This is a genomic window from Methyloceanibacter sp. (assembly GCF_050726195.1).
Classification (GTDB): Bacteria; Pseudomonadota; Alphaproteobacteria; order Rhizobiales; family Methyloligellaceae; genus Methyloceanibacter.
This window is the reverse complement of the sequence record NZ_JBOHJC010000004.1, coordinates 1-54,984: the sequence shown is the minus strand read 5'-3', so window position 1 is coordinate 54,984 and position 54,984 is coordinate 1. Positions and strand designations below refer to the sequence as shown.

The following is a 54,984-nucleotide window of genomic DNA, read 5'->3' as shown; positions in this document are numbered from 1 at the left end:
TGGCGGCGTCTCGTCAGGCCCGCGTCGCACGATCTGCGCCATGTAGTAGATGCCGGCGCCGAAGATGATGCCATAGACGATGACGAAGAGAATGATGGAGGCCAGGACGCTGCCGCCGGGAACGGGCGATACGGCGTCCGCCGTGCGCAGCACGCCGTAGACCACCCAGGGCTGGCGGCCGACTTCGGCCACGAACCAGCCGGCGAGCACGGCGATGAATCCGAGCGGCGCGGCCCAAGTCATCGCGCGCAGGAACCAGCGCGTGGTGTAGAGCCGGCCCATCAGCCACAGCACCGCGCCGATGAACCCAAGCGCGATCATGATGAAGCCGATGCCGACCATGATGCGGAACGAGAAGAATGGGATGACCGGATTAGGTCGGTCCTCGGGCGGGAACGATTTCAGTCCCCTGATTTCGCCGTCCCACTCATGAGTCAGGATCAGGCTGCCGAGCTCGGGAATGGCGATCTCGTAGAGATTGCTTTCGGTCTTCGTATCGGGCCAGGCGAACAGGATGAGCGGCGCGCCGCGCTGCGTCTCCCAATGGGCCTCGACCGCGGCGATCTTGGCCGGCTGATGCTCGCGCGCATTGAGCCCGTGCATGTCGCCGATGACGAGCTGGAGCGGTGCGAGCCAGACGATGAGGCTGAGCGCCATGCCGAGCATGATGCGGCCATGGGCAACGCATCTGTCGCGCAAGATGTACCAGGCGCCGATGCCACCGACCACGAACGCCGTGGTGAGATAGGCGGCCGCCAACATGTGGGTCAGGCGATAGGGGAAGGACGGGTTGAAAATGACGGCCCACCAATCGGCGACGTGCAAGATGCCCTGATCGTCGATGCGATGGCCTTGCGGCGTCTGCATCCAGCTGTTGGCGGAGAGAATCCAGAACGCCGAGATCACCGTGCCGAGCGCCACCATGCAGGTGGCGAAGAAATGCACCCATTTCGGCACGCGGTCCCGGCCGAACAGCATGATTCCCAGGAAGCCAGCCTCGAGGAAGAAGGCGGTCAGCACCTCGTAGGACATCAGAGGGCCGATGACGTTGCCGCCGCGCCGCGACAGCTCGCTCCAATTGGTGCCGAACTCGTAGGACAGCACCACGCCCGACACGACGCCCATGCCGAACGATATGGCGAAGATCTTGGTCCAGTGGCGGGAGATGTCGGCGTAGATCGGCTTGCCGGTCTTGAGCCACAACGCCTCGAGCACCACGAGCCACGCGGCGAGGCCGATGGTGAAGGAGGGAAAGAGAATGTGGAAGGAGATCGTGAACGCGAACTGGATGCGCGACAAAAGAAGCGGATCGAGCTCGAACATCTCGGTTCCCACCTGCCCAGCGTCGATGGCCGCCTTGGCGGCGACTCATCGTCCCGAAGCAACCCTACCTGGGTTTGACCGCTAATCCTAGGCGGTGCGTGGCCGCATCGATGGCTCAGGCCTTAGGTCGCCTTAGCGGCGAGGGCGGCCTCGTGATGTGCCCGCGAGTCGGCGCCGAAGCAGCAGAGCACCACGCGTTCGACGGAGGGAAATTCGGCGAGTGTCTCGCGCACGGTACGAACCGCAATCAGCGCGGCGCGGTCCGGCGGAAAGCCGTAGATCCCGGTGGAGATGGCGGGGAAGGCGATGGAGGCGAGGTCGTATTGCGCAGCCAGCATAAGACTGTTGCGGTAGCAATTCGCGAGCAGTTGGCCCTCGTTGCGCTCGCCGCCGCCCCAGACCGGGCCCACGGCATGAATGACGAAACGGGTCGGCAGATTGAAGCCCGGCGTGATCTTGGCCTCTCCCGTGGCGCAGCCGCCAAGCGCGGCGCAAGCCTTGGCGAGCTCAGGCCCGGCGGCGCGGTGAATGGCGCCGCACACGCCGCCGCCAGGCGCAAGCTGCGCATTGGCGGCGTTGACGATGGCGTCGAGGTTGAGCTTGGTGATATCGCCTTCGACAATCTCGATGCGCTGGGACATGCGTCATTGCACGCCGTGCGCCAGGCAGAATCAAGTGCGCCGAGAGTGATCGACTGCGCTACTGTAGTGGACCTACTGGGCCGCGGCGGCTTTCGGCGGATTGACCGACCAGATCCAGGCGATGATCTTCCACATATCGTCGTTGGATTTGACGATACCTCCCATAGGCGGCATGGGCCCGACGACGTTCTCCGAGCCTTTGCGCGTATAGCCCTGCTTCTGAAAATCAACGGTGCCAAGCGCAATTAGGCGGAACAGCGTATCGCCGTCATTGCCGTAGACCCAGACAGGATTGGTGAGGGGCGGCCCCATGCCGCCGCCGCCGCCGCCGCCATGGCAGCCGTTGCAGCCGGCCGCCATGTATTTCTTGTGGCCATCCTCGGCGACGGATGCGTAGTCGCCGGCGTAGGGACTCTTCAGACTGCCCTTCTCGGCGGCCTTCGCGGTTTCGAGCGGATTGCCGGCAGGATCGACAGAGGCCGCTTCGCCATCGGGCTTGTCGGTAGCCTCATCAGCGGGCTTCTCGCTACCCGCAGTTTCGTCCTTCCCTTCGCCTGCCGGTTCGCCGGCAGCTGCGCTTTCGTCCTTGGGAGGCTCGGCGGTGGAGTCTTCACCAGCCGCTTGGTTCTCCTCAGTGCCCTGGCTTGCCTCGACGCTTTCTTCGGCGTCGGGCTTGGCCTCATCGGGTGCTGTGGGTGCTTCGGCAGTCGGCGCTTCGGCTTTGGGCGGGGCGGCGTCGGCGACCGTGGTGTCGGCCGTCATGGTTGCCGCCAGCCAATCGCGTCCGCCGGTCATCACGAGCAGAGACCAGGCAACGAAGGTGATGCCAATCACCAGAAGAATGATCGTCAGCACTCTCAACATGGCGTTTCCTCATCGCGTTCAGTTCGCTCGCACGGGTGCTCCGCGCCGGGCCTCCGCCATGGGCACAACGGCTGCCGGCGGTGCGTTGTTCCTATTATTTGCTCCTTGACGGGCGGCATCAATGTTATGTTATATCATCGTAATGAATGCGCCCCACTATGATCACGCGCCCAAACTCTCGCGCAATCAGAGCGAAATTCTCGCCTGCCTGCGCAAGACGGGCGAGCCGATGAGCGCCTATGCCATCCTCGACCGGGTGCGTAAGGCGGGCATTTCGCATCCGCCCACGGTCTACCGAGCGCTGAACGATCTCATGCAGAAGGGCATGGTGCACCGGCTCCAGTCGCGCTCTGCGTTCGTCGCCTGCGGTCACGGTGCTTGCGACGGCAAATTCGCCTTCGCCATTTGCCGTGCCTGCGACAAGGTCGTGGAGATCTCCCTGTCCGACGAGGATCAGGCGACGCTGCTCGGGCTCGCGCCGCACGAGATCACTGCCGAGCAAGTGACGGTCGAAATCGCCGGGCTGTGCGAGGACTGCCGGCCGGCGCGACAGGCCTAGCAAAGAGGGAATTCGGCACGTGCGGTCGCGTGGAGCAGTGGAGCGGCGCGGACACGCGGTGGGGAGCGGATTTTCGCTGTTGCGCGCCTCGGTGCCGGCGCGGCTCGCCATGGTCGCAGTAACCGCCGGCGTCCTATGGCTCGCTGTCTTCTGGGCCTTGACATGACGCCGCGCCCCGCCGCCGCCATCACGTTTCGCGATTTGACGCTCGGCTACGACCGCCACCCTGCCGTGCATCACATCACCGGCGAGGTCGCGCGCGGCGAGCTTCTCGCCGTGGTCGGCCCCAACGGCGCCGGCAAGTCGACCTTGCTCAAAGGCATCATCGGCGAGCTCAAGCCCTTGAGCGGCAGCCTTGCCCTCGACGGCCTTACCAAGCGCGACATCGCCTATCTGCCGCAGGTCATCGAGATCGACCGCTCCTTCCCCATTTCCGTGTTCGACTGCGTCGCCATGGGGTTGTGGCGGGAGACCGGCGCGTGGGGCGGCTTCGATGCGCGTAACAGGCACGACATCGTCCACGCGCTTCAGACGGTTGGTCTGGTCGAGCTTGCCGACCGGGCGGTGGGCACCCTCTCGGGCGGCCAGTTCCAACGGGTCCTATTCGCGCGGCTCCTGCTACAGAACGCGGCGGTGATCCTGCTCGATGAGCCGTTCCGCGCCGTCGATACCAAGACCGTCGCCGACCTGATCGCCCTGATCGAGCGCTGGCACCGCGAGGGCCGCACCGTGCTGGCGGCGCTGCACGACATCGAGCAGGTGCGCGCACATTTTCCGCGCGCCTTGCTCTTGGCGCGCGAGGTGGTTGCCTGGGGCGAGACGCGCCAGGTGCTGACGCCGGCCAATCTGACCAAGTCGCGCCAGCTCACCGAGGCGTTCGATTCGCATGCCGATGTTTGCGCGCGCGAGGAGAGGGAGCGCGAGATCGCATGATCGACGCCCTCGTGCAGCCGTTCATCGAGTTTGCCTTCATGCGCCGGGCGCTGGTCGGCTCGCTCGCCATTTCACTCACCGCGCCGCCGATCGGCGTATTCCTCGTGCTGCGGCGCATGAGCCTGATGGGCGATGCCATGGGCCACGCCATCCTGCCCGGGGCGGCGATCGGCTATCTGCTCGCCGGGCTGTCGCTCACCGCCATGAGCCTCGGCGGCTTCGCCGCGGGGTTTGCGGTGGCGCTCGCCGCGGGCCTCGTCGCCCGTTCCACCGTGTTGCGCGAAGACGCGAGCCTTGCCGGCTTCTATCTTCTGTCGCTTGCGCTCGGGGTCATGATCATCTCGGTCAAAGGCAGCAATGTCGATCTGCTCCACGTACTGTTCGGCACGGTGCTCGCGCTCGACGATGCGGCGCTCATTCTCATTGCCACCATCGCCACCGTGTCGCTCGCCACCTTGGCGGTGATCTACCGGCCGCTGGTGCTCGAATGCTTCGACCCGCAATACTTGCGCTCGGTAAGCCCGTTGAGCTCGCCGACCCACCTCCTATTCCTCGTGCTCGTGGTGCTGAACCTGGTTGCCGGGTTCCAGGCACTCGGCACTTTAATGGCGGTGGGCATCATGCTGCTGCCGGCGGTGGCGGCGCGGTTCTGGACCGAGGACATCTCGGGCATGATCGGGGTCGCGGTCGGCGTCGCCTTCGCGGCGAGCTTGGGCGGCCTCCTCGTGTCCTACTACGCCAACGTGCCGACGGGACCCGCCGTCATTCTCGGCTGCGGCGCGTTCTACCTCTTGTCCATGTTTGCCGGCGTGAAGGGCGGCCTCCTCTGGAACCTCATGCCGCGCAAGCATCTCGAAGCCTGATCGCCTTTTTGAAGGAGTCGCTCGTCATGAAACATCGCATTCTCGGTTGCCTGGCCTTCGGCGTTGCAGTTCTCGGCTTTTCGGTCGCGCCGCACGCCGACGAGAAAGTCAAGGCCGTCACCTCGTTCAGCGTGCTCGGCGACATGGTGCAACAAGTCGGCGGCGACCGGGTCGAGGTCACCATGCTGGTCGGCCCGAACGGCGATGCGCATGTGTTCAGTCCGACGCCCGCTGACGCCAAGATGCTGGCAGGCGCCGACGTGTTCTTCGTCAACGGCCTCGGCTTCGAGGGTTGGCTCGAGCGGCTCGAGACGTCGTCAGGCTTCAAGGGGACGACCGTGGTGACGAGCAAAGGCGTCAAGCCGCTGACCATGGAGGAGGGTCATCACCACCATGGCGAAGAGGCCGAGGACGAGCATGGCCACGATGAGCATGCGAAGGGCGAGGATCACGACGAGCACGACCACGATGAGCACGCCAAGGCCGAGGGGCATGACGAGCACGACCACGACGAACATGCCAAGGCTGAGGATCACGACGAGGACGAGGTGAGCGATCCGCACGCCTGGCAGAACCTCGCCAACGGCAAGATTTATGTCACCAATATCCGCGATGCCCTGATTGCCGCCGACCCGGAAGGCAAGGCGGTCTACGAGGCCAATGCCGCCAGATATCTCGCCGCCCTCGAAGCGGAGGACAAAGCGGTAAAGGCGGCGGTCGCGAGCCTGCCCGAGGCGCGGCGGAAAATCATCACCAGCCACGATGCCTTCGGCTACTTCGCGGATGCCTACGGGCTCGAGGTCATCGCGCCGGAAGGCGTGAGCACCGAGAGCGAGGCGTCCGCGCAAGACGTGGCCAAGATCATCCGCCAGATCAGGGAGGAGAAGATTCCGGCGGTGTTCCTGGAGAACGTCACCGACCGGCGCCTGCTCGATCAGATCGCCGCCGAGACCGGCGCCAAGATCGGAGGTGTGCTCTATTCGGACGCTCTATCCGACGCGGACGGTCCGGCGCCGACCTATCTCGACATGTTCCGCCACAATATCGGAACGCTGACCGCGGCGTTGTCGTCGTAATCGATGGTGGCCTCCGCCAGGCCATGGCTGTGGCTGGCGATCGCGGCCGTCGTGTCGTTCATCGTGGTGGCGGCGCTGATCCCGGTGGATTGGCAGGTCCGGCTCGGCCTGCATTGGCTCATCGAGCATTTCCTCGGGTTCTTCGTGCTCACGACGCTTGTCTGCTTCGCCTGGCCGCGGCCGATGGTTGTGGCGGCCGTGCTCCTGCCGTTCGCCCTGCTCGTGGAGGCGGCGCAGATGATGACCCCGGACCGCGTTGCCGACCCCGCCACGGCGCTCAGCGCCGCGGCCGGCGTGGCGGTGGCGGCGCTCCTGGCCGATGCCGTCCTTGCCTGGCGGAAAAGCCGCAGAAAAGCCTGAGGCCGGGGCGGTGGCAAAAGCCCCACAAATGTGATGTATCCTAGGCCCATGGAGATGAAAGCGCGGAACCGCACGATTCCGGTCAGGATCGGCAACGTGACCTTGGGCGGCGGCGCCCCCATCGTCGTCCAGTCCATGACCAACACCGACACGGCGGACGTGGAAGCGACGGTCGCGCAGGTGGCGGCGCTGGCGCGCGCCGGCTCTGAGCTGGTGCGGGTGACGGTGGACCGGGCTGAAGCCGCGGTGGCCGTACCGCATATCCGCGAGCGGCTCGATGCCATGGGCGCCGATGTGCCGCTGATCGGCGACTTCCACTATAACGGCCACACGCTGCTCGCCGAGCATCCGGCCTGCGCGGAGTCTCTCGCCAAATACCGCATCAACCCGGGCAATGTCGGCTTCAAGGACAGGCGCGACAAGCAATTCTCGCAGATCATCGAGATCGCGCTCAAGAACGACAAGCCGGTGCGCATCGGGGTGAACTGGGGGAGCCTCGACCAGGATTTGCTCACGCGGCTGATGGACGAGAACGCGGCGCGCCCCGAACCGCAGGATGCGCGCCAAGTGATGCACGAGGCCATCGTGCAGTCGGCGCTGCTCAGCGCCGAGCGCGCGCAAGAACTTGGCCTGGGCGCGGACAAGATCGTGCTGTCGGCCAAGGTCTCCGCCGTGCAGGACCTCATCGCGGTCTACACTATGCTTGCGGAGCGCTCGGAGCTTGCGCTCCATCTCGGGCTGACCGAGGCGGGCATGGGCTCGAAAGGCATCGTCGCCTCGTCGGCCGCGCTGTCGGTGCTGCTCCAGCACGGCATCGGCGACACGATCCGCATCTCATTGACGCCGGAGCCGGGCGGCGATCGCACGCTCGAGGTCAAGGTGGCGCAGGAGCTGCTCCAGAGCATGGGCTTCCGCGCGTTCGTGCCGCTGGTCGCGGCCTGCCCCGGCTGCGGGCGCACCACGTCAACCACATTCCAGGAACTCGCCCGCGACATCCAGGACTTCATCCGCGACCAGATGCCGGAGTGGAAGCGCCGCTATCCGGGGGTGGAGAACCTTACCGTCGCGGTGATGGGCTGCATCGTCAACGGGCCCGGCGAGTCGAAGCACGCCGATATCGGCATCTCTCTGCCGGGCACCGGCGAAGCGCCGGCCGCACCCGTGTTCATCGACGGCAAGAAGGTCACGACCTTGCGTGGGCCCGGCGCCGCGGCCGAATTCAAGCAGATGGTGCTCGACTATATCGAGCGCCGCTACGGCCAGGGCACGGCCGGCCGCACCGCCGCGGAGTGACGCCAGCTACTTCATCCTGACGGCGTCGCCGGCGATCGAGACGGTTAGCGCGATCATCGTCACATTGAATATGAACGAGACCATGCCGTGCGCGGTCACGGTCTGGCGGATGTTGCGCGAGGTTACCGGCACGTCGGACACCGCGGTCGCGGTGCCGATAGCGAAGGCGAAGTAGACAAAATCCCAATAGGTCGGGTCGCCGCCGCCGGGAAAACGCAGGCCGCCGCCTTTGCCGCGATGCTCCGCGTAATATTCATGCGCGTAGTGCAGAGCGAACATGATGTGGACGAACACCCAAGACAACAAGGTGGTGAGGAACAAGAGCGCAAGGACGCGCGGCGCCACGGTCTCGCTTTCCGAGGCGGTGCGTAGCCAGAAGATGATGGCGCCGAGGCTCGCCAGCGCCGCGGTCACGATCAGGACGGGAATGGTGATGCGGCCCTCGTCCTGAAGCGCCGACTCGCGGCGCACGCGGCCGGGATCGGACATGACGATCATCCACATCACAAGTGCGAGGTAGAGCGCAACGCCCGCGTCCCAGCCTATGAGCAGCCGGGACACGAGGCGGTAGTTGTCGGGCAGGAACAGCACGAGCACGACGCAGACGAGAACCGAGAACAGGAGCCGCCAGCGCGCCTGGAGGAAGCGCGATACGCGCGTATCCCGGAAGCGATGGTGCGGCACCGGTGGCGTGGCCATGCGCGCCATTCGATATGGATTCGCCGCTTCCCTCAAGCGCGCCGTTCGGCGACGAAGCGTGCGGCGTCGACCAACATTTCGCCCTTGTCGCCGAACGGCTTGAGGGCGTGCTCCGCCTCGGCGACGAGGCCGGCGAGGTGCGCCTTGGCGCCATCGACCCCGAGCGCCGCGACGAGGGTCGCCTTGCCGCGGCCGGCATCCTTGGCTACGGCCTTGCCGAGCGCCTCGGCGTTGCCGTGCGCATCGAGCAGATCGTCGGCGAGCTGGAAGGCCTGGCCGAAGGCGCCGGCATAAGCCTTCAGTGCCGCCCTGGCCGGCTCGTCGGCGCGGCCGAGCGCGGCGCCCGCCTCGCAAGAGAAGCGGAACAGAGCTCCGGTCTTCAGGGTCTGCATGCGGGCAATGTCCTCGGGCGAGAAGTCATGATGCGCGGCGCTGAGGTCGAGCGCCTGGCCCAAGGCCATGCCGTGCCAGCCGGCGGCGCGCGCCAGCATGAGGACAAGCTCGGCGCGGATGGCTGGGTCGTCATGGGTTTCTGGCGCGCTCAGGATCTCGAAGGCGAGGGTGAGCAGCGCATCGCCGGAAAGGATAGCGGTCGCCTCGTCGAAGGCGACGTGAAGGGTGGGCCGTCCGCGGCGTAGCGCATCGTCGTCCATGGCAGGCAGGTCGTCGTGCACGAGGGAATAGCAGTGGACACATTCGAGCGCGCAGGCCGCGTCGAGCGCCGAGGCCTCCTCCATGCCGAACAGGCGCGCGGACTGGATCAAGAGGAATGGCCGCAAGCGCTTGCCGCCGCCGAGCGCGGCGTAGCGCATCGCCTCGCCAAGCTCGACGCCGCCCGGAGGGACGGTCTCGCCGGCGGCTAGAAGCTCGCCGAGCCGCTGCTCGACGGCCCAGGCGGTGCGTTCGAGTTCCGCAAGAAAGGTCATGTCGCGGAGAGGCATAAACGAGCCATGTCATTGCCGCAAATCTGGCAAGTAAAGCCATAGTTTCAGTCGGGCGTTGCCCGAGGCAGCGGCCGGAGGGTAGAACCCGACGCCATGGCGACTCAGGGGGCTCGAAAGCGCAAGAAAAGGCGGGGCTGGAGGCATCCCTGGCTGCGGCGCGCGGGCCTCGCCTTGCTGATCGCAGCCGGCGCGCTCCTGCTTTCCATTCCGATCTTCCGTTTCGTCAATCCGCCGATCACCACCGTCATGCTGGTGGACAAGCTGAGGGGCGCCACGCTCAAGCGCCAATGGGTGCCGCTCGAGGACATCTCCCCGCATCTCCGCCTCGCGGTGGTATCGAGCGAGGACGGCAATTTCTGCCAGCACTGGGGGGTGGACTGGGCCGCGGTCAAGGAGGCGGTCGAGGCGGCCAACAGTCTCAAGGGTGTGCGCGGCGCCAGCACGATCCCCATGCAGACGGCGAAGAACCTCTATCTGTGGAAGCGGCGGAGCTATGTGCGAAAAGTGCTGGAGGTGCCGCTCGCCTATCTCATGTCGGCGATCTGGACGAGGCGTCGCATGCTGGAAGTCTATCTCAACATCGCGCAATGGGGGCCGGGCGTGTTCGGCGCCGAGGCGGCGAGCCGGTACTATTTCAACAAGCCGGCGAAGGCGCTGACCAGGCGCGAGGCGGTTCTGCTTGCCGTGGCGCTGCCCAATCCGCATTTGCGCAACCCGGGCAAGCCGAGCCGCAGGATGCTTTTGATCGCCAATGCGGTCGAGCGCCGCATGCCGATCATGGTCGGGCGGTCGGACTGCGTCTTGAAACCCTGAGAAAGGTGGGGTATCGGCCCTGGCCAGGGATTACGATTGCCCCTATAAGGGCGCCACGTCAGGCCACGCGTGATGAGCGGGGCATTTTGAGGTTCTACGAAAATGGCTGTTCCTAAGAGAAAGACCTCCCGCATGAAGCGGGGCAACCGGCGGAGCCACGATGCGGTGAAGGCGCCGGCCTATGTCGAGGACAAGGATTCCGGCGAGCTACGCCGGCCCCACCATATCGACCTAAAGTCGGGCCGCTATCGCGGCCGCCAGGTGATCGCCGTCAAGGAAGAGGCGTAAGAGCGCGGGGCTATGCCCCGTCTCGACGTGGCACGCTGGGCCCAATCTGGGCCTCGTGATCGCAATAGGCCGCGCGCCTTCGCGGGGATAACGCCCCTTGCCCCCGCGGTGCAGCGATCGGCGCAAAGCATTTGTCAACCAAGCCCAATGAAAGGCGCCGCGCAGCGCGTCCCGGCCGGTATTCCTGAGCCCCTGAAGAGGGGCGGGCTTTCGGTTTCTTAAGCCTTGTCGCCTAGCCTCTCCAGTCAATAACCGAGACGCCAAAAGGCGCTCCCATGGTGGGTCCATGGAAATGAAGGGGGCAGTCAGTGAGTCCATCCTCCAAGGAGCTTACCGGCAGCGGAAGCGTGGTTGATTTCGACCAGCGCAACGGTGGGCCGGATCAACCGCTCGACGTCGAGCAGGTGCTGGAAAGCGTCCGCGCTACGGCATACCGGTGGGACTTTGCCAATGATACGATCGAGTGGGCGGACAATGCCGCAGGGCTGCTCGGCGTGGACGACATCGCCAAGCTCCGCAAGGCCCGGGCTTTCGCGCTGCATATCGACCCCGAGCATGCCGGCGCGCGCTATGACAGTATAACCGGCGGCCCACATGCCGAGCCAAGCGCGGCGCTGCGCTACAATTTGTTCTATCGCTTCCTGCCGCAAGGACGGCGCGGCAAGGCGACGTTATGGGTCGAGGACACGGGCGTCTGCTTCACCGACGCCGACGGGCGTCCCGTCCAGGCACAAGGCACCTTGCGGGTTACCGAGGACCGCCGCCAGCAGGAGCGCGCGCAGTTCCACGGCAATCACGACGAACTCACCGGACAGCTCAACCGCACGCGCCTCACCGAGGCGCTGACCGGTCTCTTGTCCAACGCGTCGCGCGCGCATGAGAACGGCGCCTTTCTACTTGCCGGCGTCAACGACCTTACCTTGATCAACGAGACCTACGGCTTCGACGTCGGCGACGAAGTGATCGCCATTGTCGGGCGCAGGCTCGGGGGCGCTCTGCGCGGCAACGACTGTATCGGCCGGTTCTCGTCCAACAAGTTCGGCGTCGTACTGCACAATTGCGACGCGGACGGTGTCGAGGCCATCGCGCGGCGCCTCATGGCCACGATAGGAGACAGTGTCATTGACACCAGCGTCGGCGCGGTGGCGACGACGATCTCGGTAGGAGCGGTACTGCTTCCTGAAAACGCGAGCAGTGCCCAATGCGCCATCGCCCGTGCTCTGCAGGCTCTCGATGCCGGACGCACCAGCCGCAGCGACCGATATAACCGCTATGCTCCCTGCGAGCGGCGGGAGTCCGAGCGCCGGCGCAACGTCGCGATCGCCGACGAAATCATTCGTGCTCTCAACGACCGCCGCATGATGATCGCGCTGCAGCCGATCGTTTCGTCGCGCAGCCATGAGCCGGAGCTATACGAGTGCTTGCTGCGCATGCGGCGGCTCGACGGCACGGTGATGAGCGCGAGCGAGTTCATTCATGTCGCCGAGCAGTTCGGGCTTGCCAAGCTCATCGACTATCGCGTTCTCGAGCTCGCCACGGAACTGTTGCGTGCGTCGCCGAAGATCAAGCTCGCGCTCAACGTGTCGTCGGCAACCGCCACCGACTCGCAATGGATGGAGGCGCTTGAAGGCTTTACCGGCAAGGACAGGTCGCTTACCGAGCGGCTGACCGTGGAGATCACCGAGACGGCGGCCATCTCCGACGTCAAGGCGACGATCAAATTCGTGAGCACCCTGAAGGGGCTTGGCTGCCGCGTGGCGCTCGACGATTTCGGCGCAGGCTATACGTCGTTCCGCTCCTTGCGCGAGCTCGGCGTCGACATGGTCAAAATCGACGGTTCGTTCATCCAGAATCTCGGCACCGACGCCGAGGACGAGATGTTCGTGCGCACGCTCATTGACCTCGCCCGCAGCTTCGGCGTGGTCACCGTCGGCGAGTGGGTGTGCGACGAGAGGACCGTCCAGCTTCTGGAGAAGGCGGGCGTGGCGTACATGCAGGGCTATTTCTTCGGCGCACCCGAGCTGCTGAAAGAGACCGCCCAGTCGAAGCCGGCAAAGCCGACCGCCTAAGTCGGGGCGGCGAGCCGCGCGGCGAGCGCCATCAGCTCGACGTCGTGGATGCCGGCCTCCTCCAGGTGGCGCACCGTGTTCAGCACATATTCGATGTTGGCGCCGGAGCGGCCGACCGCCGCGCGCACGAGGCGCGCCTGCGCGTCGATGGAGAGCTTTCCAGCATATTGCGGGTGCGCCCGGTCGACGATGTAGCACAGCGCCTCAAGCTCCCGGCCTGAGCCGTCGAGCAGGCTGACGGGCCGGTAGTCCTCCACATAAACCTCGGTGATCTGCTCGCGCTCGCGCAGATAGGCTAGGGTCAGGTCCCGCTTGGCGTCGGGCACGCGGAAGGCGACGCCGCGGCAGGCGCCGCCTTCGTCGAGGCCGAGCACGAGGCCCGGCGCCTCGGTCGTGCCGCGATGGTGGAACGAGTAGATGCAGAGCGAGCGATGGGCGCCGATCAACGCGGCCGACGCACTCTCCGCGAATTCGAAACCGGGCCGCCACATCAGCGAGCCGTAGCCGAACACCCAAAGCTCAGTCATGCGCCACGTCTTAGTCGCTTTCTTCCGTCCTCAGAAGGTCGGTCGACACGAGCATGGTGGTCTCGTCGCCGTGGTTCTGCCACCAATGCGACAGTCCCGGCCCCTCGGCGACATAGTCTCCGGCTTTGTAGGTCACCGGCACGGCACAGTTCGACGCATATTCGGTGAGCTCGCCTTTGATCACGTACATGATGGCGGGGCGGTCATCGTGGCTATGCCACGGCACGACGGTGCCCGGCTCGATCATGAGGGTGCGCGTGCGGAGCACCCGGCCCTTGATGTTGAAAGGCTCCTTGTCGATCTCGACCGTGGCGATGGTCTCGTCGACGATGCCTTCGGTCGCCAGCTGGGCGCCGTCCCAAATCTTGTCGCTCGGCGGAGGCCGGACCCCTGCTTTCTTGTGCTCGGGCGGGCATTTAGCGGCCAAAGCCGGCATGGCTGCCAACATCACGCCGGCAACAAGCAGGCTCAGGCCAAGCGGATCCGTCAGCTTGAAGTGAATCATGTCGGTTAGCTCCATTTGCGGCGGGAAGCCGATCATGCGCCGCAGGTCGCGAAGGGCAAGCTATCTCTTCGCACAAGCTGGTGCCGAGGTTCGTGCGGGACTGCGCGTCACTCCTCATGGCCGTGGGGGCGGCCGAAGTCGGGCGCGGGTGTATCCTGGCCCGCCTCGATGACGCCGCGGCGGATGGCGCGGGTGCGGATGAAATGCTCCTCAAGCGCCGCGCCGTCGCCGCGCCTAATCGCCTTGGTCAGGGCGGCGACATCCTCGTTGAAACGGCCGAGCATCTCCAGCACCGCATCCTTGTTGTTGAGGAACACGTCGCGCCACATCACGGGGTCCGAGGCGGCGATGCGGGTGAAATCGCGGAAGCCGCCGGCCGAGAACTTGAGCACCTCGGAGCGGGTCACCGACTCGAGTTCGTCGGCGGTGCCGACGATGGTGTAGGCGATGAGGTGCGGCAGATGGCTGGTGACGGCGAGCACAAGATCGTGATGCTCGGGCGTCATCACCTCGACATTGGCGCCGAGCAAGCGCCAGAACGCGGCGAGCTTCGCCACCGCCTCGGGGTCGGTGCCTTCGGGCGGGGTCAGGATGCACCAGCGGTTCTCGAACAGCTCGGCAAAGCCGGCGTCAGGGCCGGAATGCTCGGTGCCGGCGACGGGATGAGCCGGCACGAAATTCACCGTACTCGGCAAATGCCGGCCCATGTCGCGCACGATCGAGGCCTTGACGGAGCCAACGTCGGAAACGACAGCGCCGGCTTTGAGATGTGGGGCGATCTCCTTGGCTACCGCGCCGCAGGCGCCGACCGGAACGCAGACGATGACGAGGTCTGCGCCTTCGACGGCTTGCGCGTTGGTGTCGACCACGCGATCGGCGAGGCCGAGCTCGACGACGCGCGCCCGCGTCTTGGGCGACCGCGCGGTCGCCACGATCGAGCGCACGGCGTTTTGCGCGCGGGCGGCGCGGGCGGCGCGGGCGATCGAGGAGCCGATCAGTCCGGGCCCGATGATGGCGAGCGTGTCGAACAGAGGCACGGTCATCGGCCCGACTTGCCGTTGGCGCCCATGAAGGTGGTCAGCGCCTCGAGCGCGACGCGGTTCTCGTCCTCGGTGCCGATGGTCATGCGGAGCGCATCAGGGAAGCCGTACTCGTCCACCCGGCGCAGGACGATGCGCCGCTCATGCAGGAACTTGTCGGCGTCGTGCGCGGTCTTGCCGTTGGCCTTGGGGAAATGCAGCAACAGGAAATTGGCTGCGCTCGGCGTCACGCGCAAGCCAAGTCCGGTCAGCGCCTCGGCCATGCCGCCGCGCCACAAGGTGTTATGCTCGACCGCAGCAAGCATATGCGGCTGATCTTGAAGCGCCGCGATGCCGGCGGCGATTGACGGGCCGGTGACGTTGAAGGGTCCGCGTATGCGGTTCAGCGCGTCGGCGATAGGGGCAGGGCAGTAGGCCCAGCCAAGACGCAAGGCCGCGAGCCCATAGATCTTGGAGAAGGTTCGCGTCATCACCGTGTTCTGGGTCGTCGCCACCAGCTCGATGCCGGCCTCGTAGTCGTTGGCGCGCACATATTCGGCGTAGGCCGCGTCGAGCACGAGGATGACGTGCTCTGGCAGCCCGGCATGGAGCCGCTTCACCTCGTCGAAGGAGAGGTAGGTGCCGGTCGGGTTGTTGGGGTTGGCGATGAACACCATGCGCGTCTTGTCCGTCACGCGGGTGAGGATGGCGTCCACATCCGCGGTGAGGTCGGTCTCTTGTGCGGCGACGGGCGTGGCGCCGCGTGCCTGGATGGCGATGCGGTACACCAGGAAACCGTGCTCGGAGTAGATCGCCTCGTCGCCAGGGCCGAGATAGGAGGCGGCGAGCAGGTTGAGCAGCTCGTCGGAGCCGGCGCCGCAGACGATGCGGCCCGGATCGAGTCCGTAGAGCTTGGCCAGCGCCTCGCGCAAGGGCCGCGCCGAACCGTCCGGGTAGCGCGACAGGCACGACGCCTCGGCCAAATAGGCCTCGACCGCGCGCGGGGAGGGGCCGAGCGGCGTCTCGTTGGACGACAGCTTGACCACCGGGCCGGCGCCAGGGAGCGCACTCGTGCCCGGGACATAGGGCGCGATGTCGAGGATGCCTGGACGCGGGGTCGGCCCACGTTTGGCGGCCATCTGAAGTCTCCTTGGCGGCTTTCCAGCGAAGCGCCTCTCATACGGCCATTCTTGCGGCCAAGGCAAAGAAAAGATTGACTTTCGGCGATGAGGTCATAGCTAACGCCGGATTGTATAGTAGAGGGCTGGTTAAGCGGTTTGCGTCATACCGGCTCTGCGCCGGAAGGATTGAGTAGGCCCCGTTACGATGAACGAGAATCCTGGAGCGGAGAGCTTCGCCGACCTCAAGCGGCGGGAGCAGATCGCCAATCCCCAGAGCGAGATCGTACATTTTCATGAAGCCGAGCCGCTGCCGCTCGACTGCGGCGGCACGCTCGCACCGCTCACCATCGCCTATCAGACCTACGGCACCCTGAACGCCGACAAGTCGAACCTCGTGCTCATCTGCCACGCGCTGACCGGCGACCAGCATGCGGCGAACCTCCATCCCGTCACCGGCAAGCCCGGCTGGTGGGACACCATGGTGGGCCCGGGCAAGCCGATCGATACCGACCGCTATTTCGTGCTCTGCCCCAACGTGATCGGCGGGTGCATGGGCTCGACCGGGCCGAGCTCCACCAATCCCGCGACGGGGCGCGCTTACGGCCCCGATTTCCCGGTCATTACCGTGCGCGACATGGTGCGGGCGCAGGCGCGCCTCCTCGACCATCTCGGCATCGATCAGGTGCTCTCGGTGCTCGGCGGCTCCATGGGCGGCATGCAGGTGCTGGAATGGGCCGCGACCTATAAGGACCGCGTATTTTCCGCCGTGCCGATCGCCTGCGCGGCACGGCACTCCTCGCAGAACATCGCCTTCCACGAGGTCGGCCGACAGGCGGTGATGGCCGATCCGGACTGGTGCCAGGGCCGCTACCTCGAAGAGGGCAAGAGCCCGCGCAAAGGGCTCGCCGTGGCACGCATGGCCGCGCACATCACCTATCTGTCCGACCAGGCACTGCACGACAAGTTCGGACGCAACCTGCAGGATCGCGACAAGGTGACGTTCGGATTCGACGCCGATTTCCAGGTGGAGAGCTATCTGCGCCACCAGGGCATGACGTTCGTCGACCGGTTCGACGCCAACTCCTATCTCTACATTACGCGCGCCATGGACTATTTCGACATCGCCGCCGATCACGGGGGCGTGCTCGCCAACGCCTTCCTCGGCACCAAGACGCGCTTCTGCCTCGTGTCGTTCACGTCGGACTGGCTGTTCCCCACCGAGGAGAGCCGCGAGGTGGTGCACGCGCTGAATGCGGTCGCCGCCAATGTCAGCTTCGTCGAGATCAAGTCGAACAAGGGGCACGATACCTTCCTGCTGCACGAGCCGGAGCTGTTCGACACGATCCGCGGCTTCTTGAGCGCCGCGGCGCGGAGCCGTGGCATCAAGGAGGCGGAGGGGTGGCTGCCGTGAACGTGAACGTCTCGCCCCGCGCGCTGCGTCCTGCCGAGACGAGCCGCGTCGACCTCCTGCTCATCGCCGAGATGGTGAAGCCAGATTCGCGCGTGCTCGACATCGGCTGCGGCGACGGCACCTTGCTCCGCATCCTAACCGAGAAGCGCGGCGTCGACGGGCGCGGCATCGAGCTGAGCCAGGCGGGGGTGAACTCCTGCGTGGCGCAAGGGCTGTCAGTAATTCAGGGCGACGCCGACACCGACCTCGCTTATTACCCGGACCTCGCCTTCGACTATGCGATCCTGTCGCAGACCATTCAGGCGACCTATAGCCCGCGCCTCGTGCTGGAGCAGCTGCTGCGCATTGGCAAGCGCGCCGTGGTGTCATTCCCAAATTTCGGCCACTGGAAGGTGCGCGCGCAGCTGATGTTCGGCGGGAAGATGCCGCAGACCGACAATCTGCCTGACCGCTGGTACGACACGCCCAACATCCACCTCTGCACCATCAAGGATTTTCTCGGATTATGCGAGGACATCGGCGCCAAGGTGGAGCGCGCCGTGGCGCTCAATGCCAAGGGCTACAAGCTCGGCGTGTCCATGCCGCTATTCGCGCAGAACCTGTTCGGCGAGCAGGCGGTGTTCCTCCTGTCGCGGTAACGTTAGCGCTGGCGCGCGACCGCGCGTTCCAGGACGGCACGGATAAAGCGCTGGTAAGGGATGTGCCGCTTTGCGGCTTCCGCTTTCACCGCATCGAGCAACGACTTCGGCAAGCGCATATTGACGCGCTCCGTCTTCGGGCCGAACTCGAAGCGAAGCTCGCGCATCTCAGAAAGGTCGTACTTGGTGAGGTCTGCCTTGTCGACGAAGGCTTCAGCCTCCGCGTCGCTTTTCAACCTTGGAAGCTTCTTTTTCATAGTGGTCGATCTCTTTCTTGTGCATGTAGCGGGCGCTGATCGGACGAACCAGAACGCTGTCTTCTGCTCGCTTTCTCAACGTGAAGACGACAAATACGCTACGTCCCTGACCGCTCGTGCCAATGCCGATGAAGCGTTCTTCCTCGCCGGAGTGCGCGGGATCGGGGAATACCGACAGCGGCCCTTGGAAGACGCTTTCGATTTCCAGAACCGACAAGCCGTGCTGTTCACATTTTTGGCGATTGCCGTCGTCCCAATCGAACGCGAGATCGCCGACTTTCATAGGGTAGAAAGATGACTATTGTACATACGATTGTCAATATTCATGAGGGATGAACGGTCTTGCCGACGAGCGCGGCGTAACGGCGCCGGCAGGGACCGGGACGATCTGGCGGCGGGCTTTTTGGGCGCTCTCGCGCACTGGCATGGCGGCATAAACCTGCTTGGTGGCCTCGACCATGATCACGCCGGAGAAAGTTGGCCACAGGATGAGCCCGAGCCGCTCCCAGAAAGCGGGCCATCTGATCAGGATGCGCCAGTTGAAGGGCGGCATATAAAGTGCGTAGTGCCAAGCCTCCGGCGAGAACATCGCCTCTTTGAGGAGCTTGGCGAGTTGGCTGCGGCTGAACGGGCTGCCATAGCCGAACGGCGTGGTATCGACGCGCGCCCATAAGCCCCGGCGGTTCGGCACGATGAGCAGCAGACGTCCGTTGGGGCTTAGCACGCGCCAGATTTCGCGCAGCAGCACACGGGAGCGCTCGGACCATTCGAGCATGTGCACGAGGAGGATGCGGTCGGCGGCCTCGTCGTCCAAGGGCAGCTCCGTCTCGTCGACGAGCGCCGTCATGGATTGGCCCCGCTCTGGCCAGGGCAGCGCGCCGAGCCCGGCCGGCATCAGCGCGCCGAGCGCGCCGGCCTCGCCCCTGAACTCGCCGAGATAGGGCGTGGCGTAGCCGATGCCGAACGCGCGCATTGCCTTCAGGTCGCGCCAGCGCGCCCTGATGCGCGCCCGGAGCAGGCGGCGCACCATCAGCCCGAGGGGGCGGGCGTAGAAATCCTTGAGGTCGATGACGTCGAGCTGCATGGGCCGATCATAGCGTGTGAACGTTAAGCGCCGCAGCAGACTCCCATTCCTCTAACTGATATGTCTGTGAAAAAATTCCTAGACATTCCTCAACGTTCCCGATACGCTGCGCCCCACCTCGTCCTTCTGAAGGGGCGTTGCTCTAGAGGCGTCTTGAGTGGCGGGACGGGGTGCGGCGCCCGCGGGTCGGTTCGCAAGCCGGCACTCGGGCGGCGGCGGGGCTCCGCCCGGGACCACTACGGGCCCCTGTCAGGAGCTGACTGACCGCCCGGAGCCTATCGCCGGTCAACGGAAAGCGCGGCCCGCCGCCGAGTAAGACGCCGCGTGTGGCGCGCCGGAAGGCGCCCGCGTGTCCTCGCCAAGGACACGACACCATTACGGACTGCGCCGTTCGGCGCGCCACCCCCTTCTGGGGGAGAAAGGAGCAAACCCCGGATGCATCCGCATCGCGGCAACAACTTGTCATGCCCACGCCCGCCTGCGCGAAGCCGAAAGACGGCGGTCGGGCCAGACACACAAGGTATGAAATTGAGAACTTCGGATGGTACCTTTCAATGACAAAGAACATCACAGGCTGAGGTGCGGATGGCTAGGCTGGAGATCCATCAGTTTCCCACGCGGAGCGACAATTACGGCGTCTTGATCCACGATCCGGCGACCGAGGCCACGGCGGCGATCGACGCACCTGATGCCGAGGAGCTCCTCGCGGCGCTTCAAAAGAGGGGCTGGACGCTCACCGATATCCTGGTCACCCACCACCATGGCGACCACACGGCGGGCATCGAGGCGGTGAAGCGAAAGACCGGGTGCACGGTCATAGGCCCGGCGCGTGAGGCGGGGCTGATCCCAGGTCTCGATGTCGAGGTGAAGGAGGGCGACACGGTGGAGGTTGGCGGCGTAAAGGGCCGCGTCATCGAGACGCCAGGCCACACGCGCGGGCATGTCAGTTATTTCTTCCCGGACGATGGCCTCGTGTTCGTGGGCGATACGCTATTCTCGGTCGGCTGCGGCAAGTTGCTCGAGGGCGATGCCAAGACCATGTGGTCGTCATTGTCGAAGCTCGCCGCTCTGCCGCCCGATACGCGCGTCTATTGCGGCCACGAATATACCGACGCCAATTGCCGCTTCGCGCTCACGGTCGAACCGGAGAATGAGGCGCTTCAAGCGCGTGCGGCGGAGGCGGCGGACAATACGGCGAAGGGGTCGCCGTCGCTGCCGACGACGATCGGGAGAGAGCTCGCCACCAATCCGTTCCTGCGGCCGCAGAGCCCCGCCATTCAGAAGCGGCTCGGCATGGAGGGGCGGGCGCTTGAGGAGATCTTCGGCGAGATCCGCAAGCGCAAGGATAGGTTCTAGTCGTGGCGGAGCCGCTGACAGCCGACGAGGTCATTGCGCATCTGAAGCTTCAGCCGCACCCGGAGGGCGGCTGGTTTCGCGAGACGTTCAGGGACGAACCCGGGCACAAGGGACGCGCCCACTCCACCGCCATCCTGTTCCTATTGAAGGCCGGCGAGGTGTCCCGCTGGCACAAGGTCGACGCGGCGGAGATGTGGCATTGGCACGGCGGCGCGCCGCTCCTGCTCGAAGTGAGCGATGGCGGGACCCGCCACGAGCACCGGCTCGGGCCGAACCTTCTGCAAGGAGAGCACCCCCAAGGCCTGGTGCCTGCCGGCGCCTGGCAGAGCGCGCGGTCGCTCGGCGCCTGGACCTTGATGGGCTGCACCGTGGCACCTGGTTTCGACTTCGCCGGCTTCGAATTGGCCCCTCCGGATTTCGAGCCTTAGGCTCAATCCATGTGCTGGCCGCCGTTGATGGTCAAGGTCGAGCCGGTGATCCACGAGGCGGCATCAGACGCCAGGAACACCACGCAGCGCGCGACCTCCTCGGCCTCGCCGAGACGGCCGACGGGAATCTGGCCGACGATCGCCTTCATCACGTCCTCGGAGACGCCGGACAAGAGGTCCGTCGCCACATAGCCGGGGGCGATGGCATTGACGGTGATGCCCTTGCGTGCGCTCTCAAGTGCGAGCGCGCGGGTGAAGCCGATCACGCCGGATTTGGCGGCGCAGTAATTGGTCAACCCGAGCTGGCCCTTCTGGCCGTTGATCGAGGAGATCGAGATGACGCGGCCGAAGCCCCGCTCACGCATGCCGTTGATGACCGGCCGGGTCATGTTGAACACCGAATCGAGATTGGTACGGATGACCTGGCTCCATTGCTCATGGCTCATCTTCTGGAGCATGGCGTCGCGCGAGATGCCGGCGTTGTTGACCAGGATGTCGATAGGGCCGACCTCATTCTCGACGGCGATGACGCCCTGCTCGCAAGCCTGATAGTCGCCGACGTCCCACTTGAACACAGGGATCTTGGTGTCCTTCTTGAACGCCTTGGCGGCGTCGTCATTGCCGGCATAGTTGGCGGCGACGTTGTAGCCCGCCTCTTTCAGCGCGCGCGAGACGGCCCCGCCGATGCCGCGCGTTCCCCCCGTGACAAAAGCCACCCTTCCCATCGCTTCCTCCCTTGGCGCAGCGTTGGCGCCCGCTTCTTTGGCAAACACGAACTCCGCGTGGGCGGCCTTACCGGCCTTCCAACGCGGGAATCGAATTCAAACCTTACAGCAGTCACGCGCGCTCGACGCACATGGCAATGCCCATGCCGCCGCCGATGCACAAGGTCGCCAGGCCCTTCTTGGCGTCCGACCTCTGCATCTCGTGCAACAGGGTGACCAGAATGCGCGCGCCGGAGGCGCCGATAGGATGGCCGATGGCAATGGCGCCACCGTTGACGTTGACCTTGCCGGTGTCCCAGCCGAGGTCCTTGTTCACGGCGAGCGCCTGCGCGGCGAAGGCTTCATTGGCCTCGATGAGGTCGAGGTCGGAAACCTTCCAGCCGGCCTTCTCCAACGCCTTGCGCGAGGCCGGGATGGGGCCCGAGCCCATCACCTTGGGATCGACTCCGACGGTCGCCCACGAGGCGAGGCGTGCGAGCGGCTTCAGCCCGCGCTTCTTCGCCTCCTTGGCGGTCATGAGGACCACGGCGGCGGCGCCGTCATTGATGCCGGAAGCGTTGCCCGCGGTGACGGAGCCTTCCTTGTCGAAGGCCGGACGCAGCTTGGCTACGTCGTCGTAGTTGGCGCCATCGCGGATATACTCGTCATCGCTTACCACCGTCTCGCCCTTGCGGGTCTTGATGGTGACGGGAACGATTTCGTCCTTGAACTTGCCGGACTTTTTCGCCTTCTCCGCCTTGTGCTGCGAGGCCACGGCGAACTTGTCCTGCTCCTCGCGGGTGATCTGCCACTGCTTGGCGACGTTCTCCGCGGTCATGCCCATGTGATAGCCGTTGAAGGCTTCCCACAGTCCGTCCTTGATCATGCAGTCGATGAACTCGACTGTGCCCATCTTCTGGCCGTTGCGCAGATGAGCGACGTGCGGCGCGAGGCTCATGCTCTCCTGCCCGCCGGCCACCACGATATCGGCATCACCCACGGCGATCTGCTGCGCCCCGAGGGCGACGGCGCGGAGCCCGGAGCCGCACACTTGATTGACGCCCCAGGCGGTCGCCTCCTTGGGCACGCCTGCGGCGATGGCCGCCTGCCGCGCCGGGTTTTGGCCCTGGCCCGCGGTCAGCACCTGGCCCATGATGACCTCGTCCACATCGGCCGGATCGACGTGCGCGCGCTCGAGCGCCGCGCGGATGGCAACCTCACCCAGTGCGTGCGCCGGCACGCTCGACAGTGCGCCGTTAAAGGAGCCGACCGGCGTCCGCGCCGCGCTGACGATGACAATATCTTCGTCCTTCATTCTGTTCTCCATACCCCTTTGGACCCCAGGTCATACCCTAGTGATTCCGGTTGGGAAAGCCCGACGGAGGGGCCCTGTTAAGCCTCGCGGCAAAGCCTCTGGTGCTGCGCACAAAGAACGTGCTAGTGAACTTCGCAAGTGCGGCATAGAGTAGCCTTGAGGCCGGGGCCTGAGGCCTAGGAGCGAAAGACACGTGGCACGGGATGCGGACCAAGAGAGCCGGCCGGTCATCATCAAGAAATACGCCAACCGCAGGCTCTACAATACCGATACAAGCACCTATGTGACGCTTGAGGACCTCGCCGAAATGGTGCGCGGCGAACGGGATTTCGTCGTCTACGACGCGAAGACCGGCGAAGACCTCACCCATACTGTCCTGACCCAAATCATCGTCGAGCAGGAAAGCAGAGGGACCAATCTCCTGCCCATCGGTTTCTTGCGCCAGCTCATCCGCTTCTATGGCGACAGCATGCAGAAGCTTGTGCCGAGCTATCTCGAATTCAGCCTCGACTCGCTCACCAAGCAGCAGGAGCAGTATCGCCGGCGCTTCGCCCATGTGTTCGGCACGGCGGCCTTCGATGCCATGCAGGAGCAGGTGCGGAAGAATTTCGAGGCCTTCGAGCGCGCGCTCGGCATGTTCACCCCGTTCTCAGGGACCGATGCGACGAATACGCACGGGGGCCAAGAGGCCGAGAAGAAGCCTGCGGCGAACGCCAAGCCGAGCGAGGACGACATCGACACGCTCAAGGCCGAGCTCCTCGCGATGCAGCAGCGGCTCGAGAAGCTCTCCCGGAATTAGCAGCAATTTTGTTTGTCATGGCCGGGCTTGTCCCGGCCATCCACGATTTTGCCCGTGACACGACTCAAATCGTGGCTCCCGGCACAAGGCCGGCCATACAGCCAGATTTTGGACGTTAAGCGGCCTTGGCGGCGCGGCGGCGCAGGTGCGCCGCGGCGAGATCGGCCTCGACTAGGCTCCGATCATGGGCAGTGTCGGCCAGAAGGTGGATATGCACCTCGTTGGCGCCGCACTTCGCGCCTTGGTGACGGAGATGGGCTAAGTTCAACGTCACCGCGTCGTCCTTGGTCTGACCGAAGGCGAGCGCCTCGCGGGTGCCGTCCTCATAGCGGCGGACGAGGATGTAGTTCGCTTGGGGCAGGGCGGGGCAACCCACGAGTGTGTAGACGCTATGGAGATAGCGGCGGCCAGATACGCCACGCCAATAGTGGAAGGCTTGGGCGAACGCCGCCTCGGCGCAGACAAGCGCAGGCTCATCGGCCGGCCCCCAAGGGGCAGTTTCAGCGACTTCGGCTTGGCTCGTCCACATGGGAATCCCGTCCCGTTAACTAATGCGACGTTAGGTCAAATGGGTTGATCGATGACGAATTCAAGACGCCAGCGATCACGAATCTGTCTGGAACAAATGATGAACTTGGCCCAGCCGCGCGTCAAGCTTTTAAGTGTTAACAAGAGGTTAACCGCTTTTGGAGGGCGCCTTCGCCTCGGCTAAAAGGCGGCCCGAGGCGGTCTCGATCGCAGCTTTGAGGCGGGCGAGAAACTCTACTTTAGGCAAACCCGGGCGGATGGGATCGAGGATCTCGACCACGACGGTGCCGGTGGACAGCCGCCAATTCCGCCGCGGCCAGAAGACGCCGGAGTTGAGCGCCACCGGCACGCACGGCACTTGGAGCGCCTCGTAGAGGAGAACGATGCCGGTCTTGTAGTCCGGCTCCGCGCCCGGCGGCCGGCGTGTCCCCTCCGGGAAGATGATGATCTCGCGGCCGTCGGCGATGCGCTTCTTGGCCGCGCGCAGCATGCGGCGGAGCGCCGTCGGCCCCTTGTCGCGATCGACCGGGATCATCTCGAATTTGTAAGAGAACCAGCCGTGGAACGGGATCCAGAACAGCTCGCGCTTCATGAGGAGCGTGGGGTCCCGGAACAGCGGGATCAGCGCGAACGTCTCCCAAGCGGACTGGTGCTTCGAGGCGACGAGGCAGGGGCCTTCGGGCAGCTTGTCGAGGCCGCGCACCTCGAAGTCCAAGCCGACGATGTGCTTGAGTAGCCAAAGCTCGGTCCGCGCGTGGACCTTGAGCGCCGCCATGGCCCAGCTGCGCGGTGCGAACAGGAGCGGGCTGCCGAGCACGACGAACAGCGCCGTGGTCACGTAGAACAGCAGGTTGAAAAGAATCGAACGGGCCATGGGGCGTGGGGCCGATGCTACGGCTCTGGCCACTCTCCGGTGGTGCTCGTGTCACCGGGCACGATGAGCCGCACGAGCTTGGTGGCGCCAAGGCGCCCGAGCGCCGGGAGGTATTTCAGATATTCTGAGAGCAGGAGCTTTGTAGTGCCGGGATAGGTCCACCAACGCTCAACATGCACATTGTTGTCGACTACCGGATAGGGGATCAGCTCCACGCCGGGCAGGACGCGGGCAAGCTCGGCAAGCGCGCGGGGCATGTGATAGTTCGAGGTGACGACGATGATCGAGCGGTAGCCATGGGCCGCCACCCACTCGCTCGTCTCGGTGGCGTTGTCGATCGTGTTGCGCGCCTCCTTGTCGATATCGACGCAGCAGGCGAAATACTGGCCACCTTGGCTCGCGAGTTGCTTCAGTTCTTCCGTCGTGGTGGTGCGATTGACGCCGGTGATCAGCACGCGTTTGGCCTTGCCTTTGGTCAAGAGCTTCATGGCCTCATCGATGCGCGAGACGCCGCCGGTAAGCACGGCGATGCCGTCGGCGGGGTGGGTCGGCTCTTCGCGCTCACGGTCCACACCGTTGGCGAACACGATGAAGCCGATAATGAGCATGACAAGGAGCAGGATCGAGGCGTCGAACAGGAGCCTAACGCCGCCCACAAAGCCGCCGAACCGCCGGAAATGCGGCCGGACTGTCTGCTCTTGGACTTCCTCCTTCACAACGCACTCCGAACCTGACAAGGCGCCGCGCAGAATAGGAAAAATCGCCGGGCCGCGAAATCGACTTTGCCCCTCGTCGGCAAGGGGATCACGCGTAGGACTTGAGGACGCGGATCACGCCGAGCCGCGAGGTGATCATGCACAGGCCGGCGACCACGACGACGACCAGCATCAGCAGGAGATAGCCGCCGAGGTCGAGCTCGCCGGAGCCCAAGAGGCGGCGCGTCTCGGCCTGGGTGACGGTGCCGCCGCCCAGCATGTGCATGGCGAAGGGCACGAGCAGAAAGGCGATGGCCGCAGCACAGGCGCCGACGAGGCCAGCGCGCACGCCGAGTCCCAGGAAGTGGCGCTCGAACTCGCCCGAAATGAACCGTTCGTTGGCGCCGACAAAATGCAACACCTCGATGATCTCGCGGTTGGAAGCCATGGCGCTGCGCGTCGCCGACACGATGATGGCAATGGTCGCGGCGGCGACGAGGGCGAGTACGGCGATGCCGCCGAGCGCGGCCGAGCGGGTGATGGTCTTGATCTCCGCCTGCCAGCGCCGGTGGTCGTCAAGGGTGACGCCCTCGAAGTTCTGTGACAGCGCCGCCTTGATGACCTCGATATCGGGCGGGTTCGAGCGGTTGATCTCCACGGCGATGAGGCGCGGGATCGGCAGCGCGGAAAGCGCCGCCGCCGAAGATCCAAGCCAAGGCTCGAGCAGCTTGGCAGAGTCTTCGGCACTGAGCGGTTTGACCCTCGTAATGCCGTTCTGCTTGGCAAGGAACAGCGACACCAAGGTGATCTTCTTCTCTATGTCGGGAGAATTCACGGGGTCGAGCTCGATGGTGATCTCGCTCGCGATGTCGTTGACCCAGGCTTGCGCCGATTGGTTGACCATGTAGACGCCGCCCGCCGTAAGGCAGGCGAGGAACGTCATGATTGCGATCACCACGGTCAGCGCGTTGCCGGCGATCGAGGCAGAGGGCACGATCTGCGCACTCGTTGCTTGGAAGCGCCGGGGCAATAGCCTGGTGAGACGCGCCGGCAGGATGCCGGCGAGCAGGCTGGTCCAGGGATAGTCGCGAATGTCGGAGACCAGGGTCACTTGCCGCTCACCTGCAATTGGCCCTCGTAGAGCATGAGGCGCGGCGCATCGAGCTGTTCCAGGAGGGTGTAGTCGTGAGTGGCGATGATGACCGAAGTGCCGAGCCGGTTGAGCTCGACGAAGAGGCGCAGCAGGCGGTTGCCGATGGCCGGATCGACATTGCCGGTGGGCTCGTCAGCGAGGAGGAGTTCAGGCCGGCCGATCACGGCCCTGGCGATGGCGGCGCGCTGCTTCTCGCCGCCGGACAGGATTTCCGGGTAGGCATTGATCCGGTTGCCGAGCCCTACCCAGCGGAGGAGGTCGGTCACATCCTCGCGGTAGTCGCTTTCCTTCTTGCCCATGACCCGCAGGGGCAGCGCCACGTTCTCCCAGGTGGTGAGGTGCTCGAGCAGGCGGAAATCCTGGAAAACGATGCCGATTCGGCGCCTCAGGGCGGCCCGGCCGCTCTGAGGCAAGTCTGCCACATTCTCGCCGAACACGAAAATAAGCCCCCTGGAGGGCCGCAGGGACATGAAAAGAAGCCGCAAAAGCGAGGTCTTTCCGGCTCCCGACGGCCCGGTCAGGAAGTGAAAGGACCCCGGAAGCACGTGAAAGGTGACGTCGCGCAAGATTTCGGGGCCTGAGCCGTAGCGTAGGCCGACATTGTCAAAGCGGATCACCCGTGTTCCTTAAGCGTCTTAAGATTGCCGACCAGTGGCACTTTATGCTGAAGTCCCAGTCGGGTATCAATGGAATTGGGCAACCGCATGGGGCGTCCGCAAATTCCTCGCGTAGCGGACGTTTTCGGCTTCTAAAATGGCAACACTGATTATCTGCCCGGCTTGCGAGACCCGTTACGAAGTCAAGGCGGCGCTTCCACCTGAAGGGCGCAAGGTTCGCTGCACGAAGTGCGGCCACGTTTGGCAGGCTTTACCACAGCCTCAACCGGCTGCGGCGCCAGCGACTGCACCCCAGGCTCCACCGCCGCAGGCTGTGCCCCGGGCTCCGGCGCCACCGCCGGCACCTCCGCCGCCTCAGGCAGCGCCTCGCGCACCGGCCCCGCAACCCATGCCGCCACGGGCGGCTCCACCGCCGCCCCCGCAAGCGTTTCCATCCCCGCCGCCGCAAGGCGACGCTGATTTTGAGGCCGACGCGGGCCTCGCGGCCCAGGTTGCGAGCATGAACGCGGAGGCGAGGCCGCCTTCGCAGCCGCCCGTTCCGCCAAAGCAAGGCGGTCTCTTCGCCAAGATCATGGGCAAGAGCGCGGCCACTGCGCCCGAAATGCCTCCGCCGGAAGCGCCAATGCCGGAGGCTCCGCAGCCACAGACCGAGGCGACCTACATTCCTGCCGGCTCGACCTACATTCCTGCCGGCTCGCGGGACGCGTCGTTCGACGCCGGCTACCCCGAGGAAGAAGAGCAGGACGCCGCACTCGCCGACCCCGCTCTGGTCGCTGCCGCGTTCGGCAAGGCGCCGCCGAAGGCGCCGCGCAAGCCGCTCCCCATTGTCGCGATCGGCTGGGGCTTGCTTGCGCTCATCGTCGCCGTCGTGGTCGGCCTGTTCGCCTTTGCGCCGGGCGCCACGGTCTCCATGCTGCCCGGCGCCGCGCGGGTCTATGCGCTGCTCGGCATGCCGGTGGGCTCCCAGGGGCTCGCCTTCGAAGGCGTCCGATACGGCTGGACTAATGACGGCAGCCAGACGGTGCTCGAGGTCCAGGGCAATGTGCGCAATACGAGCTCGACGACCATGACCGTGCCGACCGTCGTCATCGCCCTTCGCGACGAGAAGGGCGAGGAAATCTCGGAGTGGACGACGGAGGTCGGCGCGACGGAGCTCAGCGCCGGCGAGGAGGCGCCGTTCCTGCGCCAGATTCCCTCGCCGCCCAGCAACGTCCGCAGCCTCAAGGTCCGTTTCGCCAAGGCGAACTAACGCATGGCCGGCAGTGCGGGGGCGGATGCCATCACGCCGCTATACAGCGCCGAGACCATCGCGCGCCGCGTCGAGGAGCTCGCGCGCGACATTGCCGCAGCCAAACTCAGCGATCTCATCATCGTCGCGGTGCTGAAGGGGAGCTTCATCTTCGCCGCCGATCTGATTCGGGCCCTAAATCGGCAAGGGCTGCACCCGGAGATCGATTTCATCTTTCTCGCAAGCTATGGCGACAGCATCACGTCGAGCGGGGAGGTGAAGGTCTTGCGCGACGTGGAGAGCGCGCTGCAAGGGCGCGACGTGGTGATCGTCGACGACATCCTCGACTCAGGCAGGACGCTCGCCTTCGCCAAGGGCCTGCTCGCCGCGCGTGGCGCGCGCTTGGTCAAGACCTGCGTCCTGCTCGACAAGCAGGTGCCGCGCGCGGCCGAGATTGCGCCCGACTTCACCGGGTTCCGCTGCCCGCCCTGCTTCGTGGTCGGATACGGCACGGACCTCGCCAACCGCTATCGCGAGCTGCCCTTCATCGGCGTGCTCGAAGGCTGACGGTGCGTCTTGGTTACCTATCCAGCACGAGCCTGATCTCGACCAGGTTCGAGCGCACGCGCAACACATAGAAGCCGAGGGTGGCGAGATGCGAGGGCATCAGCCAGCCGGACTCCGCGCCGTTGGAGATGATGAACGGCTGAATCCGGAGCGATGCGCGCAACTGCTCCTCGAGTTCGTCCCACAACGCGACGAGCCCACGCTGGGCGATCACGTCGTGGAAGTCGGCACGGGCCGCGGTGAGGATGCCGTAATAGCCATAGAGCTGGCCGTAGGCGAACCAGAAGCGGTCGTCGGCACGGGTGTCGAACCAGCCGCCGTTATAGTGCTCGGAGCGCTCGCGCAGGATCGCCGACGTGGCGCCGATGTCGTTGGCGATGCGGTCGATGAACTGGAGCAGGTTGTCGGCGCGCGCGTCGAACACCGCCTCGCATTTCTCCAGCCGGTCGTTGAACTTCCTGAGGTCCTTGATGGCGGCGCGGTAGAAGCTCGGCGTTGGCGTCTTCGGGCCAAACGGGCTCAGGCCGAAATACCAGGTGGTTTCGTCGAACTGGAGCGCGCCGCGGGCGCTCTGAAGGTCGGCATCGATTTGCGAGGTGCCGCGCACTCGGCCCAACGTGTCGACGAGCTCGATGGTCGTGCGGCGGATCGCCTGGTTCACACCGCGCTGGAACGCCGCCTTGTTGTCGAAATAGGGCGTCCTGTCCCAATCGAGCCCGAACAGCCCGAGCTTGTAGAGGAGCATCGACGAGATCCAGGCGTTCTGGTTGACGTTGAAATCGACGAGATCGGCGGTGGCGCCTACGACGAGAGACCGCCGGCAGGTCTGCGCCGCGCCGTCGCCGGGTTTCGCCTCATCGTCGCCGGTGATGATGCCCGCGCCTGACGGCTCGCTCGGCTTGACTTCGGCGGTGCGTTGGTAAGCGCGCGCATAGTCGGTATCGAAATTGGTCCAGCGCTGCGTCGTCCAGAAGAAATAGCCGTAAAGGCCGACGAGGCCGAGAAGCAACACGCCGAGCACGACCTTGAGGATCACGCCGCGCTGCGTGAACCAGCGGCCGAGCCACACGAACGGCCGGAGCACGAAGGCGACGGCGAGCCCAAGACCGCGCCCGACCGCCTGAAACGCTCGGGTGAAGAAAGTCACGATCGCATCAAGCATGTGAGAGGACCGTCAGCGTCAAGGCCGGGTCAGAACGATCGGATAAGCCGCTCGAGATAGTCGAGCTCCAAGCTCGGCCGCGACGGGTCGCCGAGGCGGCGGCGCAACTCGTCGAGAACCTCGCGCGCCCGCTGGATGTCGATCTCGTCGGGAACCTGCACGGAAAGACCGAGATCGGGACGGTTGGAGCGGTCGGGGCGGCCGAGCGGATCTCGGCCGTTCGAGCCAGGGCCCTGGCCCTGCTGCATCTCGCCGCTCTCCATCATTTGCTGCGCCATGGACTCGGCGCCTTTGCGCATGCGATCGAGTGCCAGACTCTGGTTCTGGGTGGCGCGGTCGAGGTTGGGCTCGCCGATCGCCTCTTCGGCGTCGTCCATGGCCTCCTTGGCGCCCTCAAGCTGGTTGGGCGCCTCGGCGCCCTCCATGCGCATACGGTCGATCAGGTTCTGGAGCTTTTCGGCCAGGGCCTGCTGGCGCTTGGCGAGTTCGCCGAGGTTGCCTTGCTGCGGGCCCTGCTGCTCGCCAAGCTGGGTCTGGCCGCCGCCTGGGGCGTCGCCTTGGCGGCCCGACTGGCCTTGGGCCTTGGCGCCGGACTGGCCGCTTTGCGGCATTTGGTCGAAGAACGGCGTCATGTCGATACCGGGGCCGAAATCCATGGGCTGACCGGGCGGGCTCACTTCGAACTGGTCGCCGCCGCCGCCCTCGCCCTGCTGCTGGCGCTTCTCGGCGAACGTGTCGTCGAGCAGCTTCTGCTGATCTGAGACCACGTCGTTCAGGTCCTTCATCGCGCGGCCGGCTCGCTGCTGCTTGGCATTTTCGGCGAAGTTTCCGGTCTGCAGCCGATCGAGGATGTCGTTCAACTCCGACAGCATGCGCTCCGCCATGTCCTTGGAGCCCGCCTGGGCGAGGTCCTCGATGCTCTTCAGCATCTTGTCGAGGTCCTGCTGCGATACGAGTTGGTCGCCGTCCTGGGCCGTCTGCGACGGCAAGTTGCCCTTATCCTGCTGCTGGGCGGCGAGCGCTTGAAGATAGCGGCCGAGCGCGGCGCGAAGCTCCTCGATGCGCTGCTTGATCTCGTCGGCCGGGGCATTTTCCTGGAGCGCTTTCATCAATGCGTCCTGCGCGCTCTTGAGTTCGCGCTCGGCGTCCGGCAGGTCGCCTTCCTCGATGCGGAGCGCGGTGGCCCAAAGCTGGTCGACCACGCTGATGAGGCTGTCGCGGGAGTCGTCGTTCATGAGGCGCCAGTAGGCATTGCGCAAAGAGAGATAGACGACACGATCGTCGATCACTTTCTCCTCGCCCAAGGTCAGCGCATCGAGCGCCCGCGCGACGGTCGCCTGCGCGGCCGGCTCGCGCACGAGCTTCTTGCGCTGCTCGACCACAGCCTTGGCGAGCGGCTTGGTGAAGGTCCGCTGTGGCAGCACGAACTCATAGGGCTGGCTCTCGCCCATCTGCTCCGCCTGGTCGCGGGCGACGAGGGTCATGCGCACCTTGAGCCCGGCCCAAGGGTGGGCGGTCAGATCCTGGGTGGCGCGGCCTTCGACCTTCTTTGCGTTGGTGCGCGGCAGTTGCAGCGGCATGACCGGCGGGGGGATCAACGGCTCGGCTTCGGCAGCCTCATGCTCCTCGGTCTCCTCGTCCGGCGGCATGGGGGCGAAGGCCTGAACCTCGCCTGCGGCAAGCGCGAAGCGCGCCTCGGCGCTCGCCACGCCATAGTCGTCGAGCGCGCCATAGAGAAGGCGAAGCGCGCCGCGCGGCGTGGTCGTAGGATCGCCCATCAGGCTGATAGTGGGCGGCGCATCCTCGATCAGCGCGAATTGCCATTGGGAGACGGTCTGGCCGCCGATCCTCACGTCGGCAGTAAGGGGTTCCATCAGGCCGATATTGAATTCGACCAGCCCGGCGCTGCCGCCGGTCTTGGGTTCGATGATCTTGGCCTCGGCCGCGCCGTCCTTGCGGACGCTGAGCGTGACAGTCTCGCCCTCGGGTGCATGGGTGCGCACGATGAGCTGGCTCCGCTCGGGCACCGACAGCGCGCGGAAAGTCTCGGCGCCCGCGCCTACGGCCTCGCTGCCGTCGGCAAGGACGATAGGCGCCATGCCGGTATAGACGGGCGGTGTCACCCAGGCATCGAGCCGGAGCAGTGCGGTCGAGGCGCTGGTCGCGGGCGAGAAGGCGGCGCGGAGCCGCGTCCCGCTGTCGGCGCCGGCGGCGAGTACGGCGACCACTAGTCCAAGCAGAAGTGCCGCGCGAATGGCGTAGGGATCCTTGCGGTCGGTCCGCGGAGTAGGCCAGGAGGGCTTAAGCTTGGCGACAAGGCGCGAGAGCCGCTCGCGATGGGTCGCCCACAGAAACGCTGTCTCGGCAGGTGGTGTCGAGCCTAGCCGGTCTTCATAGGAAGACGCCGGCCGGTGCTTGATATTGGCGGTGCGCTCGAGCCGGCGCAGCGCTTCGGCGCGGGTCGGCAGCACGAGCCGTACGAGTGGCAAGAACGAGATCAGCAGGGCGACGGCAAATGCGCCAAGCAGGATGCGGTGCAGCAATGGCGGCATGACCCCCCAGCCGCCGAGCAGGGTCGGAATCAGGAACGAGGCGACGACGACGAATGGCCACAGCAGCGCCTCCCAGGCGCGTTCGCCGAGCAGCGCAAGCCAGCTCAGGCGCACGCGGCGCTCGAAGCGCGCTTTCAGCGCGCCGGCCTCGGCGTCTTCGCGGACGCTAGTCTTTGGTCGGGTCGGTCTCGCCATGATCGGTCGTGTTTAGCATAGGGGCGGCCTGAGCAAAGGTTACTTCACAGTAACTTGGGGATCGAAGCGGGCGAAATGGAGGCTCGCACGCCACCTAAATCCACTCCGGCAGGCGCTCCGCCGCCAGCATGTCGTCATAGCTAGGCCTCGGCCTCGTGACGCAGTAGCGGCTCCCTGACACGAGAACCTCGGGCACCAGCAGGCGGCTATTGTACTCGGACGCGAGCACGGCGCCATAGGCGCCAGCCGTCATCACGGAAACGAGATCGCCGGCATGAAGTTCCGGCAAAGGACGGCCGCGCGCGAGATAGTCGCCGGTCTCGCACACCGGCCCCACCACGTCGGTCACGACCGCCCTTGTGCCAGGCATCGGCTCGATCACCGGCAGGATCTCGTGATGGGCCTCGTAGAGCGTGGGCCGGATCAAGTCGTTCATCGCGGCATCGATGATAGTGAACGTCTTGTCGCCCTGCTTCACGTAGATCACGCGGGAAACGAGGATGCCGGCGTTGCCGGCGATCAAGCGGCCGGGCTCGAACAGGAGCCGTACGCCGAGATCGCCAACCGCCCGGTTGACGAGCGCCGCATAGTCGGCGGGCAGCGGCGGCGCCGGCTCGTCGTGGCGATACGGGATGCCGAGGCCGCCGCCGAGATTGACGAACTCGATGGCGAAGCCGGCCGTGCGCAACGTGGCGCCCAGATCGTGGAGCAGGACGAAGGCGTTGCGGAACGGCTCGAGGTCGGTGATCTGACTGCCGATATGCATGTGAATGCCGACCGGCAAGATGCCCGGCAGCTTGGCCGCCTGGCGATAGAGCGACACGGCCTGCTCGAACGGCACGCCGAACTTGTTCTCGGCCTTGCCGGTCGAAATCTTGTGATGGGTCTTGGCATCGACGTCAGGGTTCACGCGGAAAGCGATGCGTGCGCCGCGCCCACGGGCGTCGGCGACTTCACTGAGCGCGCGAAGCTCGGGCTCGGATTCGACGTTGAAGGCGAAGATGCCGGCATCGAGGGCCAACGCCATCTCCTCCTTGGTCTTGCCGACGCCGGAGAAGGCGATGCGCTCGGGCGGCACGCCGACGGCGAGCGCGCGGCGGAGTTCGCCTTCGGATACCACGTCCATGCCGGCGTCGAGCTTGGCCAACGTCGCCAGCACACCGAGATTAGAGTTGGCCTTGACCGAGTAGCAGACAAGCGTGCCGGGGTGCGCGGCGAAGGCTTCCGCGAACACCCGGTAGTGACGCTCAAGCGTCGCCGTGGAATAGCAATAGAACGGGGTGCCGACGGCGGCGGCCAGCGCGCAAAGGTCGACCTCCTCGGCGTGAAGCACGTTTGCGTGAGACACGCCGCGCCGGTAGGCGAAATGGTGCATGGGAACGAGACAGGTCTATTCGAGCAATCGGTCGAGTATCGGCAGGCGGCGGGCCGGCGCCTGGGACATCTTGGTTGACGGGTCGGCCGCCGTCTCAGGATAGCTCGGCTTCGGCCGCTCCAGCGAACCCCGGCGTCCACACGCCGAAAGCCCGACAGCCAATACCAGCGCAAGCATTATTAGGATGCGCAACGCGCTTCCCATGGTCGTGCCCCTGTGGTCCGGGCCCATTCCTGGCCCGTTCTCACTCTTTTATCGCGAGAGGGGGGCCTTCTCCAAACGCTTTATCCAGCGCTTGGCCTCGCGCCGGACGTTGCCCGGGGCGGTTCCGCCTTGGCTTTTACGGCTTTTTACCGATCTTCCGGGGTCGAGGGCGGCATAGACGTCCTCGGTTACGCGCGGCTCGACCGACTTAATTTCGGGCAAAGTGAGCTTTTTGAGGTCGGCGCCTTTGGAGTCGGCCAGGGCGACGATTCGCCCGGTGATGTGGTGGGCGTCCCGGAAGGGAAGCCCCAAGGTCTTTACCAGCCAATCGGCGAGGTCGGTGGCGGTGGCGTGTGCGCGCGAAGCCGCCCGCTTCATGGCCTTGGCGTCGATCTCGAGGTCGCCGACCATGCCGGTCATGGCGGCAAGGCCAAGCTTGAGCGCATCGAGCGCATCGAACACCGGCTCCTTGTCTTCCTGCATGTCCTTGGCATAAGCGAGGGGGAGGCCCTTCATCACCATGAGCAGCGCCTGGAAGGCGCCGGCGATGCGCCCGGTCTTGGCGCGCACCAGCTCGGCCGCGTCGGGGTTCCGCTTCTGCGGCATGATGGAGGAGCCGGTAGAGTACGCGTCCGACAGCCTGGCGAAGCCGAATTGCGGCGAGGTCCACAGCACGATCTCCTCGGCGAACCGCGACAGATGCATGGCGGCGATGGATGCGGCGGCGAGCGTCTCGAGCGCGAAATCGCGGTCGGAGACGGCATCGAGCGAGTTGGCCGTGGGCCGGGCGAAGCCGAGCGCTTTCGCCGTCATGATCCGGTCAATGGGAAAGCTCGTGCCGGCGAGCGCCGCCGAGCCGAGCGGGCATTCGGCGAGGCGTTTGGCGGCGTCGGCGAAGCGGCCGCGATCACGCGCCAGCATCTCCACATAGGCGAGACAATGATGGCCGAAGGTGATGGGCTGCGCCGTCTGCAGATGGGTAAAGCCCGGCATCACCGTGGCGGCATGATCGAGTGCCTTCTGGGCGAGCGCGAGCTGGAGCGCTGCGAGGCCGGAATCGATCGCGGCGATCTCGTCGCGGACATAGAGCTTGAAGTCGGTGGCGACCTGGTCGTTCCGCGAGCGCGCGGTGTGCAGCTTGCCGGCCACCGGCCCGATCAGCTCGTGGAGCCGGCTTTCGACATTAAGATGAATGTCTTCCAGCGCTCGCGTGAATTTGAACTGGCCCGCCTCCATCTCTCCCAGAATCTGGTCGAGACCCTTGGCGATCTCGCCGGCCTCCTTGGCCGAAACGATGCCGGTCGCCGCAAGCATGGCGACGTGCGCCTTGGAGGCTTCGATGTCGTGCCGCCACAGCCGCTTGTCGAAGTCGATGGAGGCATTTATCTCCTCCATGATCTGCGAAGGGCTTGCGGCAAAGCGGCCGCCCCACATGGTGTTGGTCATGATCGTCCGAGCCTGGGCTGGCTAACCAAGAAGAGGATGGCGTGAACGCAACGAAGAGACGCAAGCACGCCGCGTCACCGGCTACATATGCGGTCGCTGCAGCGATCGCGGCGCTTGCCGGGTTCGCCACGGTATATTGGAGTTTGGCCCCGTCTGACAATGGCGGGAGGCCGGCAATCGCGCCGGAAGCGCCGCCCGAGGTTGCCTCGGCAAACGGCGAAAGTGGCGAGGCAAGCCCGCTCGCAGGCCTGAACAAGGGCGCGATGGCCGCGTTCCTGGTGCGGCCGAAGCCGCTCGACGTGCCGGACTTCACCTTCGCCGATGGGGAGGGCGCGCCCAAATCCCTCGCAGACCTCAGGGGCAAGGTCGTGCTCCTCAATATCTGGGCGACGTGGTGCGTGCCCTGCCGCGAGGAGATGCCCCAGCTCAATGCCCTTCAGGCCGCGCTCGGCGGCGCGGATTTCGAGGTGGTGGCGGTCAATATCGACAAAGGTGGCCCGGACAAGGCCCGCGTGTTCTTGGAAGAGACCGGCGCCAAGGATCTCGCGCTCTACACCGACCCGTCGGGCAAGCTGTTCGTGACGGTGAAAGCGGTCGGCATGCCGACCACGCTTCTTATTTCTCGCGGCGGCAAGGAGATCGGAAGGCTCGTGGGCCCCGCCGACTGGGCGAGCCCGGAAGCCAAGCGCCTCATCGAGGCGGCGATCGACGCGCAACCCCCAAAAAGCTGACTCTCACTAAATGCCACGAATTCGCTTACGTCACCAGAACTGGTGACGACAAGGGCTTCCCGCAGGCCGAAACTCTCCCCCAACAAGGCAAAGTCCACCGAGGTTGCAGGGCGGCGCGCCGTCGAAGCGAGGCATCATGGCCATCATTGCATTCTTGCAACCATTCAGGACTGGGTTCTTCTGGCAGCAGCGCGATGGCGCTCCCATCAGCAAGTCCGACACAACTTATGAGTATTCAATCAACACGGATCTCGGCGTCTTCTACGTGCGAGTGAACGGCAGCGATCTCGACTACGACGGCGATGAGCCGGACGGCGGCACCTATACGAGCATAGATGTCTTTAGCGACGCAGGCTTCACCACCACTGTCGCTTCCTACGATGCCTCCAATCCGAAGCCATTCGACGGCTATTTCTCAGGTGAAGCATTGGGCCTTGAGGAAGCCGACTTCATCACGGGCTCGGACTTCGATGACTGGATCAGGGGTGGTGGTGGCGCCGACACGCAGGACGGGGGCGACGGAAGCGATAACTACTTCTTCAGCCCGGGCGATGTGGTCGCCGGTGAGTCGATCAATGACACCGGGGCAACCGGCATCGACCGGATTTGGATCAGCGGCGACATCGTGTTCGAAGCGATTCCGGTTGCAGGGATCGAGGGCATTACTTTCGACGCGCCTCCAGGGATTTTGAACAAGGCAACAATCAGCTCCCAACAATTGGGCTTTCAACGAACCTAACGATCACGGGCGACTCCGATAATCAGGACATCGTCGAAATCACGGGCGCGAATGTCGAGACGGGGCAGTTCATCAACTTCGTCAACTGGGACGATCAGGATGTCATCATTTGGCAGGGAACCGCTCTGTTCGACAACATCACCGGATCGAGCCGGAACGACATCTTCATCGGCGGCGCGAGCGGCGACAATCTGCTTGGCCTAGATGGCAACGACATCTTCCGGATTAGCGGCACGAACGCGCAGTTCGACTTCATGGGCGGCGGAACCGGCACCGATACGATCGAGGCGACCGGTCTCGTCACGTTAGGTTTCTTCAACGCCACAAATTCTTCGATCGAACGTTGGGTGGGGAATAACGGCGTGCGCGGCACCACCGGTGCCAACGACCTAAACTTCCTTGGGCTTCAGCAGAAGACCGGGCTCAAGTTCATTGACGGCCTCAGCGGTAACGACAACATCATCGGCTCGATCTTCGCCGACGATTTGCGCGGCGGCAATGGCAACGACACCCTCAATGGCGGCGCCGGCAAAGACAAGCTGACCGGCGGCCGAGACAGGGACACGATGACCGGCGGTGCCGATAAAGACATCTTCGACTTCAACAGCCTCAAGGATTCAGGAAAGGGAGGGAAGGCCGACCGCATCACCGACTTGAAGAAGGGCGACAAGATCGACCTTCGCGATATTTTCGGCGGTAAGCTGGATTGGCTCGGCAAGAAGGACTTCACCGGCGAAAAGGGCGAAGCGCGTTACGAGGACAAAGGCTCCAAGGTGGTCGTTCAAGTGGACAAGAACGGCGACGGCAAGTCGGATTTCGACATCAAGGTGGATATCGGCTCGCTGAACGTCGCACACTTCTATTTCTAGGGGCCGGGAGATCGGCAGGGCTCGGCGCCCTGCCGACTGGGCGAGCGCGGAGGCCAAGCGCCTCGTCTAAGCGGCCATCGCCGCGGAGCCCCCGAAAAGCGGCTAAAAGCAGTAATTAACCACAACCGACAAATAGTCCCCGCCTCTCCAACACACTTAAGCCCCCCTTAGGCGGCACCCGCCAATCTTCCGCAAATTTTAGGTTTGCGGGGGAAAACAGGTGTCCATCAACCTTGGTGCGATGGCCGAGGACGGGACCCGAGTCATCACCAAAGCCGAGCTTCTTGCCGGCTTTCCGGAACTCGGCCCGTCGGCAAATGTCGTTTTGCTCATTCAGAGCGGTGCTGGCAGTCTTGCGAGCAATGGCAACGGCTCCTGGATCTATTCGCCAGCGACGAACGACGACACCTCCGTCGAGTTTTCCGTCTCGGCGCAAGATGGAGGAAGCCCTCTCACGCTCACGGCGCTGCTCGACATTACGCCGGTCAACGACGCGCCGGTGCTCACGCCGTTCAATCCGCAACTCACCCCGATCAGCGAGGATGATACGAGCAATCCGGGCCAGACGGTCGCCTCGATCGTCGGCACCAGCATCACCGACCCTGACGGTGCCGGCGTCGCCAAGGGCATCGCCGTCATCGGCGCGCAAAGCGCCAACGGGCATTGGGAGTACTCGGTCGATGGAGGTGGCACTTGGGCGACCTTCGGCTCCTACTCCACCACGGAGGCGCTTCTGCTCGATCAATCGAGCATGGTCCGCTTTGCGCCGGACGGCAACAATGGCGGGTCGAGCAGCTTCACCTATGTGGCCTGGGATCAGACCCCCAATATCGGCGGCACGACAAGCGTGGCGCCCGGCGGCGGCACGACACCGTACTCGAGCGCGACGGATAACGCGCATATCGCCATCAGCGATGTCAACGACGCGCCGGTGCTCGGCAATGTGGGGGCGAGCGCGAGCTACACGGAGCTTGCCGCGCCGACGACACTTGCGCCGGGCTTGACGGTCGCCGATGTCGACAACGTCACACTGGCCGCGGCTACAGTCACAATCGCAAGCGGCCTTACACAAGGCGACTCGCTTTCGATCGGCGGCGCTACCAGCGGCATCAGCAACGGCATAACGTGGAGCTATAACGCGGGAAGCGGCGTCCTCAACTTTATGGGTGAGGGCAGCAAGGCAACTTACCAGGCGCTCCTCAGTCAGGTGGCGTTCTCCTCGTCGAGCCAGGACCCGACGGCGATGGGGGCGCATCCGGAGCGGACCATTGCCTGGCAGGCGGACGATGGCAGCGCCGCAAGCACCGTCTCGACCACAACGGTCACGGTCAATGCCATAAACGATGCGCCGACCGCTTCCCCTGTCGATCTCGGCGCCATCGACGAAGATACCACCCGCTTGATCACGTCCGCCGAGCTTCTGGCCGGCGCGGACGATGTCGACAGCAGCACGCTCAACATCTCATCGCTGTCGATTGAGGACGGCGATGGCGTCCTCGTCGACAATGGCAACGGCACCTGGACGTACACGCCCGCCGAGAACGATGACACCGACGTCACCTTGTCCTTCACGGCCAGCGACGGGGAGCATTCGGCCGAATCGACGGCGACCCTCGACCTGACGCCGGTGAACGATGCGCCGACCGCCGCCCTGCTTCACTTCGTCGGTTCCTTGCCCGAGACCATCTCGACGGCCGCGCGCATCAAGCTTGCCGACATCGAGATCATCGACGACGGCGTCGGCGAGAACGTGCTTACGCTCACGGGCGACGACGCATTTGCCTTCGAGATCATCGGCGCCGAGCTGTTCCTGAAGGCCGGGATCCCAATCGATTTCGAGATCAAGCCGAACTACGCCATCGAAGTCAGGGTCACGGACCCGACGATCGTCGGTAGCGGAGAAGGCGCCGCGCTCGAAGGTCCTCCCCAAGTGTTCGACTTACTGGGAATCGACAACGTCTCACCGGAACTCCTGATCGGCACAACAAAATCCGACAAGCTCGTTGGCAGCACCGACATCGACATCATCAGGGGGCTCGGCTCCGCGGATGTGATCAAGGGGCTCAGCAATAATGACAAGCTCTTCGGCGGGGCAGGCAACGACCGGCTCTATGGTGACGCGGGCCTGGATCTCCTGGTCGGCGGCAAGGGCAACGACAAGCTCTACGGCGGCGCCGGCGCGGATGTGCTCACAGGCGGCAAGGGCAAAGACATGCTCTGGAGCGACGCCGGCAAGGACAGCTTCGATTTCAACGCCATCAAGGACAGTGTGGTCGGTGGCAAGCGCGACCAGATTAAGGACTTCAAGCGCGGCCAGGACAAGATCGACGTGAGCGACATCGACGCCAAGAAGGGCCCCGGCAATCAGAAGTTCAAGTGGATCGGCGACCAGGACTTCAGCGGCATGAATGGCGAGCTGCGCTACGAGGGCAAGGGCAAGAACGTTATCGTTCAAGGCGACATCAACGGCGACGGCAAGGCCGACTTCGAGATCTTCGTCGCCGTCGGCGCCCTGTCGAAGGGCGACTTCCTGCTTTAAGGGATTAACCCCTGCTACCGGACCAGCGGAGCGCAGTGGAGTTGCATCACCAGCCGCATGAGTTCGCTCTGACGTTTCACGCCGGCCTTCTCCATGAGGCGGGCGATATGCGTGCGCACCGTCGTGTCCGCCACTTCGAGCCGCTCGGCGATTTCACCGGCGCTGTACCCTTCGACCAGTAATCCAAGCACGCGACCCTCGGTCTGCGTGAGGCCGAAAGCGGAAGCCCAAGCCTGAACCGGAAGCGACGACGCTCCGGGCGCGGGCGTGACAAAGATCGCGGCGGTTGCTGCGGGTTCAATACGGCCCCGTGCGCCGGTGTGGATCGGCAACACGTGGGCAAAGGAAGGCTGGCCGTCGGAGCGTGGAAGATAGACCACCCGGGCCGCCGGACCCTCGGGGCCATCCTCTCCTGTTGCGTCAACGATAGCGTTTTCGAGCCGCTCCGATGCGTCTGTTGCGATCGATTTGAGCGTGCCGTGCTCGGAGCGCACAACGTCCCCCGCTGCGAAAACGTCGCGCGCCGCCTTGTTTGCGTGAACAACACCGGCGCACTCGTCGACCAGGATCACCGGAACGCTGAGCGCGTCGAACGAGCTTTCAAACGTTCGCGCGGTCAGCTCGCGCATCTCGATGAGATCGGCAATCGAAATCGCCTTGCGCAGATGCGGTGCAAGCAGGCGAATGATCTCGATTTCGCGAGGCCCGGAGAACCCCGCCTCTTCACCCCGGACAATTGCCAGGCTACCGAGCCGCGATGGGGTCTTGAGCAGGGCAACGGCGATATTGTCTAGGAATCCGTTCGGCCGCCCAAATTCCCGGTAGACCCTGCTTTCGAGCCACCGACCCGTCTCCATGAGCATGGGGACGTTGAAGGGTTCGCCGACGTCGAATCTCTGGCCGCCTTCGTTCAGCGGATTGTCCGCGTGATAGTTCTCGTTATACGCCTTCAGTAACTCCGGAGCGAGGTTCCAATTCGCGTAGAAGCGATTCTGATTGGCGATCGGGTCGAGCACCATGATCACCCCATTGACGCCTTGGACCAGGCCGGCGATTTGCTCGATGGCGGTGGGCCAGCAATAGGGATCGACGGCACAATCGTAGATCGTGCTGACAACCTCGGAGAAATTCTTGAGCTCAGGGAGCCCCTTCAGCTGGGGGGTCATGGCCTCAATCCGGGCCTGAAAACGCTTGGCTAGGCTCGACCAATCCCGACACCAAGGCAAGGGCTACTTTTCGGGGTGTGTGCGGCCCGAACTCCGCCAAAACAGCACGGGGGTCAACGTTTTTATGACGCCAACAGGTCCCCATCCCCATAGCTTTTTTCCCGGAAATCGGCCCCGCGACCAAGTTTGCTAGTGGCCGATTGACCCCGCGCGGGTTTTGAGGAGGAGACCATGGTCGATACACCAACGCTTTGGAAGGACCTCACGCAGGTCAACACCTCCGATGCCGGAACAGCGCAGGGAGACGGACAGATCGTTGCTCTTCCCGATGGCGGCTATGTCATCGTCTGGAACGATGCAAGCGGCGTCCATGCGCCTGGAAGCACCATTGTCGGTCAGCGCTACAATGTGCTCGGCGAGAAGGTCGGCGGGGAGGTCCACCTAACCCCCGGCTTCAACGGCGATGAAGACCAGCCGGACATCACGCTGCTTGCCGACGGCACGATTGCGGTCGCCTTCGTGCGCGACAATGGCAATATTCTCGTGCGCCGCTTCGACACAGACCTCGACTTCATCAGTCAGGACACGATTCTGACCGGCCCTAATGACGGCGCCAACCCGTCCCTTACGGCCTTCGCCAACGGCAGCTATCTGGCCACCTATTCGTTTGATACCGGCTCCAATCTCGACATCCTCGGGCGCATTGTGCAGGCGAACGGCGACGGGCTGGACCGCAACCTCGATACCGGCGCCGCCCTAGCAGACGTTCCCGCCACCGCCACGCTCACGAGCGGCAATGCGGCCGTGGTGTACGCAGATGAGGACAGTGACGTCATCAGCCTGGTCCTCGTTTCGCCGACGGGGATTTTTACCGCTCCCATCGACGTCCCCGGTACCGAAACTGGCGACGACGTGCTCGAGTTCGAGGCCGACGTTGCGGCGCTGAAGGGCGGCGGTTTCGTCGTGACTTGGACCGACTTCTCGCTCGTCGGCGGTCAAGTTGACGTCCGTGCAACGATCCTGACCAATCTCGGCGACGTCGTGCAAGAGAACATCCTTGTCAACACCAACACAGACGCCGTTCAGGACGAGTCCACGGTCGTGGCGCTCGACGATGGCGGCTTCCTGGTCACGTGGGAGGACAGCGACCTCGGTCAGGTGCGCGCGCAACGCTTCTCCGCGAACGGCGCCAAGATCGGCGACGAGTACGCGGTGAAGGATGGTCTCTCCACCGATAGTCCCGACAGCGCGCTCTTGAGCGACGGCCGTATCGCCTACGCCATCGGCGATATCAATAACGATCCAGGCCCGGGTGGCGACGCGGACGTGGCCACCTCGATCTGGGACCCGCGCACGAGCCCCATCAATGGAACAAATGCCGGCGACGCGCTCACCAGCCGCATCGAGGGGGCAACCGTCAATGGGCTAAGCGGCAACGATTCCATCTTCGGCCAAGGCGGCAACGATATCCTCAATGGCGGATCGGGCACGGACACGCTGCGCGGAGGCGACGGCAACGACGAAATTACCGGTGGCACAGGGCGCGACTTCATGTTCGGCGATGCCGGCAATGACGACTTCGACTTCAACTCGGTGTCCGAGTCTAAGAAGGGCAGTCAGCGCGACAAGATCCAGCAGTTCAAGCGCGGTGATGACGACATCGACCTCAGCACCATCGACGCCAAGACGGGCGTCTCCGGCAACAACGCCTTCAAGTTCATCGGCAAAGACGATTTCAACGACGTCAAGGGCGAGCTGCGCTTCGAGGACAAGGGCGCCACGGTCATCGTCCAAGGCGACCGGAATGGCGATGGCAAGGCCGATTTCGAGATCTTCGTCGCCGTCGGCACCCTGAGCAAAGGCGATTTCCTGCTGTAACCCTCGGAGGCAGCGATGGCCCTGAACCTCGTCAACAGCAGAAACCTCGATGATTCCGATCTCCCTGGTCTCGAGTTGGATGGCGCGATTGCCGTTACGACTTTCGAGTTCGCAGGCAGGCACTTCTTTTGCGTGGGCGGGAACGCCGACAACGGCATCAGCGTTTTCGAGCAGGATAGCGACGGGAACATCATCAACATCGAGAATGTCGACGACGCCGACGATCCCGATTTCAATCTGTTTGCCCTCACCTCACTCACCACGATATTCGTTGACGGCCAGCCCCTCGTTTTTGCCACCGGCTTTAGCGACGACGGGCTAAGCGGCTTCGCCGCGCTTGCCAGCGGGCAATTGATCAATGTCGACAATGTGGCTGACGATGCGACCCTTGAGCTTGGCAACGCAAACGCCGTTATCTCCGTCAATACAGCCCAGAACCGCGATCTCATCTTCGTGGCGGCCTCCAATGACGACGGTGTCAGCTCGTTCGAGGTTGCCGCGGACGGAACGCTCATCAACCGCGACAATGTAGACGACTCGGACGATGGAGCTTTTCAACTGGACGGCGCCATAGCCCTTGCCACAGCGCAGATCGGCGTCGGCAATAGTGTTACGGCTCTGTTCGTGGCCGGCATCGAAGACGGCGGCATCAGCGTCTTCACCACAACGACCGGCACGCTCATCAACCAAGACAACGTGACCGACGCAGGCAATCTGGAGCTCGATGGGGTCGCCGCGCTCGCGACAGCCGTGGTCGGAAGCAAGATCTATCTATTTGCCGCAGGCCTTAGCGACGACGGCATCAGCGTGTTCGAGGTCGGCCTCGGTGGCGACCTCACCAATGTCTTCAATGTCACGGACGACAGCACGCTCAACCTCGGCGGAGCGATCGCCATCACGGCAACCAAGATTGCCGGCACCGAGTATGTGTTCGTCGCCGGGACCGGCGACAATGGCATTAGCGTCTTTGGGGTCGCTGCCGACGGCACTCTGATCAATGTCGACAACATCGACGACGCTGACGAACCGGACCTTGAGCTCCTTGGAGTGCGGGATCTCGCGACGGCGGTGGTCAACGGTCAGACTTTCCTCTACGCGGCCGGCCATTTTGACGACGGTATCAGCAGTTTCAGGGTCGATGTCACGGGGCTCACCATCAACGGCACGGGCGGTAACGATACGATCGACGCACTCAATGCGCCGGCGGCCGAATTCCTGCCGAGCGAGCTCGGCGACGTCATCAGCGGCCTTGGTGGCGACGATAGGCTCGAAGGCCTCGGCGGCGATGATGTGCTGACCGGAGGCGGCGGGCGGGACATCCAGCTCGGCGGCGCAGACAGCGATCGTTTCGACTCCAATGCGGCGTCCGAGACCAAGAAGGGCAGTCAGCGCGACAAGATCAATCACTTCCAGCGCGGCCAGGATGACATCGACCTCAAGGACATCGATGCCAGGACGGGGGTCTCCGGCAATAACAAGTTCAGGTTCATCGGTAAGGACGAGTTCAGCGAGGCGAAGGGCGAGCTGCGTTACGAGGACAAGGGCTCAAAGGTCATCGTCCAGGGCGATCGCAACGGCGACGGCGAGGCCGACTTCGAGATCTTCGTGAAGGTCGGCAGCCTGGCGAAGGGCGACTTTCTGCTGTAGTGCAGGCAGTTTCCCCAAAGGTCATCGAACTCGTCTCGATTTGCTGAGAATCGGGTAGTCTAGCCCTTACCAAGAGAAGCAGCCCCGCTTCTCGTCAGCCCCCGCGCCTGTTTCTCTTGGGCCCAAGCGTCGGCCGTCCGCGCCTCTTCCGGAGACGGCCGCAGGCAGGCTCGCGATGGCCAACCTCATCGTCGGTGGTAGTGGCGCCAACGTGCTGAGCGGCACCGCCGACAACGATGTAATCTACGGGTTTAACCCGAACGGCTCGCAACGGACGGCGACCACGATCACCGCCGAGCGGGTCGCCACCGGACTCAGTCAGCCGCTATTCGCCGGCGCGCCGGGAGGCGACACGAGCCGGCTGTTCATCGTCGAGAAGGGCGGGGTCATCAAGATCCTCGACCTTGCGAGCGGCAATGTGCTCGGCACCCCCTTCCTCGATATCTCCAACGAAGTGCAAACGGCCGGGGAGAAGGGGCTGCTCGGCCTCGCCTTCGATCCGGATTTCGCCAATAACGGCTTCTTCTACGTGAACCTGATCAACCTCGACGGCGATACCGAGGTGCGGCGCTATACCGTGTCGGCCGATCCCAACGTGGCCGACGAGGCGAGTGCCGACCTGATCCTCACCTTCGAACAGCGGGATACCAACAACCACAAGGCCGGCTGGATGGGATTCGGCCCGGACGGCTATCTCTACATCGCCTCGGGCGACGGCGGCGGCGGAGGCACTCCCAACGACAGCGCCCAGGACATCAACAGCCTGCTCGGCAAGATCTTGCGCGTCGATGTGAGCGGCGACGATTTTCCCGTCAATCCCGATCGGGACTACGCCATCCCAAACGACAATCCGTTCGTCGATAAGCCCGGCGCCGACGAGATCTACGCGCTTGGCCTGCGCAACCCGTTCCGCGACAGCTTCGACCGGGCGCTCGGCACGTTGTTCATCGCCGACGTGGGGCAGGCGATGTGGGAAGAGATCAATATCGGTCAGCTCGGCGCCAATTACGGCTGGCGGGTGTTCGAGGGGCCCGACCGCCGTAACGGCGATCTGACGGAAGGCAAGCGGGTCGACCCGATCTACTTCTATTCGCATGACGTGGGCGAGTCGGTGATCGGCGGTTATGTGTATCGTGGCGGCGGAGAGGCGCTTCAGGGCCAGTTCATCTTCGCCGATTTCGTCGCCGGCACGATCTCGGCGCTACGAAAATCGGGAAACTCCTGGGTCGCGACCGACGTGACCAACAAGATCGACACGGATTTCGGGGCAATCAATCTGCCCTCATCGTTTGGCGAAGACGGCTTCGGCAATCTCTATGTGGTCGATATCGATGGCGACGTGTTCAGGCTCACGCCGCAGGCGGCGTCAAACGACCTCGGCGATATCCTGTCCGGCGGCGCCGGTGACGACATGCTGTTCGGCGGGTCTGGCGACGACACGCTTGAAGGCGGGGTGGGCGCCGACCTCCTGAACGGCGGTCCCGGCAGCGACACCGCGAGCTATGCCGATTCAGCGCAAGGTGTGACGATCAATCTTGCGACCGGGGCGGCGTCGGGCGGCGAGGCGGAAGGCGATCTGTTCCAGAGCATAGAGAACATCATCGGCAGCGCCTTCGGCGACATATTGACCGGCGATGACGGCGACAACGTCATCGCGCCGGGCGCCGGCATTGACGCGGTCGACGGCGGCGGCGGGAGCGACACCGTCAGCTACGCAACCTCCGCCCTCGGCGTCACTGTCGATCTCGACGCCGGCACGGGCACTGGCGGCGACGCCGACGGCGACACGTTGCAGAGCATCGAGAACGTCATCGGCAGCGCCGCGGCAGACGTCCTCTCCGGCACCGGCGGGGACAACCTGTTCGCGCCGGGCGACGGCGACGATACGGTCGACGGGCGCGGCGGCTCGGACACCGTTTCCTACGCGGGGACGGTATCCAGCGTGACGGTCGATCTTGATTTTGGGACCAATCAGGCAACGGGGCCAGACATCGGCACCGACCAGCTCACCAGCATCGAGAACATCATCGGCGGTTTCGGCAACGATATCCTGTCCGGCGACGCCGGGCCCAACATCCTGCGTGGCGGCCCCGGCGCCGACATGCTGGACGGACGCGACGGCGACGACACATTCCAGATCGCCGGCAATGAGGGGATTGGGGATATTTTTATCGGCGGTGCCGACACTGACACGCTAGAGGTGCTCGGCGGCGCCACGCCGCGACTCGCCGGCTTCGATGCGCTTGCCTCGTCCATCGAGATCTGGGACGGGAACGGCCAGGGCTTGCTCGGCACGAGCGCCGCCAATTTGTTCGACTTCTCCAATTTGGACGCCAAGACGGGGCTCGCCTTCATCGAGGGCGCTGCGGGCAACGACAGTATCATCGGGTCTGACTTCGCGGACGTGTTGCGCGGCGGATCGGGGGCAGACACGCTCAGGGGCGGGCCGGGCAACGATGTGCTCACCGGCGGCGCGCAGCGCGACTTTCTATACGGCGATGACGGCAGCGACCGGTTCGATTTCAACAAGGTTTCCGAATCGAGGCCCGGCGCGAACCGCGATAGGATCCAGGATTTTGAGCGCGGTGAGGACGAAATCGACCTGCGAAGTATCGACGCCAAGACGGGCGTCTCCGGCAAGCAGAACTTCAAGTGGATCGGCAAGAGCGATTTCCACGACAAGAGGGGCGAACTGCGCTACGAGGACAAGGGCTCGAAGGTCATTGTCCAGGGCGATGTCGATGGCGACGGCAAGGCCGACTTCGAGATCTTCGTGAAGGCCGGCACCCTCGGCGCCGGCGATTTCTTGCTGTAAGGCTGGCGGCGATACTTCGAGCTACACCAGTTTCGCGCCGCCCCGTGCCGCGGTCGGGCTCAACCCAAAGCGGCGGCGGAAACAGTGGTTGAAGTGCGAGACCTGATTGAAGCCGCAAGCGTAGGCGATCTGGCCCACCTGGCTGTCGCGGTGGAGGGGACTCGCCAGCATAGAGCGCGCCCTCTGTAAACGTAGCTCCAACACGCGCTCGGTGAATGTCTCCCCGGTCTCGTGCAGCAGGACCTGCACATACCGCGGCGAAAGACCAACGCGTTTGGCGACACGTTCCACCGAGAAAGCTGCATCGGCAAACCCGGTTTTGATCTCGGCCAGGATCGCCGCAAGTCGTGCGGCGCGCAGGCCTCGTGTGGTCGCAATATGCGCCGCATCGCGCTGAGCCCCAACGGCGAGCGCAATTAGATCGAGCAGCGTTGCCTCAATATGTGCAATGAGCAGAGGATCGGTATCGGCTTCGTCCGAGCCAAACAGAATTTCGACATAGCGCTGCAGATGGCGCAGCGCAGGCTGACCGGGGTCGAACGGTCGCGCAATAAGGGACTCGGCGTGGGCGGCAAGGCAAGATAGTTCGGAGTGCGGGAGAGAGACCTCCAACAGGCTGAAGCCCGGGGAAAACTGGAACTGCCCCGGATCGGCATAAGATACCAGGGTAGCCGAACCCGGATTGAGAAGTGCATGGCGGCCTCTCAAGTTTACCGAGACAGGGGCGGACCCGTGGCTGAGCGCGAGGGAGAAGCTTTGTCGGCCGTCGCGGGCGACGTCGCGCGCGGTTCTCGTTACGCCGGTGAATGCTCCGGAATATCGGCCGATGCCGCATGCGCCGAACTGGGCGAACTCCATCCGGCCCCAAAACGGCTGCTCCTCCCCATAGGTAACTTCAAGAGAGCCGACATGCTCCTCCTGAAAATCACGCCAGAGCCGGAATCGCGTGAGGTCGTCGAGCCCAGCCGGGAGCTGGTCGGTCGAGAAGACGAGCCTCGGAACGAGGCTTGCCCTTATGGGGTCCGCCTCAGCCAAGTCCGACCTCGGGATGGGAGCGCCTCTCGCCAAGATAGCCGAGGGAGGCGCCAGGGGCGAAGCGAATTGCGCTCGAGCACAAGCAGATTCGCTCCAGCACAAGTCTAACTCACTGCAAAAACTGGGAAAATCCCCCAAGCTCTAGGCTTGAACGTTCGCGGATGGGAGCGCGTCGCCTCGACGCCGAGCCCATCCCGTACCGGATTTCGCCGCTGCGGCCAGCCCGAGCGGACGCTTCAGGAGGAAGCCATGGCCCTCACTCTCGTCAATACGGACAATGTCTTCGACAGCGACGATCCCGACTTCAACATCAACGGCGCTTCTGCGGCCAACGTCCTCACGATCAACGGCAGAACATTTCTTTATGTGTCGGCCGCGGCAGACGCGGGCGTGAGCGTGTTCGAGGTTTCAGCCAACGGGACACTCACCCACGTAGATAATTTCGCCGATAACGCGGATACGGGTCTGGCCGGCGCGCAGGACGTCATTACGCTTTCCGTAAACGGCCAACCGTTCGTGCTCGCAACAGGAACAGCCGAGAACGCTGTCAACAGCTTTGTCGCGCTCGCAAATGGCGCGCTGGTACACACCGATACATTCTTCGATGCTGGAGACGTATTCCGTCAGCTCGAAGGCGCGCGGGATGTCGTGGCTGCGGTGGTCGGCGGCAACAATTACGCCTTTATCGCCGGTTCGGCGGATGACAACGGCGGCGGCATCCAAGTGGTGCAGATCGCCAACGATGGGACCCTGACTTTCGCCGATTCCGTCAACGACGTGGAAAACATCAACCTTCAGCTGAACAGCGTCGAGAATCTGACTACGGCCGTCGTTGGTGGAACCACCTATTTGTTTGCGGCAGGACAGTTGGATGACGGCATCAGCGTCTTCTCGGTGGCCGCCAATGGCGTCCTGACCAATGTCGACAATGTCGACGATAGCGAAGATGCGGCGCTCCGGCTGGACGGGGTGGATTCATTGGCCACCGCCGTGGTTGCCGGCACGACCTATCTGTACGCGACGAGCGTACTCGAAGATGCCATCAACGTGTTCGAGGTCGCTGCCAACGGCACACTGACCTTTGTCTCCAGCGTCGACGACAACGCGACATTCGCCCTTGATAATGCGTTTGGACTGACCACAACCAAGATCGCCGGCACCACCTATGTGTTCGCAGCGGGCGAAAACGATGATGGTATCAGCGTGTTCGCCGTCGCGCCGGATGGAACGCTGGTGCACCAGACCACCCTCTTCGACAATGTCGACACGGCATTGGCAACCGCGTTTCAACTTTCGACCGCGGTGATCGATGGCGATACGTTTCTGTTCGTACCGGATTTCTCCTTCGATGGCCTGAGCGTATTGCGGGTGGACGTCACCGGCCTCACCATCAACGGCACCGGCGGCAACGATATCATCAATGCCTTCAGTTCAGCGCCTGGCCAGCTCGCGCCGAGCGAGCTTGGCGATGAGATTAACGGGCTCGGCGGCGACGACAGGCTCGAAGGCCTCGGCGGCGACGATGTGCTGACCGGCGGCAACGGGCGGGGCATCCAGCTCGGCGGGCAGGGCAGCGACCTGTTCAACTTCGACGCGCCTTCCGAGACCAAGACGGGCGGCCAGCGCGACAGGATCATGCACTTCCAGCGCGGCCAGGACGACATCGACTTGCGCACCATCGACGCCAAGACGGGCGTTTCCGGTAACAACGCGTTCAAGTTCATCGGCAAGGACGACTTCAGCGACACCAAGGGCGAGCTGCGCTTCGAGGACAAGGGCTCCACCGTGATCGTCCAGGGTGATCGCAACGGCGACGGCAACGCCGATTTCGAGATCTTCGTGAAGGTCGGCAGCCTGGCGAAGGGCGATTTCCTGCTGTAGACGGAGTCTCGCCCCGATAGGGAAAAGCCGAGACGGCGCGCGCCCCTTGGCGTAACCTCGGGGCCGCTATGAGCGCCGGCGCCGCCGACGAAGTCGTGCGCTTCTGGTTCGAGGAGCTCACGCCCAAGGAATGGTACGGGCCGCCCGAGAGGGTCGACGCCGAGATCGCGGCGCGGTTTCGCGACACCTATGAGAGGCTGAAGGACGGCGTGCCGCCGGACTGGCTCACGACGCCGCAAGGCTTCCTCGCCGCCATCCTCGTGCTCGATCAGTTTCCGCGCAACATGTTCCGCGGCGAGCCGCGGGCGTTCGCCACGGACAAAGCGGCGCTGGCGCTGGCCCGGCAGGCGATCGACGAGGGCGTGGACGCGAAGCTGCCGCGCGAGCACCGCGCCTTCCTCTATATGCCGTTCCAGCATTCGGAGAATGCGGAGGATCAGGCGCGCTCCGTTGGCCTCTTCATGAAGCTCGGCAATCCGCTCAACCTCGACTACGCCATCAGGCATCAGGAGATCGTCGCGCGTTTCGGCCGCTTCCCGCACCGCAACGCCATTCTCGATCGCTTCTCGACGGCGGAGGAGTGGGGCTTTCTGAAGACGCCAGGCTCGTCGTTCTGAACTGCCGTTACCGCACCGGGACGACGGCGTCCTTGTCGAGGCGGTAATTGTAGGCGCAGGTCTCGTCCGCTGGCTTGTTGCAGGGCACGCCGGAGGTGGTCACATGCATGGTGCGGGCGGCCCCGCTCGATGAGAACTTGTAGCTCTTGACGAAGTCCTCGAACACGAGGTCCCAGCTGCCTTCGCCGTCTGAGAAATAGAGGTGCAAGGTGCAGCCGTTCTCATTGCATAGGGGGTTGGCGGCGCCGTCGCAGTTCAGCTTGGCGAAGTCGGCGGTGAAGTCGCTGTGGCTATCACCATTTAGGTCTTCGCCGCGCAGGACCGCAGCGGTGTCGGGCTTGCCGCCCACGGCGCGGCAGATTTGTGCCGCCTCGGCAATCGTCTCGGCGATGTCCTCGGACGGCTCCTCGCCGTGCGCCGGGGCGAGCCCGGCAATTGCCGCGCACACAACAACCGAAATGCCGGAGAGCGGGATGCGAAGCGGGGTCAATTGGCGGCGTTGGACCTGGATGTGCCGGAAAGCTCGAACGCCGGCGCGGCATCCAGCACGAGGTTCGACTTGCGCACCGCCCGCTTCTGGGACTTCCGCGACGGCTTCGGGCCGCAAATGACCTCGCGCAGATGCGCGGGGCCGTCGTAGGCCGCCGTCTGCAGGGCGAGACCATCAAGGCTCGTGCCGAACAACGACTTCCAGAAATAGCGCTTGAAGCCGTTCTCGAGAAGCTCGGCGGCGCGAGCATTGCGCGTGCGGGTTGACGGTTCGCCGAGCACGACGGCCACGAGCTTGCGGCCATCGCGCGTGGCGCTGACCACGATGTTGAAACCGGAGTCGCAGATGAAACCGGTCTTCATGCCATCGGCGCCCGGGAAGCTGATGAGCAGTCCATTGTGGGTGCGGAGCCGCTGCTGCCCGACTTGCACTTGTGTCTCGGCAAAGAGGTCGGCGTGCTCGGGAAACTCGATGATAATGGCGCGGGCAAGCCGGGCGAGGTCGCGGGCCGACGTGACTTGGCGCTCGTCGGGTAGGCCGTTGGGGTTGGCGAAGTGGGTTTGGGTCATGCCGAGGCGCTTCGCCGCCTCGTTCATGCGGGCGACGAACGCCTCCTCGCTGCCGGCGACTGCCTCGGCGATCATCACCGACACGTCGTTGGCCGATTTGACGATGATCACCTTGAGGGCGGTTTCGAGCGGGATCGACCCGCCCACCGGGAGACCGAGCCGCGTGGGCGCCTGGATTGAGGCATGTTTGGAGCAGACGACCTTGGTGTCGGGCTTCACCTCGCCGTTTCGCAGGGCATGAAAGGTGACGTAAGCCGTCATGAGCTTGGTAAGGGAGGCGGGGAACCAAGGTGCGTCAGGTTCCTCGGCATAGAATACGGTGCCGTTATACGGCTCGAAGACGAGGGCGGGGCTCGCGGAGGCAACGGTTGGAGCCAACAACAGGGCCCCGGCGATGAAGCCAAGACAGGCACGTCCCAGCATGTTCCCTTTTCCCTCGCGCGAATCGACGCTTCCGCGCCTAAACTAGCTGCGGCGCCGCTCCATGGGAACGGCTCCCCCGAACCCAAATTGACGGCCGTTCAGCCCTCTGCCCCGCACGCCCCATAATCACCAGAAATTCGACTGTTCCGTGACGGAGGTGGAAAAACGGGGTCCCTCCGCCGGCGGAATTGGGCTGGTCTCTAAGGCCCTAGCCGATCAGTCAAATCGCGAGATCGATGGCGTGCCGCATGAATTCCAGGGAGATTAACGGTCCGAGATCATTTCGCAACCGCGAAATTCCGCTTCTCCTCAGTCGTCCGCCAGGGATAGAACAGCGCGCCGCACCTCGCGTCGTGCGGCATCGAGCGCATCCGACAAGGGCCGGTCTCATGGACGAAGCGGTGCGGCGCCGCGAGCTTCAGGCTGCGATTGCCCGGGTTGCCGGCGGCGACCGCGCCGCCTTGCGCCTCGTCTACGAAGCGACCTCGGCGAAGCTATTTGGCGTCTTGCTCCGTATATTGAATGACCGAAGTGAGGCGGAAGACGTGCTGCAAGAAGTGTATCTCACGGTATGGCGAAAGGCCGGGGCCTTCGATGAGGCCCGGGCGAGCCCGATCACCTGGCTCGTCGCCATCGCGCGAAACCGCGCCATCGACCGCCTGCGCGGGACGCGGTTGGGCCGGGCGAGCGAGCCGATCGACACCGCCGAACAGGTTCCCGATCCGGCGCCGCTCGCCGCCGAGACGCTTGAGATCGCCCAGGAGAATGCCCGGCTCAACGACTGCCTCGACGAGCTCGAGGCGCGGCAAAACGCGGCCATCCGCGCGGCGTTTCTGGATGGGCTGACCTATGAGGAGCTGGCGCAGCGCCAAGGCGTGCCGCTCGGCACCATGAAGAGCTGGATCAGGCGCGGCCTTGCCAAACTGAGAGCGTGTCTCGAGCGATGAGCGATACAGGCAGAAGAGAGCCCGAGGAGCACGGCGCGCTGACCGCGGCCGAATACGTGCTCGGCGTGCTCGACGCGCCGGGCCGGCGCGCGGCGGAGCGGCGGATCGGCCGCGATCCCGCGTTCGCCCGCGAGGTGGCGTTCTGGGAGGCGC

The 54,984-nt window shown here is 64.5% G+C and carries 55 protein-coding genes and 1 pseudogene (1 of these 56 only partly in view); 27 read left to right on the top strand and 29 right to left on the bottom strand.

The features are described from left to right. From ACRECX_RS03855 to ACRECX_RS03845, 3 genes are all read right to left on the bottom strand, one after another. Positions 1 to 1,323: the 5' portion of a cytochrome ubiquinol oxidase subunit I gene (locus ACRECX_RS03855; protein WP_431557489.1), read on the bottom strand. 63 nt of this gene lie to the left of the window's left edge; 1,323 of the gene's 1,386 nt are visible here — the first part of the coding sequence; its start codon is at positions 1,321 to 1,323; its stop codon lies beyond the left edge, outside the window. 122 nt (positions 1,324 to 1,445) lie between these two features. After that, entirely contained in the window at positions 1,446 to 1,964 is a 519-nt protein-coding gene (locus tag ACRECX_RS03850) for an O-acetyl-ADP-ribose deacetylase (protein ID WP_431557488.1), read from the bottom strand. A 72-nt stretch (positions 1,965 to 2,036) separates the two neighbouring features. After that, on the bottom strand, positions 2,037 to 2,828 hold the full coding sequence (locus ACRECX_RS03845; protein ID WP_431557487.1) for a c-type cytochrome: 792 nt from the start codon (positions 2,826 to 2,828) through the stop codon (positions 2,037 to 2,039). Between the two features lie 121 nt (positions 2,829 to 2,949). Here ACRECX_RS03845 and ACRECX_RS03840 point away from each other — a divergent pair, with 121 nt between their 5' ends. From ACRECX_RS03840 to ispG, 6 genes are all read left to right on the top strand, one after another. Further along, positions 2,950 to 3,387: a Fur family transcriptional regulator gene (locus ACRECX_RS03840; RefSeq protein WP_431557486.1), complete on the top strand. Its 438-nt coding sequence runs from the start codon at positions 2,950 to 2,952 to the stop codon at positions 3,385 to 3,387. Positions 3,388 to 3,549: 162 nt separating this feature from the next. After that, on the top strand, positions 3,550 to 4,320 hold the full coding sequence (gene aztA, locus ACRECX_RS03835; protein WP_431557485.1) for a zinc ABC transporter ATP-binding protein AztA: 771 nt from the start codon (positions 3,550 to 3,552) through the stop codon (positions 4,318 to 4,320). Next, complete coding sequence (locus tag ACRECX_RS03830) at positions 4,317 to 5,183, top strand: metal ABC transporter permease (protein WP_431557484.1); 867 nt, start codon at positions 4,317 to 4,319, stop codon at positions 5,181 to 5,183. Before aztA ends, ACRECX_RS03830 begins: the two co-directional genes overlap by 4 nt. Before the next feature lie 26 nt (positions 5,184 to 5,209). Continuing rightward, entirely contained in the window at positions 5,210 to 6,259 is a 1,050-nt protein-coding gene (locus ACRECX_RS03825) for a metal ABC transporter substrate-binding protein (protein WP_431557483.1), read from the top strand. Positions 6,260 to 6,262: 3 nt separating this feature from the next. Beyond that, positions 6,263 to 6,619, top strand: a complete 357-nt coding sequence (locus ACRECX_RS03820; protein WP_431557482.1) for a hypothetical protein — start codon at positions 6,263 to 6,265, stop codon at positions 6,617 to 6,619. A gap of 33 nt (positions 6,620 to 6,652) precedes the next feature. After that, complete coding sequence (ispG, locus tag ACRECX_RS03815) at positions 6,653 to 7,912, top strand: flavodoxin-dependent (E)-4-hydroxy-3-methylbut-2-enyl-diphosphate synthase (RefSeq protein ID WP_431557640.1); 1,260 nt, start codon at positions 6,653 to 6,655, stop codon at positions 7,910 to 7,912. A gap of 6 nt (positions 7,913 to 7,918) precedes the next feature. Here ispG and ACRECX_RS03810 read toward each other — a convergent pair whose 3' ends face one another. Beyond that, positions 7,919 to 8,611, bottom strand: a complete 693-nt coding sequence (locus ACRECX_RS03810) for a DUF1345 domain-containing protein (RefSeq protein WP_431557481.1) — start codon at positions 8,609 to 8,611, stop codon at positions 7,919 to 7,921. Between the two features lie 32 nt (positions 8,612 to 8,643). Next, complete coding sequence (locus ACRECX_RS03805) at positions 8,644 to 9,537, bottom strand: polyprenyl synthetase family protein (protein ID WP_431557480.1); 894 nt, start codon at positions 9,535 to 9,537, stop codon at positions 8,644 to 8,646. Between the two features lie 189 nt (positions 9,538 to 9,726). Here ACRECX_RS03805 and mtgA point away from each other — a divergent pair, with 189 nt between their 5' ends. The 3 genes from mtgA (at position 9,727) to ACRECX_RS03790 (ending at position 12,725) form a co-directional block, all read left to right on the top strand. Beyond that, positions 9,727 to 10,368 carry a monofunctional biosynthetic peptidoglycan transglycosylase gene (gene mtgA / locus ACRECX_RS03800; protein ID WP_431557479.1) on the top strand — a complete coding sequence of 214 codons (642 nt, stop codon included), beginning with the start codon at positions 9,727 to 9,729 and terminating at the stop codon, positions 10,366 to 10,368. Between the two features lie 102 nt (positions 10,369 to 10,470). Continuing rightward, entirely contained in the window at positions 10,471 to 10,656 is a 186-nt protein-coding gene (rpmF, locus tag ACRECX_RS03795) for a 50S ribosomal protein L32 (RefSeq protein ID WP_431557478.1), read from the top strand. A 308-nt stretch (positions 10,657 to 10,964) separates the two neighbouring features. Continuing rightward, entirely contained in the window at positions 10,965 to 12,725 is a 1,761-nt protein-coding gene (locus tag ACRECX_RS03790; protein ID WP_431557477.1) for an EAL domain-containing protein, read from the top strand. Here the strand turns inward: ACRECX_RS03790 and ACRECX_RS03785 are convergent. The 4 genes from ACRECX_RS03785 to hisC all read right to left on the bottom strand — a co-directional run bounded on the left by ACRECX_RS03785 (position 12,722) and on the right by hisC (position 15,915). After that, positions 12,722 to 13,252 (bottom strand): gamma-glutamylcyclotransferase, encoded by a 531-nt coding sequence (locus tag ACRECX_RS03785; protein ID WP_431557476.1) that lies wholly within the window; start codon positions 13,250 to 13,252, stop codon positions 12,722 to 12,724. The two genes, ACRECX_RS03790 and ACRECX_RS03785, sit on opposite strands and share 4 nt — an antisense overlap. 10 nt (positions 13,253 to 13,262) lie before the next feature. Further along, the gene (locus ACRECX_RS03780; protein WP_431557475.1) at positions 13,263 to 13,757 is read right to left on the bottom strand and encodes a cupin domain-containing protein; all 495 of its coding nucleotides are present in this window, start codon (positions 13,755 to 13,757) and stop codon (positions 13,263 to 13,265) included. Between the two features lie 107 nt (positions 13,758 to 13,864). Continuing rightward, positions 13,865 to 14,800 (bottom strand): prephenate/arogenate dehydrogenase family protein, encoded by a 936-nt coding sequence (locus ACRECX_RS03775; protein WP_431557474.1) that lies wholly within the window; start codon positions 14,798 to 14,800, stop codon positions 13,865 to 13,867. Further along, positions 14,797 to 15,915: a histidinol-phosphate transaminase gene (gene hisC, locus ACRECX_RS03770; RefSeq protein ID WP_431557473.1), complete on the bottom strand. Its 1,119-nt coding sequence runs from the start codon at positions 15,913 to 15,915 to the stop codon at positions 14,797 to 14,799. Before hisC ends, ACRECX_RS03775 begins: the two co-directional genes overlap by 4 nt. 187 nt (positions 15,916 to 16,102) lie before the next feature. Between hisC and metX the strand changes: the two genes are divergently transcribed. Both metX and metW read left to right on the top strand, forming a co-directional pair. Further along, positions 16,103 to 17,308 (top strand): homoserine O-acetyltransferase MetX, encoded by a 1,206-nt coding sequence (gene metX, locus ACRECX_RS03765; protein ID WP_431557472.1) that lies wholly within the window; start codon positions 16,103 to 16,105, stop codon positions 17,306 to 17,308. Continuing rightward, a complete protein-coding gene (gene metW / locus ACRECX_RS03760; RefSeq protein WP_431557471.1) occupies positions 17,296 to 17,946 on the top strand; it encodes a methionine biosynthesis protein MetW in 651 nt (216 codons plus the stop codon). Before metX ends, metW begins: the two co-directional genes overlap by 13 nt. Positions 17,947 to 17,948: 2 nt before the next feature. On the opposite strand, the gene ACRECX_RS03755 is transcribed toward metW, so the two are convergent. Genes ACRECX_RS03755 through ACRECX_RS03745 form a run of 3 tightly spaced genes read right to left on the bottom strand, consistent with a single transcriptional unit; the run spans position 17,949 to position 19,287 of the window. Further along, positions 17,949 to 18,182: a CopG family antitoxin gene (locus ACRECX_RS03755; protein ID WP_431557470.1), complete on the bottom strand. Its 234-nt coding sequence runs from the start codon at positions 18,180 to 18,182 to the stop codon at positions 17,949 to 17,951. Further along, a complete protein-coding gene (locus tag ACRECX_RS03750) occupies positions 18,160 to 18,486 on the bottom strand; it encodes a BrnT family toxin (protein WP_431557469.1) in 327 nt (108 codons plus the stop codon). The genes ACRECX_RS03755 and ACRECX_RS03750 overlap by 23 nt, the downstream gene beginning before the upstream one ends. 33 nt (positions 18,487 to 18,519) lie before the next feature. After that, positions 18,520 to 19,287: a methyltransferase domain-containing protein gene (locus ACRECX_RS03745; RefSeq protein ID WP_431557468.1), complete on the bottom strand. Its 768-nt coding sequence runs from the start codon at positions 19,285 to 19,287 to the stop codon at positions 18,520 to 18,522. A 585-nt stretch (positions 19,288 to 19,872) separates the two neighbouring features. Between ACRECX_RS03745 and gloB the strand changes: the two genes are divergently transcribed. Both gloB and ACRECX_RS03735 read left to right on the top strand, forming a co-directional pair. Then, positions 19,873 to 20,643, top strand: coding sequence for a hydroxyacylglutathione hydrolase (gene gloB, locus ACRECX_RS03740; RefSeq protein WP_431557467.1), 771 nt, complete (start codon positions 19,873 to 19,875; stop codon positions 20,641 to 20,643). A gap of 14 nt (positions 20,644 to 20,657) precedes the next feature. Beyond that, positions 20,658 to 21,071 carry a cupin domain-containing protein gene (locus tag ACRECX_RS03735; RefSeq protein WP_431557639.1) on the top strand — a complete coding sequence of 138 codons (414 nt, stop codon included), beginning with the start codon at positions 20,658 to 20,660 and terminating at the stop codon, positions 21,069 to 21,071. A 2-nt stretch (positions 21,072 to 21,073) separates the two neighbouring features. On the opposite strand, the gene phbB is transcribed toward ACRECX_RS03735, so the two are convergent. After that, positions 21,074 to 21,796 (bottom strand): acetoacetyl-CoA reductase, encoded by a 723-nt coding sequence (gene phbB / locus ACRECX_RS03730; RefSeq protein WP_431557466.1) that lies wholly within the window; start codon positions 21,794 to 21,796, stop codon positions 21,074 to 21,076. Between the two features lie 112 nt (positions 21,797 to 21,908). Further along, on the bottom strand, positions 21,909 to 23,090 hold the full coding sequence (locus ACRECX_RS03725) for an acetyl-CoA C-acetyltransferase (protein WP_431557465.1): 1,182 nt from the start codon (positions 23,088 to 23,090) through the stop codon (positions 21,909 to 21,911). A gap of 193 nt (positions 23,091 to 23,283) precedes the next feature. On the opposite strand from ACRECX_RS03725, the gene phaR reads away from it, so the two are divergent. Continuing rightward, on the top strand, positions 23,284 to 23,889 hold the full coding sequence (gene phaR, locus ACRECX_RS03720) for a polyhydroxyalkanoate synthesis repressor PhaR (RefSeq protein ID WP_431557464.1): 606 nt from the start codon (positions 23,284 to 23,286) through the stop codon (positions 23,887 to 23,889). A 115-nt stretch (positions 23,890 to 24,004) separates the two neighbouring features. On the opposite strand, the gene ACRECX_RS03715 is transcribed toward phaR, so the two are convergent. From ACRECX_RS03715 to ftsE, 5 genes are all read right to left on the bottom strand, one after another. Beyond that, positions 24,005 to 24,418, bottom strand: coding sequence for a hypothetical protein (locus tag ACRECX_RS03715; RefSeq protein WP_431557463.1), 414 nt, complete (start codon positions 24,416 to 24,418; stop codon positions 24,005 to 24,007). A gap of 147 nt (positions 24,419 to 24,565) precedes the next feature. Further along, on the bottom strand, positions 24,566 to 25,291 hold the full coding sequence (locus tag ACRECX_RS03710) for a lysophospholipid acyltransferase family protein (RefSeq protein WP_431557462.1): 726 nt from the start codon (positions 25,289 to 25,291) through the stop codon (positions 24,566 to 24,568). Positions 25,292 to 25,308: 17 nt separating this feature from the next. Continuing rightward, on the bottom strand, positions 25,309 to 26,007 hold the full coding sequence (locus ACRECX_RS03705) for a YdcF family protein (protein WP_431557461.1): 699 nt from the start codon (positions 26,005 to 26,007) through the stop codon (positions 25,309 to 25,311). Between the two features lie 88 nt (positions 26,008 to 26,095). Continuing rightward, entirely contained in the window at positions 26,096 to 27,097 is a 1,002-nt protein-coding gene (locus tag ACRECX_RS03700; RefSeq protein ID WP_431557460.1) for a cell division protein FtsX, read from the bottom strand. Further along, positions 27,094 to 27,756, bottom strand: coding sequence for a cell division ATP-binding protein FtsE (gene ftsE, locus ACRECX_RS03695; RefSeq protein WP_431557459.1), 663 nt, complete (start codon positions 27,754 to 27,756; stop codon positions 27,094 to 27,096). The genes ACRECX_RS03700 and ftsE overlap by 4 nt, the downstream gene beginning before the upstream one ends. 136 nt (positions 27,757 to 27,892) lie before the next feature. On the opposite strand from ftsE, the pseudogene ACRECX_RS03690 reads away from it, so the two are divergent. Then, a pseudogene (locus ACRECX_RS03690) lies at positions 27,893 to 27,958 on the top strand (hypothetical protein); the annotation flags it as partial. On the opposite strand, the gene ACRECX_RS03685 reads toward ACRECX_RS03690, so the two are convergent. Beyond that, on the bottom strand, positions 27,939 to 28,190 hold the full coding sequence (locus tag ACRECX_RS03685) for a hypothetical protein (protein WP_431557647.1): 252 nt from the start codon (positions 28,188 to 28,190) through the stop codon (positions 27,939 to 27,941). The pseudogene ACRECX_RS03690 and the gene ACRECX_RS03685 overlap by 20 nt on opposite strands. A gap of 65 nt (positions 28,191 to 28,255) precedes the next feature. On the opposite strand from ACRECX_RS03685, the gene ACRECX_RS03680 reads away from it, so the two are divergent. Together ACRECX_RS03680 and hpt are read left to right on the top strand one after the other, a co-directional pair. Further along, a complete protein-coding gene (locus ACRECX_RS03680) occupies positions 28,256 to 29,005 on the top strand; it encodes an FxLYD domain-containing protein (RefSeq protein ID WP_431557638.1) in 750 nt (249 codons plus the stop codon). 3 nt (positions 29,006 to 29,008) lie between these two features. Next, positions 29,009 to 29,551 (top strand): hypoxanthine phosphoribosyltransferase, encoded by a 543-nt coding sequence (gene hpt / locus ACRECX_RS03675; RefSeq protein WP_431557458.1) that lies wholly within the window; start codon positions 29,009 to 29,011, stop codon positions 29,549 to 29,551. A gap of 13 nt (positions 29,552 to 29,564) precedes the next feature. Here the strand turns inward: hpt and ACRECX_RS03670 are convergent, their stop codons facing one another. The 5 genes from ACRECX_RS03670 to argH form a co-directional block, all read right to left on the bottom strand. After that, positions 29,565 to 30,713 carry a DUF2333 family protein gene (locus tag ACRECX_RS03670; protein WP_431557457.1) on the bottom strand — a complete coding sequence of 383 codons (1,149 nt, stop codon included), beginning with the start codon at positions 30,711 to 30,713 and terminating at the stop codon, positions 29,565 to 29,567. A gap of 29 nt (positions 30,714 to 30,742) precedes the next feature. Beyond that, complete coding sequence (locus ACRECX_RS03665) at positions 30,743 to 33,460, bottom strand: TIGR02302 family protein (RefSeq protein ID WP_431557456.1); 2,718 nt, start codon at positions 33,458 to 33,460, stop codon at positions 30,743 to 30,745. 94 nt (positions 33,461 to 33,554) lie between these two features. Next, a complete protein-coding gene (lysA, locus tag ACRECX_RS03660; protein ID WP_431557455.1) occupies positions 33,555 to 34,835 on the bottom strand; it encodes a diaminopimelate decarboxylase in 1,281 nt (426 codons plus the stop codon). 15 nt (positions 34,836 to 34,850) lie between these two features. Then, the gene (gene lptM / locus ACRECX_RS03655) at positions 34,851 to 35,012 is read right to left on the bottom strand and encodes an LPS translocon maturation chaperone LptM (RefSeq protein ID WP_431557637.1); all 162 of its coding nucleotides are present in this window, start codon (positions 35,010 to 35,012) and stop codon (positions 34,851 to 34,853) included. Positions 35,013 to 35,087: 75 nt separating this feature from the next. Next, entirely contained in the window at positions 35,088 to 36,485 is a 1,398-nt protein-coding gene (gene argH / locus ACRECX_RS03650; protein ID WP_431557454.1) for an argininosuccinate lyase, read from the bottom strand. A gap of 41 nt (positions 36,486 to 36,526) precedes the next feature. On the opposite strand from argH, the gene ACRECX_RS03645 reads away from it, so the two are divergent. The 4 genes from ACRECX_RS03645 to ACRECX_RS03630 all read left to right on the top strand — a co-directional run bounded on the left by ACRECX_RS03645 (position 36,527) and on the right by ACRECX_RS03630 (position 41,363). Next, positions 36,527 to 37,216: a TlpA family protein disulfide reductase gene (locus ACRECX_RS03645; RefSeq protein WP_431557453.1), complete on the top strand. Its 690-nt coding sequence runs from the start codon at positions 36,527 to 36,529 to the stop codon at positions 37,214 to 37,216. Positions 37,217 to 37,352: 136 nt separating this feature from the next. Continuing rightward, positions 37,353 to 37,955 (top strand): hypothetical protein, encoded by a 603-nt coding sequence (locus ACRECX_RS03640; RefSeq protein ID WP_431557452.1) that lies wholly within the window; start codon positions 37,353 to 37,355, stop codon positions 37,953 to 37,955. Then, positions 37,934 to 38,824, top strand: coding sequence for a calcium-binding protein (locus tag ACRECX_RS03635; protein ID WP_431557636.1), 891 nt, complete (start codon positions 37,934 to 37,936; stop codon positions 38,822 to 38,824). The genes ACRECX_RS03640 and ACRECX_RS03635 overlap by 22 nt, the downstream gene beginning before the upstream one ends. A 220-nt stretch (positions 38,825 to 39,044) precedes the next feature. Then, positions 39,045 to 41,363 carry a tandem-95 repeat protein gene (locus ACRECX_RS03630; protein WP_431557451.1) on the top strand — a complete coding sequence of 773 codons (2,319 nt, stop codon included), beginning with the start codon at positions 39,045 to 39,047 and terminating at the stop codon, positions 41,361 to 41,363. Between the two features lie 14 nt (positions 41,364 to 41,377). Here ACRECX_RS03630 and ACRECX_RS03625 read toward each other — a convergent pair whose 3' ends face one another. Continuing rightward, positions 41,378 to 42,382: a helix-turn-helix transcriptional regulator gene (locus ACRECX_RS03625; protein WP_431557635.1), complete on the bottom strand. Its 1,005-nt coding sequence runs from the start codon at positions 42,380 to 42,382 to the stop codon at positions 41,378 to 41,380. A 378-nt stretch (positions 42,383 to 42,760) separates the two neighbouring features. Between ACRECX_RS03625 and ACRECX_RS03620 the strand changes: the two genes are divergently transcribed. From ACRECX_RS03620 to ACRECX_RS03610, 3 genes are all read left to right on the top strand, one after another. Further along, the gene (locus tag ACRECX_RS03620) at positions 42,761 to 44,407 is read left to right on the top strand and encodes a calcium-binding protein (RefSeq protein ID WP_431557450.1); all 1,647 of its coding nucleotides are present in this window, start codon (positions 42,761 to 42,763) and stop codon (positions 44,405 to 44,407) included. A 15-nt stretch (positions 44,408 to 44,422) separates the two neighbouring features. After that, entirely contained in the window at positions 44,423 to 46,054 is a 1,632-nt protein-coding gene (locus tag ACRECX_RS03615; RefSeq protein WP_431557449.1) for a hypothetical protein, read from the top strand. Between the two features lie 175 nt (positions 46,055 to 46,229). After that, positions 46,230 to 48,869 carry a PQQ-dependent sugar dehydrogenase gene (locus ACRECX_RS03610; RefSeq protein WP_431557448.1) on the top strand — a complete coding sequence of 880 codons (2,640 nt, stop codon included), beginning with the start codon at positions 46,230 to 46,232 and terminating at the stop codon, positions 48,867 to 48,869. Between the two features lie 21 nt (positions 48,870 to 48,890). Here the strand turns inward: ACRECX_RS03610 and ACRECX_RS03605 are convergent, their stop codons facing one another. Next, on the bottom strand, positions 48,891 to 49,904 hold the full coding sequence (locus ACRECX_RS03605) for an AraC family transcriptional regulator (protein WP_431557447.1): 1,014 nt from the start codon (positions 49,902 to 49,904) through the stop codon (positions 48,891 to 48,893). Positions 49,905 to 50,153: 249 nt separating this feature from the next. Between ACRECX_RS03605 and ACRECX_RS03600 the strand changes: the two genes are divergently transcribed. Beyond that, on the top strand, positions 50,154 to 51,785 hold the full coding sequence (locus ACRECX_RS03600) for a beta-propeller fold lactonase family protein (RefSeq protein ID WP_431557446.1): 1,632 nt from the start codon (positions 50,154 to 50,156) through the stop codon (positions 51,783 to 51,785). Positions 51,786 to 51,853: 68 nt separating this feature from the next. Beyond that, on the top strand, positions 51,854 to 52,402 hold the full coding sequence (locus ACRECX_RS03595) for a DUF924 family protein (protein ID WP_431557445.1): 549 nt from the start codon (positions 51,854 to 51,856) through the stop codon (positions 52,400 to 52,402). Between the two features lie 7 nt (positions 52,403 to 52,409). Here the strand turns inward: ACRECX_RS03595 and ACRECX_RS03590 are convergent, their stop codons facing one another. Further along, a complete protein-coding gene (locus ACRECX_RS03590; RefSeq protein ID WP_431557444.1) occupies positions 52,410 to 52,892 on the bottom strand; it encodes a hypothetical protein in 483 nt (160 codons plus the stop codon). After that, on the bottom strand, positions 52,889 to 53,884 hold the full coding sequence (locus ACRECX_RS03585) for a D-alanyl-D-alanine carboxypeptidase family protein (RefSeq protein ID WP_431557443.1): 996 nt from the start codon (positions 53,882 to 53,884) through the stop codon (positions 52,889 to 52,891). Before ACRECX_RS03585 ends, ACRECX_RS03590 begins: the two co-directional genes overlap by 4 nt. 389 nt (positions 53,885 to 54,273) lie before the next feature. On the opposite strand from ACRECX_RS03585, the gene ACRECX_RS03580 reads away from it, so the two are divergent. After that, positions 54,274 to 54,831 carry a sigma-70 family RNA polymerase sigma factor gene (locus ACRECX_RS03580; protein WP_431557442.1) on the top strand — a complete coding sequence of 186 codons (558 nt, stop codon included), beginning with the start codon at positions 54,274 to 54,276 and terminating at the stop codon, positions 54,829 to 54,831. The last annotated feature ends 153 nt before the right edge of the window (positions 54,832 to 54,984 follow it).

Excerpts from the sequence above, each read along its gene's own strand:
- ACRECX_RS03850 (WP_431557488.1), bottom strand. The coding sequence starts at position 1,964 with ATGTCCCAGCGCATCGAGATTGTCGAAGGCGATATCACCAAGCTCAAC.
- ACRECX_RS03845 (WP_431557487.1), bottom strand. The coding sequence starts at position 2,828 with ATGTTGAGAGTGCTGACGATCATTCTTCTGGTGATTGGCATCACCTTC.
- ACRECX_RS03840 (WP_431557486.1), top strand. The coding sequence starts at position 2,950 with ATGTTATGTTATATCATCGTAATGAATGCGCCCCACTATGATCACGCG.
- aztA (WP_431557485.1), top strand. The coding sequence starts at position 3,550 with ATGACGCCGCGCCCCGCCGCCGCCATCACGTTTCGCGATTTGACGCTC.
- ACRECX_RS03830 (WP_431557484.1), top strand. The coding sequence starts at position 4,317 with ATGATCGACGCCCTCGTGCAGCCGTTCATCGAGTTTGCCTTCATGCGC.
- ACRECX_RS03825 (WP_431557483.1), top strand. The coding sequence starts at position 5,210 with ATGAAACATCGCATTCTCGGTTGCCTGGCCTTCGGCGTTGCAGTTCTC.
- ACRECX_RS03820 (WP_431557482.1), top strand. The coding sequence starts at position 6,263 with ATGGTGGCCTCCGCCAGGCCATGGCTGTGGCTGGCGATCGCGGCCGTC.
- ispG (WP_431557640.1), top strand. The coding sequence starts at position 6,653 with ATGTATCCTAGGCCCATGGAGATGAAAGCGCGGAACCGCACGATTCCG.
- ACRECX_RS03810 (WP_431557481.1), bottom strand. The coding sequence starts at position 8,611 with ATGGCCACGCCACCGGTGCCGCACCATCGCTTCCGGGATACGCGCGTA.
- ACRECX_RS03805 (WP_431557480.1), bottom strand. The coding sequence starts at position 9,537 with ATGACCTTTCTTGCGGAACTCGAACGCACCGCCTGGGCCGTCGAGCAG.
- rpmF (WP_431557478.1), top strand. The coding sequence starts at position 10,471 with ATGGCTGTTCCTAAGAGAAAGACCTCCCGCATGAAGCGGGGCAACCGG.
- ACRECX_RS03785 (WP_431557476.1), bottom strand. The coding sequence starts at position 13,252 with ATGACTGAGCTTTGGGTGTTCGGCTACGGCTCGCTGATGTGGCGGCCC.
- ACRECX_RS03780 (WP_431557475.1), bottom strand. The coding sequence starts at position 13,757 with ATGATTCACTTCAAGCTGACGGATCCGCTTGGCCTGAGCCTGCTTGTT.
- ACRECX_RS03775 (WP_431557474.1), bottom strand. The coding sequence starts at position 14,800 with ATGACCGTGCCTCTGTTCGACACGCTCGCCATCATCGGGCCCGGACTG.
- hisC (WP_431557473.1), bottom strand. The coding sequence starts at position 15,915 with ATGGCCGCCAAACGTGGGCCGACCCCGCGTCCAGGCATCCTCGACATC.
- metX (WP_431557472.1), top strand. The coding sequence starts at position 16,103 with ATGAACGAGAATCCTGGAGCGGAGAGCTTCGCCGACCTCAAGCGGCGG.
- ACRECX_RS03750 (WP_431557469.1), bottom strand. The coding sequence starts at position 18,486 with ATGAAAGTCGGCGATCTCGCGTTCGATTGGGACGACGGCAATCGCCAA.
- ACRECX_RS03745 (WP_431557468.1), bottom strand. The coding sequence starts at position 19,287 with ATGCAGCTCGACGTCATCGACCTCAAGGATTTCTACGCCCGCCCCCTC.
- gloB (WP_431557467.1), top strand. The coding sequence starts at position 19,873 with ATGGCTAGGCTGGAGATCCATCAGTTTCCCACGCGGAGCGACAATTAC.
- phbB (WP_431557466.1), bottom strand. The coding sequence starts at position 21,796 with ATGGGAAGGGTGGCTTTTGTCACGGGGGGAACGCGCGGCATCGGCGGG.
- ACRECX_RS03725 (WP_431557465.1), bottom strand. The coding sequence starts at position 23,090 with ATGAAGGACGAAGATATTGTCATCGTCAGCGCGGCGCGGACGCCGGTC.
- ACRECX_RS03715 (WP_431557463.1), bottom strand. The coding sequence starts at position 24,418 with ATGTGGACGAGCCAAGCCGAAGTCGCTGAAACTGCCCCTTGGGGGCCG.
- ACRECX_RS03710 (WP_431557462.1), bottom strand. The coding sequence starts at position 25,291 with ATGGCCCGTTCGATTCTTTTCAACCTGCTGTTCTACGTGACCACGGCG.
- ACRECX_RS03685 (WP_431557647.1), bottom strand. The coding sequence starts at position 28,190 with ATGGAAACGCTTGCGGGGGCGGCGGTGGAGCCGCCCGTGGCGGCATGG.
- ACRECX_RS03680 (WP_431557638.1), top strand. The coding sequence starts at position 28,256 with ATGAACGCGGAGGCGAGGCCGCCTTCGCAGCCGCCCGTTCCGCCAAAG.
- hpt (WP_431557458.1), top strand. The coding sequence starts at position 29,009 with ATGGCCGGCAGTGCGGGGGCGGATGCCATCACGCCGCTATACAGCGCC.
- ACRECX_RS03670 (WP_431557457.1), bottom strand. The coding sequence starts at position 30,713 with ATGCTTGATGCGATCGTGACTTTCTTCACCCGAGCGTTTCAGGCGGTC.
- ACRECX_RS03665 (WP_431557456.1), bottom strand. The coding sequence starts at position 33,460 with ATGGCGAGACCGACCCGACCAAAGACTAGCGTCCGCGAAGACGCCGAG.
- lysA (WP_431557455.1), bottom strand. The coding sequence starts at position 34,835 with ATGCACCATTTCGCCTACCGGCGCGGCGTGTCTCACGCAAACGTGCTT.
- lptM (WP_431557637.1), bottom strand. The coding sequence starts at position 35,012 with ATGCTTGCGCTGGTATTGGCTGTCGGGCTTTCGGCGTGTGGACGCCGG.
- argH (WP_431557454.1), bottom strand. The coding sequence starts at position 36,485 with ATGACCAACACCATGTGGGGCGGCCGCTTTGCCGCAAGCCCTTCGCAG.
- ACRECX_RS03640 (WP_431557452.1), top strand. The coding sequence starts at position 37,353 with ATGGCCATCATTGCATTCTTGCAACCATTCAGGACTGGGTTCTTCTGG.
- ACRECX_RS03625 (WP_431557635.1), bottom strand. The coding sequence starts at position 42,382 with ATGGTGCTCGACCCGATCGCCAATCAGAATCGCTTCTACGCGAATTGG.
- ACRECX_RS03620 (WP_431557450.1), top strand. The coding sequence starts at position 42,761 with ATGGTCGATACACCAACGCTTTGGAAGGACCTCACGCAGGTCAACACC.
- ACRECX_RS03615 (WP_431557449.1), top strand. The coding sequence starts at position 44,423 with ATGGCCCTGAACCTCGTCAACAGCAGAAACCTCGATGATTCCGATCTC.
- ACRECX_RS03610 (WP_431557448.1), top strand. The coding sequence starts at position 46,230 with ATGGCCAACCTCATCGTCGGTGGTAGTGGCGCCAACGTGCTGAGCGGC.
- ACRECX_RS03600 (WP_431557446.1), top strand. The coding sequence starts at position 50,154 with ATGGCCCTCACTCTCGTCAATACGGACAATGTCTTCGACAGCGACGAT.
- ACRECX_RS03595 (WP_431557445.1), top strand. The coding sequence starts at position 51,854 with ATGAGCGCCGGCGCCGCCGACGAAGTCGTGCGCTTCTGGTTCGAGGAG.
- ACRECX_RS03585 (WP_431557443.1), bottom strand. The coding sequence starts at position 53,884 with ATGCTGGGACGTGCCTGTCTTGGCTTCATCGCCGGGGCCCTGTTGTTG.
- ACRECX_RS03580 (WP_431557442.1), top strand. The coding sequence starts at position 54,274 with ATGGACGAAGCGGTGCGGCGCCGCGAGCTTCAGGCTGCGATTGCCCGG.